Origin of the sequence: Microbacterium imperiale, from assembly GCF_017876655.1 — a bacterium.
Lineage (GTDB): Bacteria > Actinomycetota > Actinomycetes > Actinomycetales > Microbacteriaceae > Microbacterium > Microbacterium imperiale.
In genome coordinates, this window is record NZ_JAGIOK010000001.1 from 2,889,905 (window position 1) to 2,946,781 (window position 56,877).

The 56,877-nt window shown below is 70.6% G+C and carries 50 protein-coding genes and 2 tRNA genes (2 of these 52 only partly in view); 34 read left to right on the plus strand and 18 right to left on the minus strand.

The annotated features are described in order from the left end of the window. On the plus strand, positions 1-634 hold the 3' portion of the coding sequence (locus JOF37_RS13935) for a hypothetical protein (RefSeq protein WP_210007365.1). The gene continues 572 nt to the left of window position 1, outside the view; the window shows 634 of its 1,206 coding nt (coding positions 573-1,206); its start codon lies off the left edge, out of view; it ends in the stop codon at positions 632-634. A gap of 50 nt (positions 635-684) precedes the next feature. After that, positions 685-2,442 (plus strand): proline--tRNA ligase, encoded by a 1,758-nt coding sequence (locus JOF37_RS13940; protein ID WP_210007366.1) that lies wholly within the window; start codon positions 685-687, stop codon positions 2,440-2,442. 123 nt (positions 2,443-2,565) lie between these two features. Here the strand turns inward: JOF37_RS13940 and JOF37_RS13945 are convergent, their stop codons facing one another. The 3 genes from JOF37_RS13945 to JOF37_RS13955 form a co-directional block, all read right to left on the minus strand. After that, positions 2,566-3,375 carry a DUF1206 domain-containing protein gene (locus JOF37_RS13945; protein ID WP_245338174.1) on the minus strand — a complete coding sequence of 270 codons (810 nt, stop codon included), beginning with the start codon at positions 3,373-3,375 and terminating at the stop codon, positions 2,566-2,568. An 83-nt stretch (positions 3,376-3,458) separates the two neighbouring features. Continuing rightward, entirely contained in the window at positions 3,459-5,975 is a 2,517-nt protein-coding gene (locus tag JOF37_RS13950; protein ID WP_210007367.1) for a LamG-like jellyroll fold domain-containing protein, read from the minus strand. Between the two features lie 105 nt (positions 5,976-6,080). Then, on the minus strand, positions 6,081-6,707 hold the full coding sequence (locus JOF37_RS13955; RefSeq protein WP_210007368.1) for an acetate uptake transporter family protein: 627 nt from the start codon (positions 6,705-6,707) through the stop codon (positions 6,081-6,083). A 140-nt stretch (positions 6,708-6,847) separates the two neighbouring features. Here JOF37_RS13955 and nusA point away from each other — a divergent pair, with 140 nt between their 5' ends. The 4 genes from nusA to rbfA all read left to right on the plus strand — a co-directional run bounded on the left by nusA (position 6,848) and on the right by rbfA (position 11,618). After that, positions 6,848-7,834: a transcription termination factor NusA gene (gene nusA, locus JOF37_RS13960; RefSeq protein ID WP_210007369.1), complete on the plus strand. Its 987-nt coding sequence runs from the start codon at positions 6,848-6,850 to the stop codon at positions 7,832-7,834. A gap of 62 nt (positions 7,835-7,896) precedes the next feature. Further along, entirely contained in the window at positions 7,897-8,148 is a 252-nt protein-coding gene (locus JOF37_RS13965; protein WP_210007370.1) for a YlxR family protein, read from the plus strand. Positions 8,149-8,243: 95 nt separating this feature from the next. Then, positions 8,244-11,045 (plus strand): translation initiation factor IF-2, encoded by a 2,802-nt coding sequence (infB, locus tag JOF37_RS13970; RefSeq protein ID WP_210007371.1) that lies wholly within the window; start codon positions 8,244-8,246, stop codon positions 11,043-11,045. A 135-nt stretch (positions 11,046-11,180) separates the two neighbouring features. Then, positions 11,181-11,618 (plus strand): 30S ribosome-binding factor RbfA, encoded by a 438-nt coding sequence (gene rbfA, locus JOF37_RS13975; RefSeq protein ID WP_210007372.1) that lies wholly within the window; start codon positions 11,181-11,183, stop codon positions 11,616-11,618. 44 nt (positions 11,619-11,662) lie between these two features. On the opposite strand, the gene JOF37_RS13980 is transcribed toward rbfA, so the two are convergent. After that, positions 11,663-12,529: an iron-sulfur binding domain-containing protein gene (locus JOF37_RS13980; protein ID WP_210007373.1), complete on the minus strand. Its 867-nt coding sequence runs from the start codon at positions 12,527-12,529 to the stop codon at positions 11,663-11,665. Positions 12,530-12,610: 81 nt separating this feature from the next. Here JOF37_RS13980 and truB point away from each other — a divergent pair, with 81 nt between their 5' ends. Genes truB through JOF37_RS14000 form a run of 4 tightly spaced genes read left to right on the plus strand, consistent with a single transcriptional unit; the run spans position 12,611 to position 15,341 of the window. Next, on the plus strand, positions 12,611-13,522 hold the full coding sequence (gene truB / locus JOF37_RS13985; protein ID WP_210007374.1) for a tRNA pseudouridine(55) synthase TruB: 912 nt from the start codon (positions 12,611-12,613) through the stop codon (positions 13,520-13,522). Beyond that, on the plus strand, positions 13,519-13,887 hold the full coding sequence (locus JOF37_RS13990) for a hypothetical protein (RefSeq protein WP_210007375.1): 369 nt from the start codon (positions 13,519-13,521) through the stop codon (positions 13,885-13,887). Before truB ends, JOF37_RS13990 begins: the two co-directional genes overlap by 4 nt. Before the next feature lie 33 nt (positions 13,888-13,920). Then, a complete protein-coding gene (locus JOF37_RS13995) occupies positions 13,921-14,373 on the plus strand; it encodes a hypothetical protein (protein WP_245338175.1) in 453 nt (150 codons plus the stop codon). Continuing rightward, positions 14,370-15,341 carry a bifunctional riboflavin kinase/FAD synthetase gene (locus JOF37_RS14000; protein WP_210007832.1) on the plus strand — a complete coding sequence of 324 codons (972 nt, stop codon included), beginning with the start codon at positions 14,370-14,372 and terminating at the stop codon, positions 15,339-15,341. The genes JOF37_RS13995 and JOF37_RS14000 overlap by 4 nt, the downstream gene beginning before the upstream one ends. A 49-nt stretch (positions 15,342-15,390) precedes the next feature. Here the strand turns inward: JOF37_RS14000 and deoC are convergent, their stop codons facing one another. Continuing rightward, positions 15,391-16,107: a deoxyribose-phosphate aldolase gene (gene deoC / locus JOF37_RS14005; RefSeq protein ID WP_210007376.1), complete on the minus strand. Its 717-nt coding sequence runs from the start codon at positions 16,105-16,107 to the stop codon at positions 15,391-15,393. A 104-nt stretch (positions 16,108-16,211) separates the two neighbouring features. Here deoC and JOF37_RS14010 point away from each other — a divergent pair, with 104 nt between their 5' ends. The 3 genes from JOF37_RS14010 (at position 16,212) to JOF37_RS14020 (ending at position 20,404) form a co-directional block, all read left to right on the plus strand. Further along, positions 16,212-16,850, plus strand: coding sequence for a hypothetical protein (locus tag JOF37_RS14010; protein ID WP_210007377.1), 639 nt, complete (start codon positions 16,212-16,214; stop codon positions 16,848-16,850). Positions 16,851-17,104: 254 nt separating this feature from the next. Then, positions 17,105-19,258 (plus strand): DEAD/DEAH box helicase, encoded by a 2,154-nt coding sequence (locus JOF37_RS14015; RefSeq protein WP_210007378.1) that lies wholly within the window; start codon positions 17,105-17,107, stop codon positions 19,256-19,258. Between the two features lie 117 nt (positions 19,259-19,375). After that, positions 19,376-20,404, plus strand: coding sequence for a 6-phosphofructokinase (locus JOF37_RS14020; RefSeq protein WP_210007379.1), 1,029 nt, complete (start codon positions 19,376-19,378; stop codon positions 20,402-20,404). Between the two features lie 103 nt (positions 20,405-20,507). Here JOF37_RS14020 and JOF37_RS14025 read toward each other — a convergent pair whose 3' ends face one another. Then, a complete protein-coding gene (locus tag JOF37_RS14025; protein WP_210007380.1) occupies positions 20,508-21,899 on the minus strand; it encodes a threonine/serine exporter family protein in 1,392 nt (463 codons plus the stop codon). Positions 21,900-22,068: 169 nt separating this feature from the next. On the opposite strand from JOF37_RS14025, the gene JOF37_RS14030 reads away from it, so the two are divergent. After that, entirely contained in the window at positions 22,069-23,355 is a 1,287-nt protein-coding gene (locus JOF37_RS14030; RefSeq protein WP_210007381.1) for an aspartate kinase, read from the plus strand. A gap of 42 nt (positions 23,356-23,397) precedes the next feature. Here JOF37_RS14030 and coaBC read toward each other — a convergent pair whose 3' ends face one another. Continuing rightward, positions 23,398-24,603 carry a bifunctional phosphopantothenoylcysteine decarboxylase/phosphopantothenate--cysteine ligase CoaBC gene (gene coaBC / locus JOF37_RS14035; protein WP_210007382.1) on the minus strand — a complete coding sequence of 402 codons (1,206 nt, stop codon included), beginning with the start codon at positions 24,601-24,603 and terminating at the stop codon, positions 23,398-23,400. A gap of 69 nt (positions 24,604-24,672) precedes the next feature. On the opposite strand from coaBC, the gene JOF37_RS14040 reads away from it, so the two are divergent. From JOF37_RS14040 to JOF37_RS14065, 6 genes are all read left to right on the plus strand, one after another. Continuing rightward, on the plus strand, positions 24,673-25,389 hold the full coding sequence (locus JOF37_RS14040; protein WP_210007383.1) for an NRDE family protein: 717 nt from the start codon (positions 24,673-24,675) through the stop codon (positions 25,387-25,389). 94 nt (positions 25,390-25,483) lie between these two features. Continuing rightward, positions 25,484-26,542, plus strand: a complete 1,059-nt coding sequence (locus JOF37_RS14045) for an aspartate-semialdehyde dehydrogenase (protein WP_210007384.1) — start codon at positions 25,484-25,486, stop codon at positions 26,540-26,542. Positions 26,543-26,632: 90 nt separating this feature from the next. Further along, positions 26,633-28,063: a malate dehydrogenase (quinone) gene (mqo, locus tag JOF37_RS14050; protein ID WP_245338798.1), complete on the plus strand. Its 1,431-nt coding sequence runs from the start codon at positions 26,633-26,635 to the stop codon at positions 28,061-28,063. Positions 28,064-28,068: 5 nt separating this feature from the next. Further along, positions 28,069-28,683 carry a thymidine kinase gene (locus JOF37_RS14055; protein WP_210007386.1) on the plus strand — a complete coding sequence of 205 codons (615 nt, stop codon included), beginning with the start codon at positions 28,069-28,071 and terminating at the stop codon, positions 28,681-28,683. A gap of 86 nt (positions 28,684-28,769) precedes the next feature. After that, positions 28,770-29,489: a FadR/GntR family transcriptional regulator gene (locus JOF37_RS14060; protein ID WP_210007387.1), complete on the plus strand. Its 720-nt coding sequence runs from the start codon at positions 28,770-28,772 to the stop codon at positions 29,487-29,489. Between the two features lie 13 nt (positions 29,490-29,502). Then, positions 29,503-30,789: an alpha-hydroxy acid oxidase gene (locus JOF37_RS14065; RefSeq protein WP_210007388.1), complete on the plus strand. Its 1,287-nt coding sequence runs from the start codon at positions 29,503-29,505 to the stop codon at positions 30,787-30,789. Between the two features lie 78 nt (positions 30,790-30,867). On the opposite strand, the gene JOF37_RS14070 is transcribed toward JOF37_RS14065, so the two are convergent. The 4 genes from JOF37_RS14070 to JOF37_RS14085 form a co-directional block, all read right to left on the minus strand. Further along, positions 30,868-31,632, minus strand: a complete 765-nt coding sequence (locus tag JOF37_RS14070; protein WP_210007389.1) for an HAD-IIB family hydrolase — start codon at positions 31,630-31,632, stop codon at positions 30,868-30,870. Positions 31,633-31,693: 61 nt separating this feature from the next. Continuing rightward, positions 31,694-31,767: transfer RNA gene (locus tag JOF37_RS14075), tRNA-Pro, on the minus strand. 48 nt (positions 31,768-31,815) lie between these two features. Further along, positions 31,816-32,745 carry a metallophosphoesterase gene (locus JOF37_RS14080; RefSeq protein ID WP_210007390.1) on the minus strand — a complete coding sequence of 310 codons (930 nt, stop codon included), beginning with the start codon at positions 32,743-32,745 and terminating at the stop codon, positions 31,816-31,818. Continuing rightward, entirely contained in the window at positions 32,745-35,279 is a 2,535-nt protein-coding gene (locus JOF37_RS14085) for a transglycosylase domain-containing protein (RefSeq protein ID WP_210007391.1), read from the minus strand. Before JOF37_RS14085 ends, JOF37_RS14080 begins: the two co-directional genes overlap by 1 nt. A gap of 101 nt (positions 35,280-35,380) precedes the next feature. Between JOF37_RS14085 and sp36 the strand changes: the two genes are divergently transcribed. The 3 genes from sp36 (at position 35,381) to JOF37_RS14100 (ending at position 37,894) form a co-directional block, all read left to right on the plus strand. After that, entirely contained in the window at positions 35,381-35,602 is a 222-nt protein-coding gene (sp36, locus tag JOF37_RS14090; protein WP_210007392.1) for a Sp36 family protein, read from the plus strand. Continuing rightward, positions 35,599-36,066, plus strand: coding sequence for a RidA family protein (locus JOF37_RS14095; RefSeq protein WP_210007393.1), 468 nt, complete (start codon positions 35,599-35,601; stop codon positions 36,064-36,066). Before sp36 ends, JOF37_RS14095 begins: the two co-directional genes overlap by 4 nt. Before the next feature lie 88 nt (positions 36,067-36,154). Then, positions 36,155-37,894, plus strand: a complete 1,740-nt coding sequence (locus tag JOF37_RS14100) for a Na+/H+ antiporter (protein ID WP_210007394.1) — start codon at positions 36,155-36,157, stop codon at positions 37,892-37,894. Between the two features lie 6 nt (positions 37,895-37,900). Here JOF37_RS14100 and acs read toward each other — a convergent pair whose 3' ends face one another. Next, positions 37,901-39,865 carry an acetate--CoA ligase gene (gene acs / locus JOF37_RS14105; RefSeq protein ID WP_210007395.1) on the minus strand — a complete coding sequence of 655 codons (1,965 nt, stop codon included), beginning with the start codon at positions 39,863-39,865 and terminating at the stop codon, positions 37,901-37,903. Positions 39,866-40,975: 1,110 nt separating this feature from the next. On the opposite strand from acs, the gene JOF37_RS14110 reads away from it, so the two are divergent. Further along, positions 40,976-42,280, plus strand: a complete 1,305-nt coding sequence (locus tag JOF37_RS14110) for a chymotrypsin family serine protease (RefSeq protein ID WP_210007396.1) — start codon at positions 40,976-40,978, stop codon at positions 42,278-42,280. A 204-nt stretch (positions 42,281-42,484) separates the two neighbouring features. Here the strand turns inward: JOF37_RS14110 and JOF37_RS14115 are convergent, their stop codons facing one another. After that, complete coding sequence (locus JOF37_RS14115; RefSeq protein ID WP_210007397.1) at positions 42,485-42,676, minus strand: hypothetical protein; 192 nt, start codon at positions 42,674-42,676, stop codon at positions 42,485-42,487. Between the two features lie 336 nt (positions 42,677-43,012). On the opposite strand from JOF37_RS14115, the gene JOF37_RS14120 reads away from it, so the two are divergent. The 9 genes from JOF37_RS14120 to JOF37_RS14160 all read left to right on the plus strand — a co-directional run bounded on the left by JOF37_RS14120 (position 43,013) and on the right by JOF37_RS14160 (position 52,075). Continuing rightward, entirely contained in the window at positions 43,013-44,059 is a 1,047-nt protein-coding gene (locus tag JOF37_RS14120; RefSeq protein ID WP_245338177.1) for a TadA family conjugal transfer-associated ATPase, read from the plus strand. 5 nt (positions 44,060-44,064) lie between these two features. Continuing rightward, positions 44,065-44,949: a type II secretion system F family protein gene (locus tag JOF37_RS14125; RefSeq protein WP_210007833.1), complete on the plus strand. Its 885-nt coding sequence runs from the start codon at positions 44,065-44,067 to the stop codon at positions 44,947-44,949. Between the two features lie 63 nt (positions 44,950-45,012). Further along, positions 45,013-45,213 carry a DUF4244 domain-containing protein gene (locus tag JOF37_RS14130; protein WP_210007399.1) on the plus strand — a complete coding sequence of 67 codons (201 nt, stop codon included), beginning with the start codon at positions 45,013-45,015 and terminating at the stop codon, positions 45,211-45,213. Beyond that, positions 45,210-45,551 carry a TadE family type IV pilus minor pilin gene (locus JOF37_RS14135; RefSeq protein WP_210007400.1) on the plus strand — a complete coding sequence of 114 codons (342 nt, stop codon included), beginning with the start codon at positions 45,210-45,212 and terminating at the stop codon, positions 45,549-45,551. Before JOF37_RS14130 ends, JOF37_RS14135 begins: the two co-directional genes overlap by 4 nt. Beyond that, on the plus strand, positions 45,548-45,865 hold the full coding sequence (locus JOF37_RS14140; RefSeq protein WP_210007401.1) for a helicase: 318 nt from the start codon (positions 45,548-45,550) through the stop codon (positions 45,863-45,865). The genes JOF37_RS14135 and JOF37_RS14140 overlap by 4 nt, the downstream gene beginning before the upstream one ends. Before the next feature lie 88 nt (positions 45,866-45,953). Next, positions 45,954-48,650 (plus strand): type I DNA topoisomerase, encoded by a 2,697-nt coding sequence (gene topA / locus JOF37_RS14145; protein ID WP_210007402.1) that lies wholly within the window; start codon positions 45,954-45,956, stop codon positions 48,648-48,650. Further along, the gene (tmk, locus tag JOF37_RS14150) at positions 48,647-49,297 is read left to right on the plus strand and encodes a dTMP kinase (protein ID WP_210007403.1); all 651 of its coding nucleotides are present in this window, start codon (positions 48,647-48,649) and stop codon (positions 49,295-49,297) included. The genes topA and tmk overlap by 4 nt, the downstream gene beginning before the upstream one ends. 73 nt (positions 49,298-49,370) lie before the next feature. Continuing rightward, the gene (locus JOF37_RS14155; RefSeq protein ID WP_210007404.1) at positions 49,371-50,525 is read left to right on the plus strand and encodes a DNA polymerase III subunit delta'; all 1,155 of its coding nucleotides are present in this window, start codon (positions 49,371-49,373) and stop codon (positions 50,523-50,525) included. After that, positions 50,522-52,075: an alpha/beta hydrolase gene (locus JOF37_RS14160; protein ID WP_210007405.1), complete on the plus strand. Its 1,554-nt coding sequence runs from the start codon at positions 50,522-50,524 to the stop codon at positions 52,073-52,075. Before JOF37_RS14155 ends, JOF37_RS14160 begins: the two co-directional genes overlap by 4 nt. A 1-nt stretch (position 52,076) precedes the next feature. Here the strand turns inward: JOF37_RS14160 and JOF37_RS14165 are convergent, their stop codons facing one another. From JOF37_RS14165 to JOF37_RS14180, 4 genes are all read right to left on the minus strand, one after another. After that, positions 52,077-52,883 (minus strand): nucleotidyltransferase domain-containing protein, encoded by an 807-nt coding sequence (locus tag JOF37_RS14165; RefSeq protein ID WP_210007406.1) that lies wholly within the window; start codon positions 52,881-52,883, stop codon positions 52,077-52,079. Positions 52,884-52,924: 41 nt separating this feature from the next. Next, on the minus strand, positions 52,925-53,584 hold the full coding sequence (locus JOF37_RS14170; protein ID WP_210007407.1) for a methionine ABC transporter permease: 660 nt from the start codon (positions 53,582-53,584) through the stop codon (positions 52,925-52,927). After that, on the minus strand, positions 53,577-54,614 hold the full coding sequence (locus JOF37_RS14175) for a methionine ABC transporter ATP-binding protein (RefSeq protein WP_210007408.1): 1,038 nt from the start codon (positions 54,612-54,614) through the stop codon (positions 53,577-53,579). The genes JOF37_RS14170 and JOF37_RS14175 overlap by 8 nt, the downstream gene beginning before the upstream one ends. Before the next feature lie 69 nt (positions 54,615-54,683). Beyond that, the gene (locus tag JOF37_RS14180) at positions 54,684-55,574 is read right to left on the minus strand and encodes a MetQ/NlpA family ABC transporter substrate-binding protein (RefSeq protein WP_210007409.1); all 891 of its coding nucleotides are present in this window, start codon (positions 55,572-55,574) and stop codon (positions 54,684-54,686) included. Between the two features lie 230 nt (positions 55,575-55,804). Between JOF37_RS14180 and JOF37_RS14185 the strand changes: the two genes are divergently transcribed. Then, positions 55,805-55,880: transfer RNA gene (locus JOF37_RS14185), tRNA-Thr, on the plus strand. A 70-nt stretch (positions 55,881-55,950) separates the two neighbouring features. On the opposite strand, the gene JOF37_RS14190 is transcribed toward JOF37_RS14185, so the two are convergent. Beyond that, positions 55,951-56,877, minus strand: partial view of a Gfo/Idh/MocA family protein gene (locus tag JOF37_RS14190; RefSeq protein ID WP_210007410.1) — the 3' portion only. The gene runs 201 nt beyond the window's last position; 927 of the gene's 1,128 nt are visible here — the last part of the coding sequence; its start codon lies off the right edge, out of view — the gene reads right to left on this strand; the stop codon is at positions 55,951-55,953.

Genomic DNA, 56,877 nt, shown 5'->3' on the forward strand with positions numbered 1-56,877 from the left:
GTCCGGCTGCCGTCGTGCCGTCTCGGACGGCGACACCTGGATTCTGGTCACGGTGGATGCTGTGCTCGACGAGTCGGGCTACGAAGTCAATGAAGCAGAGACGATTCGCCGGCTCGACGCGATCGTTCCGGAGTTCCAAGAGGCCCTGTCCGCTGCGGGCCAACCGGCGGCTGCCGCCCGAACCTCCTCCTGGTGGTCGTCGACGACGTGCGATGAGCTGCTCGCTCGCGTGTCCGTGGCCGATATCCTCGGCACCACCGATTTCGTCGAGGGCTACCCATCGGGCTTCGGCACGGATGTCCACCGAGAGATTGCGCGTGACGCGGGTCTCGGCACCGTCTGCCGCTGGTACGCCCCGAATTCGTCGCGCCTCGAGGCGGTCATCGTCACCCTCTACCCCGGCGGAGCGTGGGAGTGGGACCGGCTCGCCGCAGGTGATGGGCGACGCGATATCCCGGTGCCGGTGGAGGTCGCCGGCGCCACTCAGGCCGTACGCGGCGTCGGTGCCATCCGTCCCGAGAGCTCGTACCTCTTCGCGACCGATGGCGTGAATGTCGTGGAGATCATGGAGGCGCCGGACGTGGTGGCTGCCGCGGAGCGGGTGTTGGCGGCGATGCGGGGCGCGACCGGGTGACGAACAATCCCGCGAGCGTCGCGGCACCGCGGCATCCGTAGACTCGACTCGTGGTCACCCGTATGTCGCACCTGTTCCTCCGCACGCTCCGTGAAGACCCGGCGGGCGCCGAGGTCGCCAGCCACAAGCTGCTGATCCGCGCCGGCTACATCCGGCCGCAGGCGGCTGGCATCTTCGCGTGGCTGCCGCTCGGCCTGCGCGTCAAGGCCAAGATCGAGCGCGTCGTGCGCGAGGAGATGGCCGCGGCGGGCGCGCAGGAGGTGCACTTCCCGGCGCTCATGCCGCGCGAGGCGTACGAGGCGACGGGGCGCTGGGAGGAATACGGCGACCTGCTGTTCCGCCTGCAGGACCGCAAGGGCGGCGACTACCTGCTCGCGCCGACGCACGAAGAGGCGTTCACGCTGCTCGTGAAGGACCTGTACTCGTCGTACAAGGACCTGCCGCTGACGATATACCAGATCCAGGACAAGTACCGCGACGAGGCCCGGCCTCGCGCCGGCCTGCTGCGCGGGCGCGAGTTCACGATGAAGGACGCCTACTCGTTCGACGCGAACGACGCCGGACTCGAGGCGAGCTACCAGGCGCAGCGCGACGCGTACGAGCGCATCTTCCAGCGCCTCGGCCTCGAGTACGTCATCGTCCAGGCGGATGCCGGCGCGATGGGCGGGTCGCGCTCCGAGGAGTTCCTGCACCCGACCCCGGTGGGCGAGGACTCCTTCGTCCGTTCCGAGGGCGGTTACGCGGCCAACGTCGAGGCGTTCACGACCGTCGTCCCCGAGGCGCTGCCGATCGACGGCCTGCCTGATCCCGTCGTCTTCGATTCGCCCGACACCCCGACCATCGAGACGCTCGTGGCGCACGTCAACGCGAACCTCGCGGGCGAGTACACGGCGGCGCACACGCTCAAGAACGTCGTGCTCGCCCTCACGCACCTCGACGGCACGCGCGAGCTCGTCGTCGTCGGCCTGCCCGGCGACCGCGACGTCGACGACAAGCGCGTCGAGGTCGCGTTCGCCCCGGCCGAGGTCGAGCCGGCGACGGCCGAGGACTTCGCGAAGCACCCGCTGCTGGTCAAGGGCTACATCGGCCCCTGGTCGCCCGAGGGCCCGGTTCTGGGCGAGGAGTCGGCGACCGGCATCCGTTACGTCCTCGACCCCCGCGTCGTCGACGGCACCTCGTGGATCACCGGCGCCAACATCGACCAGAAGCACGTGCACTCGCTCGTCGCGGGCCGCGACTTCACCGCCGACGCGTTCGTCGAGGTCGCGACCGTGCGGGAAGGCGACCCGGCACCTGATGGCTCGGGCCCGGTGTCGATCGCGCGCGGCATGGAGATCGGCCACGTCTTCCAGCTCGGCCGCAAGTACGCCGAGGCGCTGGGGCTGAAGGTCCTCGACGAGAACGGCAAGCTCGTCACCGTCACCATGGGCTCGTACGGCATCGGCGTTACGCGCATCCTCGCGATCATCGCCGAGCTCAACAACGACGAGCGCGGCCTCATCTGGCCGGCATCCGTCGCACCGTTCGATGTGCACGTCGTCGCGACCGGACGGGATGCCGCCGCGTTCGAGCTCGCCGAGAAGGTGTCGGCCGACCTCGAGGCCGCCGGTCTCGACGTCCTCTACGACGACCGTCCCAAGGTGTCGCCGGGCGTGAAGTTCGGCGACGCCGAGTTGGTGGGCGTGCCGCGGATCGTGATCGTCGGACGCGGTGCCGCCGACGGTCAGGTCGAGCTGTGGGACCGGCGGACGGGCGAGCGCGAGACCGTCGCCGCCGCGGACGCGGTCGCGCGCCTCACATCACGCTGACCGGACGCCCCGGGTGGCTGTCGTCGCCGGATGCCGCGCACATTGCGGCATCCGGCGCACGTCCTTCTGCGCTCGACGCGCGCACCTGCGCCTGACGCGAGCGCCTCGGCCCGAGCGCGCGAGTCAGAGCCGGGCGTAGCGCGCGCGGAAGACCGTGAACACGCCGTAGGCGATGAGGCCGGCCCCGATGATCACGACGATCGCCGGCCCGAGCGTCAGGTCGAGCAGCGCGCGGATGGCCGCGTCGAGGCTGCCGGCATCCTCGGCGCGGGCCCGGAGGGCGGCGACGACGAGCACGAGTCCCAGCGACCCGAGGGCGATGCCCTTCGCGATGAACCCCGCGACGCCCAGGCCCGCGACCGTGCGCCCGAGAGCGTCGTCGGGGATCGACATCTTCGAGCGGAACGACCGGCGCACGCCCATGACCGCGAAGACGACGCCCGCCACCGCGACGCCGAGGCCCACCAGCACGATCGCGACGACACCGCCCGGCAGCGCCAGGACGCCGCGGCTCGCGTCGCGTGCAGCCTGATCGGCCCGGGGCCGGGCACCGAGCGCGACGGCGGCGGCGAGCCCGCCGAAGAACAGGAAGACGAAGGCCTGGCCCCACTCCGAGATCCGCAGCCCCCACGCGGCGGCGCCCTCTCGGCGCCGCGAGGCGAGCATGCCCTCTGCCAGGTGCCAGACGCCGAGCGCGGCGAGGAGTGCGGCGGCGGCCCACAGCGCGACGAAGCCGAGAGGCATCTCGGCGACCGCGCGGAATGCGCCGGTCTGGTCGGCGTCCTGGTCGCCGCCGAAGGCGACGGCGATGATGAGCGAGCCGATGAGCAGGTGCACGAGGCCGTTCGCGACGTAGCCGCCGCGCGCGAGCGCCCGGGCGGCGGGCTGCCGCTCGACGGCGCGCGCCGCGTCGTGCACCCCGTGTTCGACCATCCCGAGAGCCTACGACGGCACGAGGGTGAGGGTGCGGCGGCGGGCCGGGACGCGGCGGATGCCGCCGCGCCCCGACCCGGGAATCAGCCGCGGGCGATGCGTCGGCGACGCAGCGCCAGGAGCACGCCACCGAGGACGGTGAGCGCGGATGCCGCCACGGCCAGCGGCATCATGGAGCCCGAGTCGCCGCCGGTGGCGGCCAGCGAACCGTCGACGTCTGCGGCGGGTGCGCCGGTCGGCACGGTAGCTCCGGGCTGAGTCCCGCCGGGAACGGCGGGCGCGGGCGTCGTCGGAGCCGGAGCCGGAGCGGGCGCGGCGGCCGCGATCGCGAAGGCGACGCGCTGCGGTGCGATCGAGCGCGCTCCGAGAGCCTGCGAGAGTTCGACGGCGTGCTCGCCCGCGGTCAGGCCCGAGGTGACGACGATCTCCCACGTACCGTCCGCTGCCACGGCGGTGACGGCGCCGCTGAGGTCGGCGCGTGCGGCCATGCCCTCGGCGGCGGGAGCCAGGCGCACCTCGGCGCCGGGGAAGCCGACGCCCGCGAAGCGCACCGACGACACGTCGGCGGCGAGCTCGCCCGAGGGCGCCTCGCGAACCTCGAAGCCGGTCAGGTCGGCGCGCTGGGTCAGCCACTCGTCCGGCGTGGTCGGGCGGTCGATGATGCGCGTCTCGCCGATGCAGCCGTGCCAGCCGTTGCGTGCGGCGTCGTCGGTCCAGTCGGCTCCGAGGATCCACGAGTGCCCCTCGTGCCAGGCCATGCCGCCCACGTTCGTCGCGTTGCGCAGGACCGGCGCGCCGTCGACGTACATCGTGGTGGTGCGCGACTCGGGGTCGTTCACGATCGCGACGTGCTGCCACTGGTCGACCATGATCTCGCCCGACCAATTGACGCGGTCGCCGAGCGAGGCGTCGGCGTCGAGGCTCGTGTACTGGAACTCGCGCAGGTTGGAGATGCCCAGCGCGGTCGGAGAGGCGGTCCAGTCCCAGCGCGTCTCGGGGACGCCGATCTGCGAGCGGTTGCCGGTGCGGGTCAGGGCCTTCGACCATCCGTTGGCCGAGGCGTTCCAGTCGGCGTCCATCTTGACGAAGGTCTCGATCGTGTACCCCTGCGACAGGTCGGCCTCGTTGATCGGGGCGTCGGGGCCGGTCGTCAGGTAGCTGAAGCGCGATCCCGACGAGTCGTCGAAGCACACCGCGGCGGCGTCCGACGAGTAGCCGTGCACGTCGGTGGACTGAACGGTGACGTCCTCCCACAGCGTCCCGACCGCGTTGGTGTCGGCGGGGTCCGGTCGGGTCAGGTCGTTGTCGCCGGCGATGTCCTCGATCACCGTGTCGGCGCCGACGACGCCGTCCTGGCCGTTGAAGCGCCAGTGCGCGAGCGTGCCCTCGGCCTCGACGAAGTCGAGCTCGTTGCCCGGAGCCTCGGTCGAGATCGGATCGGGGCCCTCGAAGCCGTCGAGGAGGATCGCGCGTGCGGCATCCGTGAGCTTCGGCTCATCGGCGGAACCGGCGGTGAATCCGGGGGCGAAGCCGGCGAAGCGCTCGCGGAAGTCGATCGGGATCGAGAAGCGCTGGTGCTCGCCGTCGAGGAGGGGCTGGTCGTAGCTCGTGAGGGTGTCCTGCGGCTTCTGCACGACCCACGGCGACCCGGTCTCGAGCGACAGGCTGCCGTTGGTGAGGTCGAACTCGACGAGGCCGAGGTAGCCGTTGCCGCCCTCGTACGCCATCTGGTAGTCCATGAGCACCTGGTGCACGTCGTGACCGAAGTCGTTCTGCTTGACCTGCCGCGTCGCGCCGTGGAAGTGGCCGTTGAAGGTCAGGAAGATCTGGTCGTTGCCGCGGATGAGGCGGTCCCACATCCGCTGGCTGTCGCCCGTCTCGATGGGCGAGGTCTGGTCGGCCGCGACGTTGATCAGGGCGTGCGAGGTGAGGATGACCGGGACGTCCGGGTGCGCGTCGAGCACGCTCTGCGCCCAGGCGAGCGTCGCGTCCGAGGCGTTCCACGCGACGGCGAGCGACATGAACCGCTGGCCCTCGGCCTCGAAGATGTGGAACTGGCTCAGTCCCAGCGGGTCGCTGCCGCCGTACGTGCTCTGCTTCGCTGCCCGCGTCGCGCCGAACCAGCGGTTGAACGGCTCGTTCGCGACGTCGAGCTGGTCATCGCGGACGCCGCTGTTGAGCACGTCGTGGTTGCCGGGGAGGATCGAGTACGGCGCAGCGGCCTCGTCCAGGGTGCGCATGGCGTTGTCGGCTGCACGCCACTCGGCCTCGACCCCGGCGCGGTCGACGATGTCGCCGAGGTGCAGCGTGAAGGGGATGCGCAGGTCGTCGGCGTGGGCCGTCAGCCACTGCGTCTGCGTCGCGAACGGGTCGGTGCCGTAGCGCGGCAGGAACTGGTCGGCCGAGTAGCGCGAGTAAAACTGCGTGTCGGGCAGCACGGCGAGGGTGAAGCGCGAGGCGAGGTCTTCGGCGGGCGGTGCGGCGGCGGTCGCCGCGGTGGTTGCGGGCGCGGCCACGGCGAGACCGGCGGCGAGGCCCGCCACGGTCAGGGCGGCGGCGGTGCGACGCGTGCGAGGGGATGACGGAAGGCGTGAGGACACGCGGGAACTCCTGTTCGACGGGGAGGGCGGCGCGATGTGCGCCGATCCCCGACTCTGGAGAGGCTCCGTGACGGGCCGGTGTCCGCGGGGCGACCGCCGGGTGGCTCAGCGGTGGCCGAAATCGTCTCCCGGCTCCGACACCGGCGCCGGGGCCGCCGGAACGCGGTACCAGGCTCGCCCGAGGGGCAGGAACGACCGCCCGAGAGTGCGCCCGAAGAACTTCTCGACGAGCATGTAGGCCGCCAGCGCCGAGGCGAGCAGCAGCGCGGCCGACCCCGCGGCGCCGAACGCCGACGGTCCGCCGAAGGCCGTGACGGTCTGCAGGCCGAGGCCGAGAGACACCGCCAGCAGCGTCACCGGCAGCACGGTGTTGCGGCTCGCTGCCGACACGGCGAACAGCAGGGCGAGGATCGCGAACATCAGGGTGAAGACGCCGCGCGCCGGGCCCTCGACGGCGAAGATCCCCAGTTCGCCGCCCAGCAGGAAGCCGGGCATGCAGATCCAGTACCACCCGAAGGCGCTGTAGACGATGAAGTGGAAGTCATCTCCCGCGAAGTACGACAGCATCCCCGCGGTGACCTGGACCACACCGCCGAAGACGGCGCCGACCCAGAAGACCGGGCTCTCGTTCTGCAGTCCGAGATGCTCGAGCTGCGCCGTCAGCGTCGCGATGACGAAGCCGAGGAGGCCGATGAGGCCGGGATCGGCGAGGCGGGGCGTGCGTGCACTCATGCGCCCCAGTATCCCCGTCGTGACGAGCGAGCGCGGCGAGTCCGGACGGGGCAAACACGGCACGACTGGCATCGGGTAACGTGGGATGGATGCCGGGAGCCTGACGCGCCCCCGGTCGAGAGCTGAATACGGAGGGCACCATGGACATCGATCTCTCACTGCTGCGCACGGTCGAGCGAGAGAAGGAGATCCCCTTCGACGAACTCGTCCGCATCATCGAGCAGGCCGTCTTGACCGCCTACGCGAAGCACACGTCCCCCGAGGGCGAGCTGCCCGAGGGCACCCGTGCCGCGCTCGATCGCAAGACCGGACATGTCGCGATCTACGTGCCTCTCCGCGACGAGGAGGGCGCCGTCATCGGCGAGGAGGAGTCGACCCCCGACGACTTCGGCCGCATCGCCGCCTTCGCTGCCAAGCAGGTCATCAGCCAGCGTCTGCGCGACATCGCCGACGACGCGGTGCTGGGGGAGTTCCGCGGCAAGGAGGGTGACATCGTCGCCGGCGTCATCCAGCAGGGTCCGAATCCGCGGATGGTGCACGTCGACCTCGGCACGATCGAGGCGATCCTCCCGCCCGAGGAGCAGGTCGCCGGCGAGGAGTACCGGCACGGCTCGCGTCTGCGCGTCTACGTGACGTCGGTCGGGAAGGGCACGAAGGGCCCGTCCATCACGGTCTCGCGCACCCACCCCGGCCTCGTGCGCAAGCTGTTCGCCATGGAGGTGCCCGAGATCGCGAACGGTCTCGTCGAGATCACCTCGCTCGCCCGTGAGGCGGGCCACCGCACGAAGATCGCCGTCAAGGCGAACGACCCGTCGATCAACGCCAAGGGCGCCTGCATCGGCGAGCTCGGCCGGCGCGTGCGCGCGGTGACCGAGGAGCTCGGCGGCGAGAAGATCGACATCATCGATTACAACGGCGACCTCGCCACGTTCGTCGCGAACGCGCTCTCGCCCGCGAAGGTGACCTCGAGCTTCGTCCTCGACGCGACCACCAAGGCCGTGCGTGCGCTCGTTCCCGACTACCAGCTGTCGCTCGCGATCGGCAAGGAGGGGCAGAACGCCCGCCTGGCCGCGAAGCTCACCGGCGCGAAGATCGACATCCAGCCCGACTCGATCCTGGAGTCGTGAGGCTCGCGGCTGCACCGGCGCCTTCACCCGATCGCAACGTCCGACCCGGTCGAGGGGGTAGAATGGATCCTGTTCGAACGTGCGTGGGATGCCGCGCGCGTGCCTCCCGGTCCTCACTCCTGCGAGTCGTGGCCCGCGATGGCGTCCTGATCGCAGATCCGGGCGCCTCGCTTCCCGGGCGGGGCGCGTGGGTGCATGACACGACGGAGTGCGTGGATGCCGCCCTGCGGCGTCGTGCCTTCGGACGAGCTCTGCGGATGTCCGGCCCACTGGACACGCAGGATTTCCAGATTGATCACCAGCGCAAAGGCTGAACGGCTATGGACACGAAGTGAACGGCTCGAGATGAGACCCGTCCGCGCTTAAACGGTCCGCCCTGTCCGAGGGTGGGCCTTCTGACAGGAGAATTGTGGCAAAACCACGCGTACATGAGATCGCTTCCGAGCTCGGCGTCGACAGCAAAGTCGCCCTCGCGAAGCTGAAGGAGCTCGGCGAGTTCGTCAAGAGCCCGTCGTCCACCATCGAGCCCCCCGTGGCTCGGAAGCTCCGGGCTGCGCTGCAGGCTGAGGGCGGCTCCGCCGCTGCGGCCCCCGCGCCCGCGGCATCCACCGGCGCGCGCCCCGGCGCCGCTCGCCCGGGTGCCGGCCGCCCCGGTCCTGCCGGCGCCAAGCCCGGCCCCGCCGGCGCGAAGCCCGGCCCGGCCAAGCCCGTCGCGCCCGCTGCACCGGCCACCCCCGCCGCTCCGGCGGCCCCCGCGGCATCGACCCCGGCGGCGCCGGCCGCTCAGCCGGCGGCCCCCGCCGCGCCCTCCGCACCGACTCCCGGCGCCGGCAAGCCCGGTCCGGCCAAGCCCGCGGGTCCGACCCCCGGCGGCTCGCAGCCCCCGCGTCCGGGTGGCGCTCGTCCCGGCAACAACCCCTTCGCGCCCTCGCAGGGCATGGGCCAGCGTCCCGCCGGTCCGCGTCCGGGCAACAACCCCTTCGCTTCGGCGCAGGGCATGGGTCAGCGACCCAACCCCGGCAACATCCCGCGTCCCCAGGCTCCGCGCCCGGGTGCACCGCGTCCCGGCGCGCCGCGTCCCGGTGGCGCCGGTCGTCCCGGTGGCGGCGGTCGTCCCGGCGCGCCGTTCCAGCAGCGTCCCGGCGGTCCGGGTCGTCCCGGCGGTGCCGGCGGCGGCTTCCAGCGTCCCGGTGGCGCTCCCGGCGGCGGATTCGCCGGACGTCCCGGTGGCGGCGGTGGCCGTGGTCGTGGTCCCGGCGGTGGCACCGCAGGTGCCTTCGGCAAGGGCGGCGGCAAGTCGAAGCAGCGCAAGTCGCGTCGGGCGAAGCGGCAGGAATTCGAGATGCGGTCGGCGCCGGTCGTCGGCGGCGTCAACGTCCAGAAGGGCAACGGCGAGATCATCCGCCTGCGCCGTGGCGCGTCGATCGCGGACTTCGCCGACAAGCTCGAGGCGCTGCGCGGCTACACCGTGCAGCCGGGGACGCTCGTGACCATCCTGTTCAACCTGGGTGAGATGGCGACGGCGACGGAGTCGCTCGACGAGGCCACGTTCGAGGTGCTCGGCGAGGAGCTGGGCTACAAGATCCAGATGGTCTCGCCCGAGGACGAGGACAAAGAGCTCCTCGAGGGCTTCGGTCTCGACCTCGACGCCGAGCTGGAGGCCGAGAGCGAGGACGACCTCGAGATCCGTCCTCCTGTGGTCACCGTCATGGGCCACGTCGACCACGGTAAGACGCGACTGCTCGACGCGATCCGTCAGACCAACGTGGTCGCGGGCGAGGCCGGCGGCATCACGCAGCACATCGGTGCGTACCAGGTCTGGACCGAGCACGAGGGCATCGAGCGCGCGATCACCTTCATCGACACCCCGGGTCACGAGGCGTTCACCGCCATGCGTGCCCGTGGTGCGCAGGTGACCGACATCGCGATCCTGGTGGTCGCGGCCGACGACGGCATCATGCCGCAGACGGTCGAGGCGCTGAACCACGCACAGGCGGCGAACGTGCCGATCGTGGTCGCGGTGAACAAGGTCGACAAGCCCGACGCCAACCCGGCCAAGGTGCGTCAGCAGCTCACCGAGTACGGCCTCGTCGCCGAGGAGTACGGCGGCGACGTCATGTTCGTCGACGTGTCGGCTCGCCAGGGCACCAACATCCAGGAGCTCCTGGACGCGGTGCTGCTGACGGCGGACGCCGGGCTCGACCTCACGGCGAACCCGAACAAGGCGGCCCGTGGTGTCGCGATCGAGGCGAAGCTCGACAAGGGCCGCGGTTCAGTTGCCACCGTCCTCATCCAGTCCGGAACGCTGCGCGTCGGCGACGCGATCGTCGCGGGAACGGCCTACGGCCGCGTCCGCGCCATGATCGACGAGAACGGCGACCCGGTCGAGGAGGCCTACCCCTCGCGTCCGGTGCAGGTGCAGGGTCTGAACTCGGTGCCCCGAGCCGGCGACGTGTTCATCGTCACGGAAGAGGACCGCACCGCGCGTCAGATCGCCGAGAAGCGCGAGGCCGCCGAGCGCAACGCCCAGCTGGCCAAGGCCCGCAAGCGCATCTCGCTCGAGGACTTCACCCGCGCTCTCGAAGAGGGCAAGGTCGAGTCGCTCAACCTCATCATCAAGGGTGACGTCTCGGGTGCCGTCGAGGCCCTCGAGGAGTCGCTGCTCAAGATCGAGGTCGACGACTCCGTGCAGCTGCGGATCATCCACCGCGGCGTCGGTGCCATCACCGAGTCGGACATCAACCTGGCGACGATCGACAACGCGATCGTCATCGGCTTCAACGTCCGACCCGACACGAAGGCGCGTGAGCGTGCTGCCCGCGAGGGCGTGGACGTCCGGTTCTACTCGGTCATCTACAACGCGATCGACGACGTCGAGCAGTCGCTCACGGGCATGCTCAAGCCGGAGTACGAAGAGGTCCAGTCGGGTGTGGCCGAGATCCGCGAGGTGTTCCGCTCCTCGAAGTTCGGCAACATCGCGGGTGTCATCGTCCGCTCGGGCACGATCACGCGCAACGCCAAGGCGCGCGTCATCCGCGACGGTGTCGTGATCGCCGATGGCCTGGCCATCGAGTCGCTCCGCCGCTTCAAGGACGACGTCACCGAGGTCCGCACGGACTTCGAAGCCGGTATCGGCCTCGGCAAGTACAACGACATCCAGATCGGTGACGAGATCGAGACCACCGAGATGGTGGAGAAGCCGCGCGGCTGACCCATCGTTGGTTGCTACGGCGATGGATGTCGCTTGGATAACAGGACCCCCAAGACCCCGACTATCCGAGCGACATCCATCACCTCCGCAATCGTCGGTCCGCCGACGAGCGGGCCAGAGTAGGGAGAAGAAGGTATGTCCAGCGAACGTCAGTCGCGCCTGGCCGATCGCATCCGCGTCCTCGTCGCGGAGCGTCTCGAGAAGGGGCTGCGCGACCCGCGGCTCGGCTTCGTGACCATCACCGACGTGCGAGTCACGGGTGACCTGCAGCACGCCTCGGTGTTCTACACGGTCTACGGCTCCGACCAGGAGCGCGCCGACTCGGCCGAGGCGCTGCGCGCGGCCACGGGCATGCTGCGCAGCGAGGTCGGGCGCAAGCTCGGCGTCCGCCTCACCCCGACGCTCGAGTTCATCCTCGACGCGATCCCCGAGAACGCGGGCCACATCGAGCACCTGCTGCGCGAGGCGCGGGAACGGGATGCCGCGACCGCCGCGACCGCGACCGGCGCGGACTACGCCGGAGAGGCCGATCCCTACGTCAAGCCGCGCGAGATCGCGGACGTCGAGGACTGAGTCGAAGGGGGATGTCGCTGCGGCGACATCCCCCTTCTGCATCGTCAGCGGGGGAGGCGCAGCCGCCCGTCGACCGCTTCGATGAGGCCGTCCGCGACGAGCGAGTCGATCGCCCGGTCGCGCTGGATGAGATCCGGCCAGTCGGGCACGACCTCGGCGCTCGCGGCGTCGTGCGTCGGCGCGTCGCGGAGGACGCGCAGGACCGCACCGCGCGCCTGCCGGTCGCTGCCCTCGTAACGGGCCTGCTTGACCCGGGTGTCGCCGGTGTCGGGATAGCCCGCCGCGCGCCAGGCGCAGCGGTCGCTGAGCGGACACGCCTCGCACCGCGGAGCGCGGGCGGTGCAGACGAGCGCGCCGAGCTCCATCGCGGCGGCATTGACGACCGCCGCGTCCGGGATGCTCGCGGGCAGGATCGCGGTCATCTCGGCGAGGTCGCGTCTGGCGGCCGGTCCGGGCTGCGAGCGCCCGCCGACTGCGCGCGCGAGCACCCGCCGCGTGTTGGTGTCGACGACGGGATGCCGGTCGCCGTAGGCGAAGACGGCGACGGCGCGAGCCGTGTAATCGCCGATGCCGGTGAGGGCGAGCAGGTCGTCGACGTCACGCGGAACGACGCCGTCGTGGCGATCGCGGATCTCGACGGCTGCCCGGTGCAGCCACAGGGCCCGCCGCGGGTAGCCGAGGTTGGCCCAGTGCCGCACGGCGTCGGCCGGCGGGGCCGCCGCGAGGTCGGCCGGCGTGGGCCAGCGCTCGAGCCAGGCTTCGAGCAACGGGATGACGCGGTTCACCGGCGTCTGCTGCAGCATGAACTCGCTGACCAGGGTGCCCCACGCCCCGAACCCGGCGCGGCGCCAGGGGAGGTCGCGCGCATTCTCGCGGTACCACTCGATGAGCGGTGCGGCGAGGTCCGGCATCCCTCCAGCCTAGGCGGCGAAACGAACTGCGGCCTCAGCGCGGGACCAGCGCCGGCCGACCGGCGCCGTAGGCTGGAAGGCATGCCCGAACCCGCGCCCCGTGGCATCCTGCTCGTCGACAAATCGGGCGGGATGACCAGTCACGACGTCGTCGCCCGCGCTCGTCGGGCGCTCGGTACCCGCAAGATCGGCCACGCCGGAACGCTCGACCCGATGGCGACCGGCCTGCTCGTGCTCGGCGTCGGTGCTGCGACGCGCCTGCTGACCTACATCGTCGGCCTCGACAAGACCTACGAGGCGACGATCCGGCTCGGCGTCACGACCGACTCCGACGACGCGGACGGCGCCGAGACCGCCCGAGCCCATCCGGATGCCGTGGCCGCCGTCACCCGCGATCGCATCGACGCCGGTGTGCGCGAGCTCACCGGCGAGATCGACCAGGTGCCCAGCCGCGTCTCGGCGATCAAGGTCGGGGGCAAGCGCGCGTACGACCTCGCCCGCGCTGGGCAGGAGGTCGAGCTGAAGGCACGGCGCGTGACGGTGGCGCGGTTCGACGTCGTCGCCGTGCGCCCGGCCGAACTCGACCAGGGCGGCGCCGCGGTGGACGTCGACGTCGTGGTCGATTGCACGAGCGGCACCTACATCCGAGCGCTCGCCCGCGACCTGGGCGCCGACCTGGGCGTCGGCGGGCACCTGACGGCGCTGCGGCGCACGCGCATCGGTCCCTTCGCGGTCGCCGACGCGGTCGTCGAGATCGAGCCTGGGGCGTCGCTGCTGAGCGACGCGGCGGTCGCCACGGCGGTGCTCGGCTCGTTCGACGTGACCGCCGACGAGGCGCGCGACCTGCGACACGGCAAGCGTCTGGCGGGAGCCGCTCATCGGCTGAGCGCTGAGACCCCGGCCGCGGTCGATCCCGAGGGGCGTCTGGTCGGAATCGTCGGTCGCCGCGGCGACGACGTCAAGAGCCTCATCAACATGGCGGAGGACGCGTGATCTCGGTCTTCACGATCGTGCAGGTGGCGGTCGCCGTCGCCGCGGGTCTGCTGTGCGTCGTCCTCGGGCTGGCCAACCGGCGCCCGAGTGACCTGTCCGTCGGCTCGCTCGCGCTCGTCGAGGTCCTGCTGATCGCGCAGGTCGTCGTCGCGATCGTGGCGCCTCTCGTCGGCAACACCCCCAGCGGAAGCCTCCTGGAGTTCTGGGTCTACCTCGTCTCGGCGGTGCTTCTGCCGCCCGCCGCGGTGTTCTGGGCGCTCGTGGAACGCAGCCGGTGGAGCACCGTCATCCTGGGCGTCGCGGCCCTGTCGGTGGCGATCATGGTGTGGCGGATGCAGGTCATCTGGACGGTTCAGGTCGGCTGAAGCCGCCCCCGCGGCGCCTATCATTGACAGGTCATGGATCACACCCGCCCCCGTATGACCGGCATCGGCCGCGTCCTGGTGGTCGTGTACGCCGTGATGGCGCTCGCGGCCACGGGACGCTCGTTCGTGCAGATCGTCGAAGACTTCGCCAACGCGCCGCTCGCGTACTCGCTCTCGGCCGCGGCCGCCCTCGTGTACGTCCTCGCGACGGTCGCCCTCGTGAAGTCGGGCTCGCGCGCATGGTACCTCGTCGCCTGGGTGGCGATCTGCTTCGAGCTCGCCGGAGTCCTCGTCGTCGGCACCCTCAGCCTCGTGCTGCCCGACCTGTTCTCGCACGATGCGACGGTGTGGTCGGGCTACGGCTTCGGATACTTCTGGGTGCCCTTGGCGCTGCCCTTCGTCGGCATCTGGTGGCTCGTCACGCATCGCGACGGCGCCCCCGCGGCCGACGAGGCCCCGGCCGTGCTGGAGGGATCGTCATGGTGACCGTGTTCCGCGATCCGGCCGAGGTTCCGCCCGGCTTCGGCCCCAGCGTCGTCGCGATCGGCAAGTTCGACGGCGTGCACTCGGGCCACCGCGCCGTGATCGACCGCGCGCGGGTGGATGCCGCCGCGCTCGGCGCCCGGGTGGTCGCGGTGACCTTCGACCGCAACCCGCTGAGCCTGCTGCGACCCGAGCTGTGCCCGCAGCCGCTCGTCGGCCTGGAGCAGAAGATCGGGCTCCTCGCCGCGGCCGGCGTCGACGCGGTGCTCGTCCTGCGGTTCGACGACGAGCTCGCCGCCCTGCCCGCGCGCACCTTCGTCGAGAGCATCCTCGTCGGCGCGCTCGGCGCGGTCGCGGTGCTGGTCGGCGACGACTTCCGATTCGGGCGCGGCGGCGAGGGCGACCCGGGGGTGCTCACGCGACTGGGCGAGGAGCTGGGCTTCGACGTCGCGGTGATCGGCGACGTGCGCGCCCGCGACGCGGGGCGTCGGGTCTCGTCGACCTGGGTGCGCGACCTGCTCGCCGAGGGCGACGTCGAAGGCGCCGCCCGCCTGCTCGGGCGCCCGCACGCGGTCGAGGGGGTCGTCGTGCACGGGCTCAAGCGCGGACGCGAGCTCGGCTACCCGACCGCGAACCTCTCCGCCGACGCCGCCGGATTCATCCCCGCAGACGGGGTCTACGCCGGCTGGCTCGTCGACCAGGGCGCCGGGGATGCCGCGGATGCCGCCACCGGCAGCGTCATCCGGTATCCCGCCGCGATCTCGGTGGGCACCAACCCGACGTTCGACGACGTGCCGCAGCGTCAGATCGAGGCCTATGTGCTCGACGAGACGGGCCTCGACCTGTACGGGCACCGCGTCGAGGTGCGCTTCACCGCACGCATCCGCGGCATGGTGGCGTTCACCGGCATCCCCGCGCTCATCGCGCAGATGGACGACGACATCGTCCGGGTGCGCGAAGCGCTGGCCTGACCGCCCGCAGCCGCGTCAGCCCAGCGGCTCCGGTCGGCGTCGGCCTGCGTCAGTACGACGACTCGTCGACGGCTCCGGTGGCCTCGCCACCGGCTTCGAGGCGCCGGGCCTCGCCGAGGATCGTGGCGCTGCCGCTCGTGCCCAGGCGCGTCGCGCCGGCCTCGAGCATGGCCACGGCGTCGGCGAAGCTGCGGACGCCACCCGAGGCCTTCACCTGCACCGAGGGGCCGACGTTCTCGCGCATGAGGCGCACGTGGGGCACCGTGGCGCCGCCGCCCGCGAAACCGGTGGAGGTCTTGACGAAGTCGGCGCCGCCGGCTTCGGTCAGCCGGCTGCCCCGCGCGATCTGCTCGTCGTCGAGCAGGCTGGTCTCGAGGATCACCTTGACGATGGAGCCCTCCGCGGCCTCGACGACCGCACGGATGTCGTCGACCACGAGGTCGTCGAACCCCGAGCGCAGCGCCGCGATGTTGACCACCATGTCGAACTCGCTCGCGCCGTCGGCGCGCGCCTGACGCACCTCGGCGACCTTCGCGGCCGTCGAGGTGGTGCCGTGGGGGAAGCCGATGACGGTGCCGACGGCCACCCCGGTGCCGTCCAGGCGCTCGACCGCGTGCGCGATGTCGGACGGGCGCACGCACACCGAGAACACACGCCACTGCGCGGCGATGTCGAGCTCGGCGTCGACCTGCGTGCGGGTGAGCTCGGGCTTGAGGATCGCGTGGTCGAGGGTCGCGGCGAGGTCGCGCTCGGAGATCGTGGGCATGGTCTCAGCGTACGCGGTCACCGCGGCTAGGACCGGCTCTCGCCCCCGGACGGCGCACCTGATGCGGTTCCCGCGATCGCACCCCGATCGTTAGGCTGGTGCGCATGAGCGCTCCGCACCGCACCGCCCTCCGCTTCGTTCCCATCGTCGCGGCGGTCGCGCTGCTCGCGAGCGGCTGCGCCACCCCCGTCGGGGGAGCGGCGACCCCGGCTCCGACCGAGACGAGCGCCTCGCCCGAGGCGACGCCCACCGCGACTCCGACGCCGCTCGAGACCCGGGCACCCGCGGCGGAGATCGCGCTTCCGGCCTCGTGCGACGAACTGTTCACCGGCGACCTCCGCGCGATGCTCGAGGCCGACATCGCGCCGCTCAACGATCCCGGCGTGACGATGTACTCGACCGAGAACGCCGAGGCGCTGACGCTTCTGGATTCCGGAGTGCCGAACCTGCGCTGCACGTGGGGACGTCCCTCCGATCGCGGCATCGCGACGACCGTGGCGCTCGTCTCGGACGAGCAGGCGCAGCAGATCGCGGACGCGCTGACGACCGCGGGCTTCGGCTCGGAGCCCGGGGACGACGGAGAGTACTTCCGCACGTCGCAGAAGATGCTGTCGATGGACGACGAGGTCGTCGAGCTCGGCGAGACCCACTTCCTGCGCGGCAACGCATGGATCGCCACGCGCTGGATCAACTACGGCCCCGAGTCGTACACCCCCGGGATCGTCGCCGCGCTCTGGCAGTGAGCTGACGCGACCGACCGCAGTGGTGGCGATGTCGCCGCGACCCGCGGGCGCGCGCCCTCCCGGGCCCGGACGATGATGGCGTAGACTGCCGTTCGGGGACATCGTCGTATTCGACGCCGCAGCTCGCTGAAGCGAGTGCCCGTGGCCGACCGGCGAGACCTCTCTTCGCTCGCCTGACGTTCCGATGTCAGCTCGGGCGGCACCTCGTACGTTTCCGTCACGACGGAACTCCGGCACTCAGGCTCAGGAGGAGCATGCCGACCATGGCCACCGCCGCAGCGACCGCCAACCGCCGCAGGAAGTCCTCGTCCGCGCGACGCGACGACGACGCCCCGCTCATCCCGATCCTCGCCCGAAAGGTGCGCGAGGTCGAAGCGAAGGCGCAGCGCGGCAAGCTCGGCCCCACCAACCGCGTCAAGTTCCAGGTCATCGCGTTCCTGGTGCGCGAGGAGCGCGCCCGCGTGAAGGCCGACGAGAACGTCTCGACGGCGGCGCGGGCCGAGCTGCTCAAGCGCCTCGACGGCGTCGCGACGATCCTGGCCAAGACGGCCGCCCGCGACACCTCCCTCATCCAGCTGCTCGAGGTCGACCAGGCGACGTCGCCGGTGGCCAAGCGCATGCGGCGCGACTGGCTGCTCGAGTCCGGCGCGGAGCTGCCCGAGGACGAGCTCATCATCACGGATGCCGCGCCGGTGCAGTCGCCGGTCGTGCCGGCGGCGGTTGCCGACCGTCAGGTCACCCCGCCGCAGGTGCTGGCGCGCCGCGAGGCCAACCCGTTCCTCGCGCCCGACCTCGAGCTGCGTGCGCCCCACCCCACGCCGCGCCGCCGGCTCGACGGCTGGGAGCTCATGGGCCCGCTGTACAAGGCGTTCGAGACGGGCGCCGGCGGGGCGGCCGCCTCGATGGAGCTGCCGCCCGTGCCCGAGTTCGATCGGCTCTCGCCCAAGGGCCTCGAGGTCATGCCGCATCAGTCGCGGTTCCTCGAGGCGGTGCGCGAGGGGCACCGCTCATTCCTGCTGGCCGACGAGCCGGGACTCGGAAAGACCGCGCAGTCGGTGCTGGCGGCATCCGTCGCCAATGCCTACCCGCTGCTGGCCGTCGTGCCGAACGTCGTGAAGATGAACTGGGCGCGCGAGGTCGAGCGGTGGACGCCGCAGCGGCGCGCGACGGTCATCTCGGGCGACGGCGACCAGATCGACGCCTTCGCCGACGTGTTCATCGTCAACTACGAGGTGCTCGACCGGCACCTGTCGTGGCTCGGATCGCTGGGGCTGCGCGGCATGGTGGTCGACGAGGCGCATTTCATCAAGAACCTCTCGTCGCAGCGGTCGCAGAACGTGCTCGCACTGGCCGGCCGCATCCGGGAGCAGGTGCGCGATCCGCTCATGCTGGCGCTGACCGGTACACCGCTGATCAACGACGTCGAGGACTTCGACGCGATCTGGCGGTTCCTCGGGTGGACCAACGGCGAGAAGCCGGGTCCGGCGCTCATGGAGCGCTTGGACGAGACGGGGCTCACGCCGGCCGACAAGGCGTTCTACCCCGCCGCCCGCGACGCCGTCATCTCGATGGGCATCGTGCGCCGGAAGAAGAAGGACGTCGCAGCCGACCTGCCCGACAAGCTCGTGGCCGACCTGCCGGTGCAGCTCGACGACGAGTACGGCCGGTCGATCCGCCAGGCCGAGCAGGAGCTCGGTGAGCGCATGGCCGCCCGGTACCGCCGCATCATCGAGGCGCGGGGCGATCGCGTGCTCATCGGCGAAGCCGACGACGACATCGTCCGTCTCGTCTCGTCGCAGGAGCTCGAGGAGTCGAAGGCCGCCGGCACCGGCGCTGAGAACGTCTTCACGATGGTCCGCCGTATCGGCCAGGCCAAGGCCGTGCTGGCCGCGGACTACGCCGCCCAGCTGCAGCGCTCGGTCGGCAAGGTCGTGTTCTTCGCCAAGCACATCGACGTCATGGACGCCGCCGAGGCCCACTTCGCCTCGGCCGGGCTGCGCACCGTCTCGCTGCGCGGCGACCAGAGCTCCACGGCGCGCCAGGAGGCGATCGACGCGTTCAACAACGACCCGGATGTCGCCATCGCGGTGTGCTCGCTGACGGCCGCCGGCGTCGGCGTGAACATGCAGGCGGCGTCGAACGTCGTGCTGGCCGAGCTGTCGTGGACCGCCGCCGAGCAGACGCAGGCAATCGACCGCGTGCACCGCATCGGCCAGGAAGAGCCCGTGACGGCGTGGCGCATCATCGCCGCCCACACGATCGACACCAAGATCGCCGAGCTCATCGACTCGAAGCAGGGGCTCGCGGCGCGCGCGCTCGACGGCGAGGCCGTCGACCCCACCTCGAGCGACTCCGTGCAGCTGTCGGCACTCATGCACCTGCTGCGTCAGGCGCTCGGAGCCGCGTAAGCGCCGCGGCGACTTTCTCCGGCGGTCCTCGCCTGGCAGCGCGGGCGCGGCGACGATAGTCTCGAATCGAGGCATCGTCGCCGCACCCCCACCCGAGCTACCACGAAGGATCTCCCCATGAAGATCGGCATCCTCACGAGCGGCGGCGACTGCCCCGGACTCAACGCTGTCATCCGAGGCGTCGTGCTCAAGGGCACCACCTCGTACAACATCGAGTTCGTCGGCATCCGCGACGGCTGGCGCGGCGTGGTCGACGGCGACTTCTTCCCGCTGACCCGCCACGAGGTGAAGGGTCTGTCGAAGGTGGGCGGCACGATCCTCGGCACGAGCCGCACGAACCCCTACGAGGGCCCTCGCGGCGGCGCGGAGAACATCGCGGCGACGCTCGACAAGCACCGCATCGACGGCATCATCGCCATCGGCGGCGAGGGCACCCTCGCCGCGGCGAACCGTCTCGCCAACGACGGCATCAACGTCCTGGGCGTCCCCAAGACCATCGACAACGACCTCAAGGCGACCGACTACTCGTTCGGCTTCGACACGGCCGTCAACATCGCGACCGACGCGATGGACCGCCTGCGCACCACGGGCGACTCGCACCAGCGCTGCATGGTGGCCGAGGTCATGGGCCGCCACGTGGGATGGATCGCGCTGCACGCGGGCATCGCCGCCGGCGCCCACGTCATCTGCATCCCCGAGGTGCCGATGTCGATCGAGGAGATCACGGCGCAGGTGACGAAGGCGTTCGACCGCGGCCGTGCGCCGCTGGTCGTCGTCTCGGAGGGCTTCAAGCTCAAGGGTCAGGACGAGGCCTACAGCGACAAGGGCCTCGACGCGTTCAACCGCCCGCGCCTCGGCGGCATCAGCGAGGTCCTCGCGCCCGAGATCGAGCGCCTCACCGGCATCGAGACGCGTGCGACGGTGCTCGGTCACATCCAGCGCGGCGGCTCGCCCTCGGGCTTCGACCGCGTGCTCGCGACGCGTCTCGGGCTCGCCGCTGCCGACGCCCTCGTCGACGGCGCGTGGGGTCAGATGGTCTCGCTCAAGGGCACCGACATCGTCCGGGTCTCGTTCGACGAGGCGCTGGGCGAGCTCAACACCGTGCCGCTGTACCGCTACGAAGAGGCGGCCGCCCTCTTCGGCTGAGTCGGAGCACCGGCATCCCGCATCGACCGCGTCCGCGCGCGTCCTCTTCGGAGGACCGCCGGGCGCGGTCGACGCCGTTGCGGCGACGTCGACGGCGACGGCGTCAGCGCACGCGGGCGCGCGAGCGGATGACCGAACCGAGCGAGGCGCGCAGCGGCTGTCCGAGGTAGATGCCGAGCGACGCGCCCACCGCCAGCGCGATGCCGATGGTGGCGGCATCCGCGAGCGTGCTGAACCCGGTCAGCAGGGTGGCGGGGCTGTCGCCGGACTCGACCACGCCGAGCAGGCCGCGGAACACCGCCGCTCCGGGCACCATGGGCAGGATCGCGGCCGTGGTGATCGCGACGGACGGCACGTGCAGACGGTACGCCGCGACGATCCCCGCGAGGCTCGCCACGAACGCGCCCACGCCGCTCGCCGCCGCCGTCTCGAAGCCCACGGACGCCGCAGCGACGTAGCCGGCCCAGGCGACGACGCTGAGCGCGACGCTGACGACGATGATGCGCAGCCCCGCGCCGTTGAAGATCGCGACGGCGAGGGCGATGAGGCCGGCTCCGAAGAACTGCAACGGGATGCCGCCGAGGGGGAGCGCCGCGGTGGGGGCCTCGAGGCCCACCCCGATGACGCGCGCCGTCTCGATGCCCGCGAGGATGCCGAGGACGACCCCGAGGGTCTGCGTGACGAGCTCGAGGATGCGTCCCATCGCAGTCAGTGCGAAGCCGTCGATGGCATCCTGCGCGGCGCCGACGACCGTCAGACCCGCGAGCATGAGGACGATCCCCGACGCGACGATGACGGAGGGCCGCATGCTCATCGCTGCCTCCCACCCGGTGGCCCGCAGCAACGGCGAGGCGGCGGCGACGATCGTGAGCACGAAGGCGCCGGCGATCTGGCTGAAGAAGAACGGCACGCGCGCGCGTCCGAGCAGGAACTGGGTGAAAGCGGCGGCGCCCGCCGCGAGGAACGACAGCAGGATGACGAGCCAGTTGCCGCCGAACATCAGCGCGACACCGACCGCGAGCAGGGCCTGCGATGCGACCACGACGGGCTGGTGATAGCGGAAGGGCGTGCGCCGGATGCCGCGGAAGCGCAGCGCGGCGGCATCCAGGGGAAGTCCCGAGCGGATCTCGGCCACGAGGGCCTGCAGCCGCTGCAGGCGGGCATGGTCGGGTGCGGCGCTGCGCACGACGCGCATGAGGGTGATGGGGCGATCCTCGCCGCTGCGGTGGTGGGCCACCGTGATGGAGTTGTACGTGACGTCGACGTGCACGGGATCGAGTCCGTAGACCCCCGCGACCCGGACGATCGTGAGCGTGACCTCGCTGGCGGGTGACCCGGCGACGAGCATCGTCTCGCCGATGCGGATCGCCAGATCGAGTACCCGCACCGCGAAGGCGTCGTCGATCACGGGCAGCAGCTCGGTCGCGGGGCCGGCCATCGCGTCGGAGGTGCGGACAAGTGCGTTCAGCGACGCGAAGAGCCGGGGACGTCCCATGGTGTCCAGCCTAATTCGGCCGGTGCGGCGCCGAGCGCGGCGCTTCCCGTCGCCTGACCAGCGTCACATGGCGAGCGCCGCATGGGACGCTCCGTAAGATGAAGCGGTAGGGCGCGGCATCCGGCGCCCCGAGGCAATCGCGCCGGTTCCGGCATCCGGGAGTACCCACATGGCATTGATCGTGCAGAAGTACGGCGGGTCGTCCGTCGCCGACGCGGAGAGCATCAAGCGGGTCGCCAAGCGCATCGTCGACACCCGTCGCGCCGGCCACGACGTCGTCGTCGCCGTGAGCGCCATGGGTGACACGACCGACGAGCTGCTCGACCTCGCCAACGAGGTCGCCCCCATCCCGGCTCCGCGAGAGCTGGACATGCTGCTGAGCTCGGGCGAGCGCATCTCGATGGCGCTGCTGGCGATGGCGATCCACTCGATGGGCTTCGAGGCGCGGTCGTTCACCGGCAGCCAGGCCGGCATGATCACCGACGCCACCCACGGCGCCGCCCGCATCGTCGACGTCACGCCGGTGCGCCTGCGCGAGGCCCTCGACGAGGGTGCGATCGTCATCGTGGCGGGCTTCCAGGGCTTCAACCGCGACACCCGTGACATCACGACCCTCGGTCGCGGCGGCTCCGACACCACCGCCGTCGCGCTCGCGGCGGCCCTCTCGGCCGACGTCTGCGAGATCTACAGCGACGTCGACGGCATCTACACCGCCGACCCCCGCGTCGTGCCCAAGGCACGCAAGCTCGGCGTCGTCTCGGCCGAGGAGATGCTCGAGCTCGCCGCCAACGGCGCGAAGGTGCTCTACATCCGTGCGGTGGAGTACGCCCGCCGTCACGGCGTCATGATCAACGCCCGGTCGACGTTCAGCTCCGGCACCGGCACGTTCGTGCTGGGACCGGGCATGACGCTGCCCGCAGGTCGAAAGGAAGAAGAGATGGAAGAGCCGATCGTCGCGGGCGTCGCCACCGACCTCAGCCAGGCCAAGATCACCGTCATCGGGGTGCCCGACGTGCCCGGCAAGGCGGCCGAGATCTTCAAGATCGTCGCCAAGTCCGGCGCCAACGTCGACATGATCGTGCAGAACGTCTCGGCGGCCACGACCGGTCGCACCGACATCTCCTTCACCCTGCCGAAGACCGACGCCACGCTCGCCCTGCGCGCGCTGGCGGGCGAGCAGGCCGAGGTCGGGTTCGAGAGCCTCGTGCACGACGACCAGATCGGAAAGCTCTCCGTCGTCGGCGCGGGCATGCGCACCCACTCCGGCGTCTCGGCGACGCTCTTCGAGGCTCTGTCGACCGCCGGCGTCAACATCGAGATGATCTCGACGTCCGAGATCCGCATCTCGGTGGTCGTCCGCGGCGATGAGCTCGCCGAGGCGGCTCGCGTCGTGCACACCGCCTACGGGCTCGACGGCGACACCGAAGCCGTCGTGTACGCCGGCACCGGTCGCTGACACTCGCGGGCCCGCAACGGGCCCCCGCCGATCAGCGTCGGGTCAGCGGATGCCGCGGGCGGCGGCGATCGCGTCCCACACCGCCCCCGCGACGGCGGCCTTGGAGCCGGTCGCTTCGGCGACGACCGCGCCTTCCGCGCCGATCACGGCGACGGTGTTGCCGCCCGCGCCGAAACCGGTGTCCCAGCCCACCTCGTTGACGACGAGCAGGTCGACGCCTTTGCGCTCGCGCTTGCGGCGGGCGCGCTCGAGCAGGTCATCGTCGGCGGTCTCGGCCGCGAACCCGACGACGGTCTGACCCGGTCGACGGGCCGCGGCCAGCCCCGCGAGGATGTCGTCGTTCGGTACGAGCGCGATGCTCTCGAGGGGGCCGTCCTCCTTGCGCAGCTTGCGCTCCGAGACGGATGCCGCGCGATAGTCGGCGACGGCGGCGACCATGACGACGACGTCGGCGGACGCGGCGGCCCTACCCATCGCCTCGCCGAGCTGCGCCGCGGTCTCGACGTTCTCGATCGTCGCCCGCGGGTGTGCGGCGACCGCGTCCAGCACACCGGCATCGACGGATGCCGCCACGAGCGTGACGGTCGCGCCGCGCCGGGCTGCGTCGAGGGCGAGCTCGGCGCCCTGTCGTCCGCTCGAACGGTTACCGAGGAAACGCACCGGGTCGAGCGGTTCGCGGGTGCCGCCCGTCGAGACGGCGACGCGGAGTCCGCTCAGCGGCCCGCCCGAGACCGCCGCGAGAGCGGCCGCGACGATGTCGTCGGGCTCCGACATGCGCCCGGGCCCGCTGTCGCCGCCCGTCAGCGGGCCGTCGGCCGGGCCGACGACCAGAACCCCGCGCTCGCGGAGGGTCGCGACGTTGTCGGTGGTGGCGGGGTGCCGCCACATCTCGGTGTGCATCGCCGGAGCGACGACGACCGGCGCTGTCGTCGCCAGCAGGGTCGTGCCGAGCAGGTCCGAGGCGAGGCCCGCGGCCATCGCGGCGAGGGTGTTCGCGGTGGCCGGGGCGACGATGACGAGGTCCGCGCTCTGCCCGAGGGTCACGTGCCGCACCCGCGCGACGTCGTCGTGCACCGAGGTCGTGACGGGGTTGCGGCTGATCGCCTCCCACGTCGTCAGGCCGATGAACCGCAGCGAGTCGTCCGTCGGAATGACGTGAACGTCGTGCCCCTGCTGCACGAGCAGCCGCACCAGATGGACGCTCTTGTAGGCGGCGATGCCTCCCGTGACCCCGACTAGGATGAACATGTCCCGATCCTCCCACGCCGCGGGGAGAGCGCGGAGGGCGCGGTCGGGACGCCGAGAGCGAGAACCGTCATGTGCACCGTCGTCATCCAGGTTCCCGCCGACAGCACCCGGCCGGTGCGGCTGCTCGCCGTGCGCGACGAGGACCCGGCGCGCGCCTGGGACCCCGTCGGCCCATGGTGGCCCGAGACGCACCCCGGCGTCGTCGGAGTGCGCGACCGCCGCGCGGGCGGCGCATGGCTCGCCGCCGACGACGAGGAGCGGCGCCTCGCTGTCATCCTCAACCGCGCCGACCTGCTTCCGGACGATGCGCCCGCGGCATCCCGCGGCGGCATCGTCCTCGACGCCGTGGCCGGCGATCGCCCCACGGGTGCACCGCCGACCCACGGCTTCAACCTCGTCGACGTCGGACCCGACGGGGTGCGCGTGACGATGTGGGATGCCGCGACACTGCGCACGGTCGAGCTCGAGCCGGGCACGCACATGATCGCCCACGACGACGTCGACGATCCGCGCACGGCCCGCATCAGCCGGTGGCTCGGCGCGTTCGCCGCGGCGGCGCCCGAGCTCGAGCGCAGCGGAAGCGTCACCCCGTGGCTCGACGTCCTGCAGGACACCACGGCGACCCCCGCCGCGGACGACGCCGCGATCATCCGCGACAATCGGCCGTACGGCATCCCGACGCTGTCGCTGCTCGTGTGCACCGCGAGCATCGGGCCGGACGGCGTCGACCTGGCCTACGGCGCGCTCGCCGTGCCGGGGGAGTGGAACCGCCCCGAGATGGCGTGAATCCGGCGGTCATCGGCCGTCACGCGAACCGAAGCCGCGTCGGGCCGCCGGTAGAATCGCGGAATCCCGATCCCGCTCCACGCAAGGAACAGCTATGACCCGCATCTCCGATTCCGGACTCTCCGTCGCCGTCGTCGGCGCCACCGGCCAGGTCGGAAAGGTGATGCGCGAGATCCTCGTCGAGCGGGACTTCCCGATCCGCGAGCTGCGCCTGTTCGCGACCGCGCGCTCGGCCGGCACCTCCATCGACTTCGCCGGGCACGACGTGATCGTCGAGGACATCGCGACGGCCGACCCGGCGGGCATCGACATCGCCCTGTTCTCGGCCGGCGCGACGGGCTCGCGCGCGCACGCCCCGCGCTTCGCCGAGGCCGGCGCCGTCGTCATCGACAACTCCAGCGCGTGGCGCATGGACCCCGACGTGCCCCTCGTCGTCAGCGAGGTCAACCCGCACGCGACGCTCAACCCGCCTAAGGGCATCATCGCGAACCCGAACTGCACCACGATGGCCGCGATGCCGGTCCTGAAGGTCCTCGACAGCGAGGCCGGGCTCGAGCGCCTCATCGTCTCGACCTACCAGGCGGTCTCGGGCTCGGGCCTCGCCGGCGCCGAGGAACTGCTGGGGCAGGTCGAGGGCGTCCTCGCGCAGGGGCGCACGCTCGACCTCGTCCACGACGGATCAGCCGTGGACTTCCCGCAGCCCGAGAAGTACGTCGCGCCGATCGCGTTCGACGTCATCCCCTTCGCCGGCAACCTCGTCGACGACGGCGACAACGAGACCGACGAAGAGAAGAAGCTGCGCAACGAGAGCCGCAAGATCCTCGAGCTGCCCGACCTGCGCGTCGCGGGCACGTGCGTGCGCGTGCCGGTGTTCACCGGACACTCGCTGTCGATCCACGCGGAGTTCGCGCGCGACATCACGCCCGATCGCGCCCGCGAGATCCTGGCCACGGCGCCCGGCGTCGTTCTCGAAGAGGTGCCGACGCCGCTGCAGGCGGCCGGCAACGACCCGAGCTACGTCGGCCGCATCCGCGCCGACCAGTCCGCTCCCGAGGGCAAGGGCCTCGTGCTGTTCATCAGCAACGACAACCTGCGCAAGGGTGCCGCGCTCAACGCGGTGCAGATCGCCGAGATCGTCGCCGAACGCCTCTGATCGCCGGGCCGGATTCCGGCGCCGCCGGCGGGGATAGACTGGTGCATCGTGAGTGAAAAGGTCGACGTCGTCCTGATCGGCGGTGGCATCATGAGTGCCACCCTGGGAACGCTGCTGAAGCAGCTCCAGCCCGATTGGAAGATCGAGGTGCACGAGCGCCTCTCGGATGTGGCCCAGGAGAGCTCCAACGCCTGGAACAATGCCGGCACCGGCCACGCGGCGCTGTGCGAGCTCAACTACATGCCCGAGGGGCCCGATGGCTCGGTCGACCCCGGCAAGGCGATCACGATCAACGAGCAGTTCCAGCAGAGCCGCCAGCTGTGGTCGTCGCTCATCGACCGCGGCATCCTCGACGAGCCGTCGACGTTCATCAACGCCACCCCGCACATGACCTTCGTGCGCGGCGAGAAGGATGTCGCCTACCTCAAGAAGCGCTACGAGGCCCTCAAGGACCAGCCGCTGTTCGCCGGCATCGAGTACTCCGAGGACTCCCGCGTCATCAACCAGTGGGCGCCGCTGCTCATGCAGCAGCGACGCAAGGGCGAGCCCTTCGCCGCGACGCGCGTGCCGGCGGGGACCGACGTCGACTTCGGCGCACTCACGCGGCAGCTCTTCTCGCACCTGCGGGACCAGGGCGTCGAGGTCATCACCGACCGGGAGGTGCGCACGCTGAAGCGCCAGAAGGACGGGTCGTGGCGCGTGCTGTGGCGCAACCGCCTCGGCGGCACCCCGGGTCACACGGACGCGCGGTTCGTGTTCGTCGGGGCCGGCGGCTGGGCGCTGAAGCTGCTGCAGAAGTCCGGCATCCCCGAGATCAAGGGCTACGGCGTCTTCCCGATCGGCGGACAGTTCCTCAAGACCACCAACCCCGAGGTCGTCGCGCAGCACAAGGCGAAGGTCTACTCCCAGGCCTCGGTCGGCGCCCCGCCGATGTCGGTGCCTCACCTCGACACGCGCGTCGTCGACGGCGAGGCCTCGCTGCTGTTCGGCCCCTTCGCCACGTTCAGCCCGAAGTTCCTCAAGAAGGGCCGGATCACCGACATCGTCGCCCAGGTGCGTCCGCACAACCTCCTGCCGATGCTGAAGGTCGCCGTCGACAACCCGAGCCTCATCTCGTACCTGGTGGGCGAGCTGATGAAGAACCACAGCAAGAAGGTCGACGCGCTGCGGGTGTTCATGCCGACCGCGCGCGACGAGGACTGGGAGCTCATCCAGGCCGGTCAGCGCGCGCAGGTGATGAAGAAGGACCCGAAGAAGGGCGGCGTGCTGCAGTTCGGCACCGAGGTCGTGACCTCGGCCGACGGCTCCATCGCGGGTCTGCTCGGCGCATCGCCGGGCGCGTCGACGGCGGCATCCATCATGCTCGGGCTGCTCAAGACGTGCTTCCCCGATCGGATGCCGGCGTGGGAGGGCGAGCTGCGCGAGCTCATCCCGAGCTACGAGCAGCCGCTGAACCCGCGGGGCGAGGCCGCCCGCGCCTCGGTCGAGAAGACCGCCGCGGCACTGTCGATCACCCCCTGACGGGTATGGCCAAGCTCTACTTCCGTTACGGAGCGATGAACTCCGGTAAGTCGACGGCTCTGCTCCAGGCGGCGTACAACTACGAGGAGCGCGGTCAGCACGTGCTGCTCGCCAAGCCTGAGATCGACACGAAGGGTGCCGCGCAGATCGCCAGCCGGCTCGGCGTCGAGCGCGACGTCGACTTCCTCATCGGCGCCGACGACGACCTCCGCGCCGTGCTCGCCGAGCACCGTGCACGCGTTCAGGCGGACACCGGCTCCGACGTCGCATGCCTGCTCATCGACGAGGCGCAGTTCCTCACCTCACCGCAGGTAGACGATCTGCTGCGCACCGTCGTGGACGAGAACGTGCCGGTGCTGGCCTACGGCATCCGCACCGATTTCCAGACGCGCGCCTTCCCGGGATCGGCACGTCTGATGGAGCTCGCGCACAGCCTCGAAGAGCTCAAGACGATCTGCCGGTGCGGGCGCAAAGCCCTCTTCAATGCGCGGCTCGTGGGCGGTCGGTTCGTCTTCGAGGGCGATCAGGTCGCCATCGACGAACTCGCGGCCGACCGTGTCACGTACGAGTCCATGTGTGCCGAGTGCTATCTGCGCGAGTCGGGCGGCCGACTCACCTGAGACGTTTCACGCCGTCCCCCTGCTATCGCTTTGCGCGGTCAGACCACAAGATGTAGGGTGGTCCGGCCACGAAGGAGAGGGGCGTCATGGCGGACGAAACCCCGGCGCGCGCCTGGCGCGTCGTACTGGAGAAGATCGAATCCGACCTTCTCGCCGGCAAACTCGGCCCCGGAGACCGCCTGCCGTCGGAGCGTGACCTCGTCGCGCAGCTCGGCGTCGGACGCTCCAGCGTCCGCGAGGCGCTGCGCGTGCTCGAGGTCATGGGACTCATCCGCACCGCGACCGGTTCCGGTCCGAGCGCGGGAGCGATCGTCGTCGCGCGACCCAGCGGCGGCATGCAGGCACTGCTCAAGCTGCAGGTGGCGGCGCAGGGCTTCGCCATCTCGGACGTCGTCAGCACCCGTCTCCTGCTCGAGGACTGGGTCGCCGGTCGCCTCGCCGCATCCGACGAGGTCGACCTCGGCGCGGCCCGCGAGGCACTGCGCGCGATGGACGCCGCGAGCCTGAGTCCGGCCGACTTCCTCGCGCTCGACGCGCAGTTCCATGTCGCGCTGGCCGAGGCCTCGGGCAACGAGGTCGTGGCCGCCATGATGGCCGGCCTGCGCTCGTCGATCGAGGACTACGTGCTCCAGGGCGCCTCGCGCATCCCGGACTGGGAGAGCGCGGTCGATCGCCTGCGGGGCGAGCACGGCGCGATCGTCGCCGCCATCGAAGAAGGACGCGCCGACGACGCCCGCACCGCCGTCCACGACCACATCACCGGCTACTACGCCTCGGCGAACCCCGTTCGCCCCGAAACCGCCTGACCCGAGGAGGACCATGGTCACCCGCCAGCTACCGAAGATCCCCGAACTGCTCGAGCTGATGCAGTTCAAGGCGCCCGACCTCAACGGCCGCCGTCGCCGCCTCAACGCGGCGCTAACCATCGGCGACCTGCGCACGATCGCGAAGCGCCGCACCCCGAAGGCGGCGTTCGACTACACCGACGGTGCGGCCGAGGGCGAGCTGTCATTGGCGCGAGCCCGGCATGCCTTCGAGGACATCGAGTTCCACCCCGACATCCTGCGTCCGGCCGAGTCGGTCGACATGTCGACGGAGATCCTCGGGGGGCGCTCGGCGCTGCCGTTCGGTATCGCGCCGACGGGGTTCACCCGTCTGATGCAGACGGAGGGGGAGAGCGCCGGGGCGTCGGCCGCGGGCGCGGCCGGCATCCCGTTCACGCTCTCGACCCTCGGCACGACCTCGATCGAGGGAGTGCGGGCCGCGAATCCCCACGGCCGCAACTGGTTCCAGCTCTACGTCATGCGCGACCGCGAGATCTCGTACGGTCTCGTCAAGCGCGCGGCCGAAGCGGGCTTCGACACCCTGATGTTCACGGTCGACACCCCCGTCGCGGGTGCGCGGCTGCGTGACAAGCGCAACGGCTTCTCGATCCCGCCGGCACTGACCGTCGGAACGATCGTCAACGCGATCCCGCGCCCCTGGTGGTGGATCGACTTCCTGACGACTCCCAAGCTCGAATTCGCGTCACTGACGACGACCGGCGGCACGGTGGGCGAACTGCTCAACGCAGCGATGGACCCGACGATCAGCTACGACGACCTCGAGGTCATCCGCAGCATGTGGCCCGGCAAGATCGTCATCAAGGGCGTGCAGAACGTCGAGGACTCGAAGCGTCTGATCGACCTCGGCGTCGACGGCATCGTGCTCTCGAACCACGGCGGCCGTCAGCTCGATCGCGCCCCCGTGCCCTTCCACCTGCTGCCCCAGGTCGTCCGCGAGGTCGGCAAGGACGCGACGATCATGGTCGACACCGGCATCATGAACGGCGCCGACATCGTCGCCTCGGTTGCCCTCGGCGCCAAGTTCACGCTCATCGGGCGGGCGTACCTCTACGGTCTGATGGCGGGTGGACGACAGGGCGTCGACCGCACGATCGCGATCCTGCGCAGCGAGATCGAGCGCACGATGCAGCTGCTGGGGGTCTCGAGCCTCGAGGAGCTCGAGCCGCGCCATGTCACGCAGCTGCAGCGTCTCGTGCCGATCGCGCAGCCCTCCGCGCGTCGCTCCGCCGGCGCACGCGCTGTCGCAGCCGCGAAGGACTGACCCCCGCGCACAGAACCGGGCCCCGGGGCCGGCAGCGAAACGGCTGTCGGCCCCGCGGCCCGGTGGTCGTGTGGCGCCTCAGCGGCGAGGCAGCGTCGGCAGCAGGGTGTCGAGGAACTCCGCGGTGTCCTCCCAGCCGTCGACGGCCTGGCACGTGACGCCCATCGCCAGCACGGGGTAGTCGTTGCCGTTCTCGTCGAGACGGTCGCCGACGAAGAGCATGTCGTCGAGCGGGATGCCGGTCTGCTCGACGAGCCGGTTCATGCCGTAGGCCTTGTCGATGCCGCGCTCGGTGATGTCGACCGACGTGGAGCCGCCCGATCGGACCTCGAGGTCGGGGAGGAGGGCCTGCACGGCTTCGCGGAGGGTGTTCTTCTTCTCGCCGGTCGGGTCCCACGCCACCTTCGCGTCGACGGGAGCCTGCTGCCCGAGCGCCGAGAACGTGATCTGCGAGCCGCGGTCCTCGAGGATCGGCCCCCACGTCTCGCTCTCCCAGAGGCCCAGGCGGCGTGCCTCGCCCTCGACGGCGGCGAGGGCGCGCTGCTTCTGGTCGTCGGTCAGGGCGCGGGCGTAGATCGTCTCGATGCCCGCGGGGGAGAGGCGGTAGTACTGCGTCCCGCACGTGGGCAGCAGGTGGAAGTGCGAGAGCACCTCGGCGTCCGTCTCGGGCAGGCGGTCGACGACCTGCGCCGTGAACTGCGCGAGCTGACCGCCCGAGATGATGGCGACCTCGACGCGCTCGGCGAGATCGAGCAGCTGACGGCCGATGCGCGGGTCGATCGCACTCTTGGAGGGGGCGAGGGTGTCGTCGAGGTCGAAGGCGACCAGGCGAGGGGTGGGCATCCGTGCTCCGTTCTCCGGTGGCATGACAGAGGCTCCGCCTTCCGGCGGAGCCTCCTCGCTGTCGGGGTGACAGGATTTGAACCTGCGGCCTCGTCGTCCCGAACGACGCGCGCTACCAAGCTGCGCCACACCCCGTGGCAACCCTCCAAGCTTACCCCGATCCGGCTCAGATGACGAATCGGCTCATGCGCGAGCTCGCAGGGTCAGCACGGACGCCTCCGGGCGGCATCCGAAGCGGATGGGCGCGTAGATGGAGTGCCCGAGGCCTGCGCTGACGTTCAGGGGCACAGCATCCGTTCCCCAGGTGCTCAGGCCGCGCGCCTGGTCGAGGGGGATGTCGCAGTTGGCGACGAGCGCCCGCGACGAGAACGGGACGCGGACCTGACCGCCGTGCGTGTGGCCGCCGAAGATCACATCGGCCCCGAGGTCGACAAAGCGGTCGAGGACGCGCCGGTACGGGGCGTGGGTCACGCCGACCGTGAGGTGCGCGTCGTCGGGCTTACCGAGCCCCGCGAGGGCCGCGGGAAGGGCGTCGAGGTCGTCCCAGTCGCGGTGGGCGTCGTCGACGCCGACACCGTCGATGCGCAGCGCTCCCACGCGGACGGTGGCCGCCGCGTTGTCGAGGTCCGACCAGCCGAGGTCGTCGGCGAAGAACGCGTCCATGGCGGGCGTGTCGAGCTTCGCGGCGGCCTTGGCGTGACGCGACGGTCCGGTGAAGTAGCGCAGCGGGTTGCGCCCGCTCGGCTCGAACACGTCGTTCGAACCGTGCACGAAGAATCCCGGCACCCCGCGCAGGGGAGCGAAGGCCGAACGGATGCCGTCGAGCCCGCGCCTATGCCCGAGGTTGTCACCCGTGTTGATGACGAGGTCGGGCTGGGTGTCTTCGGCGAGGTCGGCGATCCATCGCTGCTTGCGGTGCTGCCACGGCGCCATGTGGGCGTCGGACAGATGCAGCACCGTGACACTCGCGCTGCCGGGCGGGAGGACACGCAGCTCGTGCCGGCGCGCGGTGAACAGGTACCGCTCGATGCCGACGCCCCAGACGACCGCACCGCCGGCGCTCAGGGCGCCGGCGGTGGCGATCGTGGTCAGCGTCCGGCGGACGCGCGCCATCAGCAGTCCTTCGCCGCGTACTGGATCGTGATCTGGCTGCTGCGGCCGACACTGGTGCCGGCGGCGGGATCCGTTCCGGTGACGGTCGGCTGAGCGGCATCCTCCTGCTGCGTGCAGGCCGTGGTCACGCTCGTGAACCCGGCGGCGCGCAGTTGGCGCTCGGCCTCCTGCGGGTTGCCCGTCACAGGCGGGACCGTCGCCCCCTCGCCGTTGCTCGGCGTGATGGTGACCGTCGTGCCGCCCGGGGCCCGGCCGGCGCCCGGGTCCTGCGCGATGATCCGGCCCGCGGGCTCGGTCGAGTCGGCCGGCGACGCCACGTTGACGCTGAAGCCCGCGGCCTGCAGTGCGCGCTCAGCCTCTTCGACGGACTGCCCGACGACGTTCGGAAGATCGGTCAGGATGTTCTTCGTCAGGTTCGAGTCGGGCGCGGGGAACGGGTCGCCGCCGTACTTGGCGTTGGCCGCTCGCTGCATGACCGGCCACACGGCGTTACGGATCTGGTCGAGTCGCCAGCCGTTGGCGCGGTACTCGTTGAGCTTGGCGTGGCCCATGACGTTGCCGACCCAGACGACGGTCGCGACCTTCGAGCTCGCGCCGTCCATCCAGGTGTGCTCGTACTCGTGAATACCGGTCTTACCGAAGATCGGGGTGCCGTCGTTGGTGCGCGAGCCCTGACCGGTCGCGTTCATGACGCCCTGCAGCGTGTACGCGGCCGTGGCGGCGACATTCGTCGAGATCGCCTGCGAGCACTGCAGCTGCGGCGTGATGTCGGTGCCGTCGGAGGTGATGGCGCGGTCGATCACCTTGCTCGGGCAGAGCGTGCCGCCACCGGCGATCGCGGCGTACGCCTGAGCCATGTCGATCGGTGCGACCGCCGCGTCGCCCAGGACGTTGTAGGGCTGGTTTCCGTCGTCGAGCGGAGAGCCGTCCGAGCGCATGACGCCCATCTTCATCGCGACCTGGTTCGTCGAGCAGACCGAGATGCGCTCAGCCATGGCGAAGAAGCCCGAGTTCAGCGAGTCCTCGGTGAACTTGCGAACCGTGCCGGAGTAGCCGTTGCTGTTCTGGAAGTTGCCGATGCCGTCGCGGCTGTTGTCGGCCCGCACATTCTGCGTGCCGCCGTCGCACGTGGTCAGCACGCGCTTGGTGCCCACGCGGCCGTTGAGCACCTCGTTGACGGAGTGACCCTGCTCGAGCCAGTTGATGAGGCTGAACACCTTGTAGGTCGAGCCCGCGGAGTGACCGCCGCCGCCGTCGTTGTTGCGAACGTTGTAGTTGACCGGGGTCACGCTGCCGGACTCGTCACCGGTGGGAGCGAAGGGGCGGTTCTGCACCATCGACAGGACGCGACCGGTGCCCACCTCGACCTGGACGGCGGAGGAGCCGAGGTTCATCCCGCTGTGGGTGGCCGGGACGACCGACATCGCGTCGAGCGCGGCGTTCTGCAGGTCGGGGTCGAGCGTCGTGTAGACCTTCATGCCACCGCGGCGGAGGTTCTGCTGACGGTCCTCGAGCGTTTCGCCGAATGCCGGGTCGGACAGGACGATGTTTCGGACGTACTCGCAGAAGAACTCCGCGCCGCTGGCCAGCTGGCAGCCCTGGGGGCGCTGCTGGATGGCCGGCGTGATGGGCTCGGCGATCGCGGCATCCCGCTCTTCCTGCGTGATCTTGCCGTCCGAGAACATGCGGTTGAGCACGTAGGTCTGACGTTCCTTCGTCAGGGCGTACCCGTTCGCGGCACCGTTGGTCTCGCTCTCGGGACGGTCGAGACGGTAGGAGTTGGGCTCCTGGACCATGCCCGCGATCGCGGCCGCCTGACCGATGGTGAGGTTGGCCGCGTCGGTGCTGAAGTAGTACTGCGCCGCTGCGCCGATGCCGTACACCGTGCCGCCGAAGTGCGCGATGTTCAGGTACCCGAGAAGGATCTCGTTCTTCGGGTAGCGCTTCTCGAGCTGGATGGCGTAGCGCATCTCCTGCAGCTTGCGCTCGATGCCGTCGGTACCGCTGGCGACCGTCGTCGAGCGGAAGCAGGCGTCGACCTCCTCCTGCGACTTGGCCTCCTTCTCGCAGGCCTGCTGCAGGACGTTCTTGACGTATTGCTGGGTGATCGACGAGCCACCGCGGGTGTCGCCACCGCGCAGGTTGCCGAACACGGCGCTGGCGGTACCGACCAGGTCGACACCGCCGTGCGTGTAGTAGTTCTTGTCTTCGCTCGAGATGATCGCGTCGTACATGACCGGCGCGACCTGCTCCCAGGCGACGGGGATGCGGTTCTGGTCGTAGAACTGCGTCATGAGGACGTCGTTGCCGTCGCTGTCCTTGCGGTAGAACTCGGTCGGGAGCATGAGCTCGTCGACCTCGAGGTAGCTCGGCATGTTGTCGAAGACGTCGATCGCGCTGGAGGCTGCGTAACCCGACACGGCGATGGCGGGGGTCACGGTCGCCGTGACGAGCACCCCGGCCACGGCACTGAGGCCGACCAGGCCGGCGAGACCGCCGAGCACACCGGTGGCCGTGCGTTTCTTGTGAGGCATAGGGTGATCGTAAGCGAGATACCTGGGCGTCCGCCTCAGGTCGAGCCGTTGTGCGCGCTCGTTTCGCCGTGTTCGCACCCCTGCCACAGATCGGAGCCCCGATGACGACGTGGGAGTACCTCACCACGCCCCTGCTGATCCACAACACCGCCGCGATCCTCAACAACTGGGGCAAGCAGGGGTGGGAGCTCGTGCAGGTGGTGCCCGGACCCGAGGGCGGTCTCGTGGCCTACTTCAAGCGCCCGGCCGGCGGCGGGGCGGCCAACGCCGGCCTCGGTGCGGCGCAGCAGGCGGCGCAGCAGTTCGAAGGAACGGGCGCGTGAGCGTCGCCGCGCGTCTGCGCGAGCTCGGCATCGAGCTGCCGCCGGTCGTCCCGCCCGTCGCCGCGTACATCCCGGCGACCGTGCACGGCGATCTCGTCTACACCTCGGGTCAGCTCCCGATGGTGGACGGCGCTCTGCCCGCGACCGGCAAGGTCGGTGACGGCGAGGGGCTCGTCCCGGCCGTGGATGCCGCGCAGTTCGCTCGGCGCTGCGCGCTCAATGCGATCGCGGCGGCCGCCGACGCCGCCGGGGGGCTCGACAAGCTCGTGCGTGTCGTCAAGGTCACCGGGTTCGTGGCATCCGTCCCGGAGTTCACCGGGCAGCCCGGCGTCATCAACGGGGCGAGCGAGCTGCTCGGCGAGGTGTTCGGCGACGCCGGGCGTCACGCCCGGTCCGCCGTCGGCGTGCCCGTCCTGCCGCTGGACTCGCCCGTCGAGGTCGAGGTCGTCTTCGCCCTGCGCTGACCCTGTCGGCTGACCCCGACGCCCGCCGTTCCCGCCAGGGCGCGGCGATCTCTACGCTGTGCTCAGGTCCACGACGGAGGCGGTAGGTATGCAGGGACTCGAAGTGACGGTTCTGCTCGGGATCGCGTTGCTGGTGGGCACGGTGCTCGCCCCTCGGCTGCGCGTCGCGACACCGCTCGTGCTGCTGGCGATCGGCCTGCTGCTGGGCTTCGTGCCCGAGCTGCGCGAGATCGAGCTGCCGCCCGAGACGATGCTGCTGCTGTTCCTTCCCGTGATGCTGTTCCGCGAGGCGTGGACGACATCGCTGCGGTCCGTGCGCCGCTCGCTGCGGTACATCGTGCCCATGAGCACGCTGCTGGTCGTCGCGTCGGCGTTCGCCGTGGCCGGCGTCGCCTCCGCTCTCGGTGTGCCGTGGGAGGCTGCGCTCGTGATGGGTGCGGCCGTGGCCCCGCCGGATGCCACCGCCGTGGCCGCGCTCGGTCGCCTGCTGCCCGAGCGCACCTTCATGAAGCTCAAGGCCGAGAGCCTCACCAACGACGGCACGGCGCTCGTGCTCTACGCCATCGCGGTCTCGCTGCTGCTGGGCGACCAGGTCACGCCGCTGTCGATCACCGGAATGGTGGCGCTGTCGTACCTCGGCGGAGCGGCTGCCGGCGTCGCCGTCGCGGCCGCGGCCTTCGTCGTCCTGCGCCGGATGCGGTCGACGCTCACGATCAACCTCACGCTGCTGCTCGTCCCGTTCGTGTCGTTCCTGGTCGCCGAGCTCATCGAAGCGTCGGGGGTCCTGGCGGTCGTCTTCGCCGGCCTCATCATCGCCTGGGTGTCGCCGCGCATCACGACGGCGACGTCGCGGCGCGCCGCCGACGCCACCTGGCCCTTCGGTGTGTACCTCCTCAACGGCGCCCTGTTCGTGCTCATCGGCCTCGAAGTTCAGCTCGTGATCCACGAGATCTCGCCCTCCGAGATCGGCACCCTGCTGCTGGTCACCCTCGCCGCCTGGTTCGCCCTCTTCGTCGTGCGCTACGTGTTCCAGTGGCTGTTCTCACCCTTCTCGCGACCGGCCGCCGGCTCGACGCGCTCGCTGCGGCATCGGTCACGGGTCGTGAGCACGTTCGCGGGGTTCCGCGGCGCGGTGTCGCTCGCTATTGCGCTCTCCGTCCCGATCACCATGCCCGGGGGCGAACCGGTCGCGGGGCGCGACGCCATCGTCTTCGTCACGGCCGGCGTCATCATGCTGACGCTCCTCGTGCAGGGACCCCTGCTGCCCGCGGTCATCCGGTGGGCGAAGCTCCCGTCCGACGACGCTGCCGTGGCCGAGTTCGAGCTCGCTCAGCGGGCGATCTCGGGCGCCGCGCTCGCCGCCCTCGACGATCTGGCCGTCGAGCACGGCATCAGCGACGCCGTCCGCGACCGCGCGCGCCGCGAGGGCTACGAGCGTCTCGAGCTCGCCAACGCCCGGGCGGTCGCCCGCCTGCGCGCCGCCGAGGAGAGCGAGCGCTCGGACGCCGACGATGCCATCGGCGACGATGACGACGCCGCGCGCGTGGGCCCGGTGCCGCCCGACGCGATCGACGGCGACGGCCGCCGCGCTGCTCCGCAGCTCGAGATGATCGCCGTCAGCGATGACATCGACCTCACCCAGCGCTCACCGCTGATCCGGCACCGCGAGGCCACGCGCCTGCATCTGGCCGTCCTCGACCGCAAGCGCGAGGTGCTGCTGCGTCTGCGCCGAGAGGGCACGATCGACGACCTCGTGGCCCGCCGCATCCTGGCCAGCCTCGACCTCGACGAGATCCGCGCCCGCGGCCTCGAGCGGACCGACGACTGACCGCCCCTACTTCAGCTGCGCGCTGATCACCGACATCACGGCGGTGTCGGCGAGCGTGGTGGTGTCACCGACCTCGCGGCCCTCGGCGACATCCCGCAGTAGACGCCGCATGATCTTGCCCGACCGCGTCTTGGGCAGCTCGCCGACGATGTAGACGTCGCGCGGGCGGGCGATCGGGCCGATCTGCTCGCCGACCCACTGGCGCAGCGAGGTCGCGAGGCCGTCGGGCTCGTGGGCGTCGAGGTAGCTCTGCTTGATGATGACGAACGCCACCACCGCCTGGCCGGTCGTCTCGTCCGACGCGCCGACGACCGCGGCCTCGGCGGTCGCCTCGTGAGCGACGAGGGCGGATTCGATCTCCGTCGTCGACAGGCGGTGGCCCGACACGTTCATGACGTCGTCGACGCGGCCGAGGAGCCAGATGTCGCCGTCGTCGTCGAGCCGGGCGCCGTCGCCGGCGAAGTAGTAGCCGCGGTCCCGGAACTTCTCCCAATAGGTCTCGACGAACCGGTCGGGGTCTCCCCAGATGCCGCGCAGCATGCTCGGCCACGGCTCGGTGATGACGAGCAGCCCGCCGTTGCCTTCGCCGACGCGCTCGCCGTTCTCGTCGACGACGTCGATCGAGATGCCCGGCAGCGCGACCTGCGCCGAGCCGGGTTTGGTCTCGGTCACGCCGGGCAGCGCGGAGATCATGATGGCGCCGGTCTCGGTCTGCCACCACGTGTCGACGATGGGCGCGTTCTTACCGCCGATGACCTTGCGGTACCACATCCACGCCTCGGGGTTGATGGGTTCGCCCACCGATCCGAGCAGTCGGATGCTGGAGAGGTCGTACTCCGCCGGCACCTGACGGCCGATCTTCATGAAGGACCGGATGGCGGTGGGGGCGGTGTAGTAGATCGTCACGCCGTACTTCTGGATGATCTCCCACGACCGTCCCGAGTGGGGGGTGTCGGGCGTCCCCTCGTACAGCACCTGCGTCGCGCCGTTGGCGAGCGGCCCGTACGTGACGTAGCTGTGGCCCGTGACCCACCCGATGTCCGCGGTGCACCAGTACACGTCGGTCTCGGGATGCAGGTCGTGGACGACCCGGTTCGTGAACGCCGCCTGGGTCAGGTAACCGCCGGAGGTGTGCAGGATGCCCTTGGGCTTCCCGGTCGTCCCCGACGTGTACAGGATGAACAAGGGGTTCTCCGCGGGGAAGGCGCTGGCCTCGTGATCGGGGGATGCCGCCGGCACGACGTCGTGCCACCAGAGGTCGCGGCCGTCCGTCCACTCGACGTCGTTGCCGCCGCGCCGCACGACGATCACATGCTCGACGGTCAGCTGCGGTCCGGTGCCGCGATCGGCGAGGGCCTGGTCCACGGCAGGCTTGAGGGGAGAGACCTTGCCCTTGCGGTAGCCGCCGTCGGCGGTGATCACCAGCTTCGCGCCGGCGTCGTCGATGCGGGTGCGCAGGCTGTCGGCCGAGAAGCCGCCGAAGACGACCGAGTGGACGGCGCCCACGCGGGCGACGGCGAGCATCGCGGCGACGGCCTCGGGGATCATCGGCATGTAGATGGCGACCCGGTCGCCCTGCTCGATACCGAGCTCCGTCAGCACGTTCGCGAGGCGCTTGACCTCGTCGGTGAGCTCCGCGTACGTCACGGCCCGGTCGTCGCCGGGCTCGCCTTCCCACAGCAGGGCCACGCGGTCGCCGAGGCCGGCCTCGACGTGACGGTCGAGGCAGTTGTACGCGACGTTCAGCTCGCCGTCGGCGAACCACTCCGCGAACGGGGGATTCGACCAGTCGAGCACCTGTGTGAACGGAGTGTGCCAGTGCAGCTCGCGAGCCTGATCGGCCCAGAATCCTTCGCGGTCGGCCGTGGCTCGCTGGTACAGCTCGGCGGTGCCGATCGCGGCGGCGGCGAAGTCGGGCGAGGGGGCGAATCGCCGGGTCTCGTTCAGCAGGTGGTCGATCTTGCTGCTCATGCGCACGCTCCTTTGCGGTCCATGGCGCCGCGGTACGGCGTCCGGTCAATCTAGACCGACGCGACGCCGGGGGACTACCGCCGATAGTGGGTGGCCGGGATCGGCTAATCCGTGTCGCCGTGATTGGCCGGTGCCGGTGCGGCGGCGTAAGCTGAAAGCGGCTGCGAGTTCCTCGCGCCCGTGGCGCCCCGACCTACCCCCCAAGCGGCGGGTCGTCGCGTGGACGGCATCCCAATCCCCCAATGTGGGGTGCCGTCCTCCTCTTCTTCGCAGACCCCTCCCCAGCGCCGGGCAGGTGCCGTTCCTGCACCGATCGACGGATGCCGCCCCGCGGTACCCGGGCCGGTTTCTACGGTCGAGGGGTGAGCGGTTCGGGCCCACTGTCCGGTGGATCTGCGGTGCCTCGCGGGGGGGAGGATCTGCGGACGACTGGTGGAATGCATCAGGATCGTTGAACACTTGCCCTGTTCGACGCATCTGGCGAGGCGACCCTGAATTGCTACCATGCGCGTTATGAAGGGGCACCGTATTGTCAGCGCATTTTCCTGCTTCATGCTCATCGCCGTCGTTAGCGGGTGCGCTGCGGAATCTGCCGGGCCTGCGTCCGTTGCCGAAAGTGTGGTCCGGGGTGTTCCCGAGACGTGGACGGGCCCCGAGCTAGACCTGTTGAATGGCACTCCAGCAGTGGGATGGCTGAGCGACGACGAGTTTGGCGTCGTGACAATCGGAAGCAGCGCCTGCCCTCCCGTCGCAACCTCACTTGAGGTGGTCGGGGCAGCCGACCTACGAGTCGATTTCGTGGAGTCTCCAAACGACACGTGCAGCGCCGATATGGGAGCGACGACACACGTCTTCCGGCTTCCCGGAGATATCGACCAGCGCCCCGTCACCGTCACTCTTTCGTTCACCCCTGAGGATAGGTATCCGCTTTTCCTGCCATAATTGGCAGCTTTGGATGCTATTGCTCGCTGCCCGCCGTCCATTAGCCTGACCCTGCCTGGCGAGGGCGCATCGGCACCGGTATTGACCCTCGTCCGGGAGTACGGAACAAGAAAGTCTCGCGGATGTGTATGTCGAGGGTGAGCGATGAGTCATGGTCGACGTTGGCGGATGGGGTGGGTACTTGCGACGGTCGGGGTACTCATCGGGGGAGCGGCGGCTCCAGCAGTAGCAACGACTGATCTCCCCGCCCCGCAGCCGGACGCGCCGTATCTCATCCCGACCGAGGCCACCTTCGACGACAGCAGCACGCTGCCATCCGAGTACTCAGGGTCCTCGACTGTTCCCGTCGACGTCGCACAAGCGCTCCTCCAGATCGAGGTGGAACATCCGGAACTGGGACCCGCAGGATCGGTGTGGGATCCGCAATCCGGGAAGGCCGCTCTCTATGCGACGGCCGATGCTCATCGGGTGGAGACGATTCTTGCTGAGCTCGGCGTCTCGGAGAGCATCGAGGTTCGTCACGCCACCCGTAGCGCCGCACAGAAGGCACAGATCGTCCGGGACCTACTCGGCAGCGACGGCGCACTGGAGTCCGGACACCAGATCGTCTCGGTGGCTCCCTCAACCGATGGATCGACCTTCACGGTCATCCTCGACGAAAACATCCGCACGAGGTCCGCAGTACAACTGCCCGACGTCGACGCTGACATCGTCATCGAATACGGGCCGCCTGCAGAGCCCGTAACTCGCAATCACGCTCCGACTCCGCAGCGCTTCTCAGGCGCCTACATGAGCCAGGGGAGGTTCAGCTGCTCGAGCGGTTTTCGCGTGACGGAAATCACCACGAGCACCCCCGCGATGGCGTCCGCGCATCATTGCGGACAGTCCACTTTCGAGCAGTGGTATTACGGCACGGGCACTAGTCACCTGTTCGGCCAGTTCCAGGGCGGGCTTTACCCCGGTGGTGCGTACTACGGGGATATCACCTCATGGAAAGGCGCGGGCCTCGCTGACTTCGCGCCCGGTATCTTTATCGGCGACAACACAGTCGCCGGGAGCGGAGTGTTTGCTATTCGTGGCGCCGTCAGCTCAACGGTAGGCACGAACGTCTGCTACTCCGGAAGTAGAAGTGGCACGGTCTGTGGAAACACGATCACCGGGACGGGCCAGGGCGTGTGCTACCTCGACGTCCCGGTGTGTTACGAAAACATCGTCGTCACGCAGCAGATCAGCGGAGTCCCCGCCGCCGGCAACGGAGACTCCGGCGGGCCCGTATATCAACCGGTTCCACCTCAAGGACCGTACGCTGCCGGCGTGATCAGCGGTATCCGCAACGGCACCGCGACATGTACCGGCGACCCGGGCTCCACAGACCCGAAGGGGCGGAAGTGCTCGTCCACGGTGCTGTACGCGCCGATCACCGAGATCTTCAGCCACGGTTTCGGCTTGAACTACGTCCCGTACACCCCCTGATGGGTTTCTGAGAGGCCCCAGCCGGTCGATATGACCGGGCGCGCTTCACACCAGCTAGGGAGCGCTCCGGTCCGATTCACTCCGGCCGGGACTATTTCTTCTTCCGAGGGGTGGTGACGGGAGTCTTCACCTGCGGATGATCCCGCAACCACTCCAGCGTCGGCCGTGGCGCCGATGTCGTCCATGCTCGAGTGCTTGAGCGGCTCACCCGGCCCGAGGAATCACCACCCGCCGGGCGGCAGGCTTGAGCAGTTCGATCTGGGTGCGGAAGCTGTTGGGAAAGCCGAGCTCCTCGACGACTTCGCGGCCGTCGGCACGCCGTCGCCGGCTCATCTCGGCGCTGTCCGAAGTAGTCGAACGCACCACCTGCATGCGATGGCCACGCAGCCGCACCACGATGACTATGAGCGGCTGCAGCCTCCTGGGTCGCCGTCGACGGTCAGCGGTTGGGGGTCCAGTCACACGTCTCGTAGCTCTCGGGTGAGGAAGGCGGACACGCGCTCGTCGATCTCGTCCCAGGTTTCCCGTCCTTGAGGGTGACAACAACGAAGGCGCGGCGGCACTCGCCGTCGATCTACGTTTCACAGGTCAGTCCTGCCGCGGCCAGCAGCTCGTCGCTGTGGACCCAGAGCGGTGTTCGCAGAACCCTCCCCAGCGCCGGGCAGAAGCCGTTCTTGCACCGATCGACGGATGCCGCCTCGCGGCATCCCGGCCGGTTTCTACCGTCGAGGTATGTCGCAACCCTTCGTCGTCGCTCCCCGAGAGGGCAGTGCCCCCGCGCACACCACCGCTGCGCTGGACGGTTCGTCCGTGACGGATGCCGCAGCAGGCGGGGCTCCCGCGCGCAGGCGGCTGCCGGATCATCCCGCGCTCGATGCGCTGCGCCCGCATCTGCTCGACCCCGAGGTCACCGACGTGTTCGTCAACGGCCGGGGCGGTCTGTTCGTCGACCGGGGTCGCGGTGCCGAGCCCGTCGCCGGGTGGCGGGCGGACGAGACGACGGCCCGCGCCCTGGCGGTGTCGCTGATCTCGCTCGGCGGCCGCCACATCGACGACGCGACGCCGTGCGCCGACGTGCGCTGGGAGGGAGGCATCCGGGTGCACGCCGTGCTGCCTCCGGTCGCGTGCGAGGGCGCGGTCATTTCGATCCGACTGCCCGCCGGCGACCGGATGACGCTCGACGATCTCGGGCGCCGCGGGATGTTCGACGCCGCGACAGCGAAGCGCCTCGAGGGGCTGGTGACGGCACGCACGAACGTCCTCGTGACCGGGGCGACCGGGGCGGGCAAGACGACCCTCCTCGCGGCGCTGCTGGGCCGCGTCGCGCCGACCGAACGCATCGTGACGATCGAGGATGTCGCCGAGCTCCGACTCGACCACCCCCACCACGTGCGGCTCGAAGCACGGCAGCCGAACCTCGAGGGGGCGGGCGCGGTGCCGCTGGCCCGGCTCGTCCGCGAGGCGCTGCGCATGCGTCCCGACCGTCTGGTGGTGGGGGAGTGCCGCGGCGAAGAGGTGCGCGAGCTGCTGACCGCCCTCAACACCGGACACGACGGCGGCGCGGGCACGGTACATGCGAGCGGTCTGGGTGACGTGCCGGCGCGGCTCGAGGCGCTCGGTTCGCTCGCCGGCCTCGACGACCACGCGGTCGCGCGGCAGGTGGTCAGCGCGATAGGAGCGATCGTGCACGTCGGCCGCGTCGACGGAGCACGACGCGTCACCGGCATGGCTCGCCCCATCCTGACCGGGGGCCGGCTCGACGTGCAGGAGCTGCGGTGAGGCGGCTGCGCCGACGGACGACGGATGCCGCTGCCGCGACGGCATCGTCGGTCGCACCCTCGCTGCGCCGCCTCGCGGTCCTCCTCGAAGCCGGCGTCGCACCGGACCTCGCCTGGCAGCACCTAGCGGCCGCCGGTGACGCCGCGGCCGTCGTCGTATGCGCCGGCCGGACGTCCGGCAACGACCTGGTGGCCGCGATCGGCGCGTCGGGCGGGGCCTGGCGCGACGCCGCCGCGGCCTGGCAGGTCGCCGCCGTCGTCGGCGCGCCGCTCGCACGCACGCTGCGGAGCATCGCGGCGGCCCTGAGCGAAGCCGAGCAGACGCGCGACGACGTCCGCGTCGCGCTCGCCGAACCGGCCGCCACCGCCCGCCTGGTCAGCTGGCTTCCCCTCGTCGCGGTCGTCCTCGCGCTCGTCCTCGGGTTCGACATCGTCGCCACCGTGACCCATCCGATCGGTGCTGTCTGCCTCGCCGCCGGCGCCTTCCTCATGGCTGCGGCGCACGTCTGGACGCGGCGGCTCGTGGCGCGGGCGCAACCCGATGGGACCGTCGCGGGGCTGACGTCGGAGATGCTCGCCATCGCCCTCTCGGGCGGCGTGTCGATCGCGCGCGCCGAGCAGGTGCTGGCATCGGTCGACACCGAGCCCACAGCGGCCGATCGCGAGGTCCTCGAGCTCTCGCGCACAGCCGGAGCGCCGGCCGTCGAGCTGCTGCGCGCCACCGCCGATCTCGAGCGGCATCGCGCCCGTGTCGACGGGCGCCTGCGCGCGGCGCGCCTCTCGTCGCGACTGCTGCTGCCGCTCGGTGTCTGCACACTGCCGGCCTTCCTGCTCATCGGCGTCGCCCCCATGCTGCTCAGCGTGCTCGCGAGCACCCCTCTGACGCTGTGACGCCCGCCTCCCCGCTACCCATCCGTGCCCGACCCACCACCCATCCAGAGAAACGGAGCGATCATGACACCCCACCTCCCGCGCCTCACCCGCGCACGCGCGGCGCGCCTGTTCGCCGACGAGTCCGGCGCCGCCACGGCCGAGTACGCCATCGCCACGATGGCGGCCGTCGCCTTCGCCGGGCTGCTGGTGATCATCATGCGCAGCGACGAGGTGCGCGGCATCCTCACCGACCTGGTGCGCCGCGCGCTCACGGTGCAATGAATCTGCGCCGGGACGAGCGCGGCTCGGCTACCGCCGAGTTCGCCATCGTCGTGCCCGCGGCGCTGCTGGTCGTGCTGCTCGCCGTCGCCTCGCTGGCGGCGGCGGGCACGCAGGTCCGGCTCGAGCATGCCGCCGCTCAGGCGGCGCGCCTGGCCGCGCGGGGAGAGGATGCCGGCCGCGCGCACGCCACGGTCACCGCGGCGGTTCCCGGCGCGTCGCTCTCACTCGGCGACGACGGCGACCTCGTGTGCGCCGTCGTCTCGGCCGACCACGGCGTTCCCCTGCCGCTGCCGCCCCTGCGGGCTCGCGCTTGCGCGCTCGCGGGAGACCTGACGTGACGGGGGCGGCGGTCGCCACGGGGGTCCTCGTCGTGACCGCGACCCTCGCGGCCGGGTGCGCCGCGGTCGGCGGGGCGGCCATCCGGTCGGCGCAGGTCACCGCCACCGCCGACAGCGCCGCGCTGGCCGCCGCAGACGCGGCCATCGGAATCGTCGGGGGAGTGCCGTGCGAGCGAGCCGCGCAGGTCGTTGCGAGCGCGGGCCTCGACCTGGCGGCCTGCGAGCTGGCGGGCGTCGTCGCGACGGTCGAGGTTGCGGGCTCGGTGGGTGTATTCCGCGTGCAGGCGCGCGCCCGCGCGGGGCCTCCGGCTTGATATGCCCGTCGGAGGATACGGGCGGTTCGCTCCCAGCGTCTTACCCCGTGTGGCGCGTGTATGGTTTGCGTCGGAGAAAGGAAGACTCGTGGCAGGCGGCAAGAAACTCGTCATCGTCGAGTCCCCGACCAAGATGAAGTCGATCCAGGGGTACCTGGGCGACGAGTACGAAGTGCTCAGCTCGGTCGGGCACATCCGGGACCTCGCTAAGAAAGAGGACATCCCGGCCGACAAGAAGCAGGCGTACGGCAAGTACTCCATCGACGTTGAGAACGGCTTCGATGCGTACTACGTGGTCAGCGACCGCAAGACAAAGACGGTCGCTGAGCTCAAGCGCGCCCTGAAGGGCGCCGACGAGGTCCTGCTCGCCACCGATGAAGACCGCGAAGGCGAAGCCATCGCGTGGCATCTGCTCGAGGTGCTCAAGCCCAAGGTGCCCGTGCGGCGCATGGTCTTCCACGAGATCACCAAGGACGCCATCCGCGCGGCTGCCGACAACACCCGCGAGCTCGACCTCGCGCTCGTCAACGCGCAGGAGACCCGCCGCGTCCTCGACCGCCTCTACGGGTGGGATGTCTCGCCCGTGCTGTGGCGCAAGATCGGTTCCGGTCGCGACGGCCAGGCGCTGAGCGCCGGCCGCGTGCAGTCCGCCGCGACCCGCATGGTCGTCGAGCGTGAGCGCGAGCGGATGTCGTTCGTCTCGGCGTCGTACTGGGACATCGAGGCCCACGCGGCGAAGGACGGCGGCTCGTTCTCGACCCGCCTCGCGCGTCTCGACGGCGCCCCGCTGGCCCGCGGCACCGACTTCGACGACGCCGGTTCGCTCAAGAAGGCGGTCGTCGTCCTCAGCGAGAAGGACGCCCGCGAGCTCGCTACCGCGATCGAGAAGGCCGCCACGGCCGCCGTCACCGCTGTCGAGGCCAAGCCCGGAACCCGCAGCCCCAAGCCGCCGTTCACGACTTCCACGATGCAGCAGGAGGCCGGCCGCAAGCTCTCGATGAGCGCGAAGCACGCGATGAGCGTCGCCCAGCGTCTCTACGAGAAGGGCTACATCACCTATATGCGTACCGACTCGACCGCGCTCTCGGCGCAGGCCGTGACGGCGGCGCGCACGCAGGCGGTCGCGCTCTATGGCGACCGCGCGGTTCCCGCGAGCCCGCGCTCGTACCGCAACAACGCCAAGAACGCCCAGGAGGCCCACGAGGCGATCCGTCCGTCGGGCGAGGAGTTCCGCACGCCGGCATCCGTCGCCTCCGGTCTCGACCGCGACGAGCAGCGCCTGTACGACCTCATCTGGAAGCGCACCGTTGCCAGCCAGATGTCAGACGCGAAGTACGAGACCACGACCGTCACCCTCGAGGTCGACGCCGGCGGCAAGCGCGCCGCGTTCACGGCATCCGGCACCGTCTACACCTTCAAGGGCTTCCTCGAGGCGTATGAAGAGGGCAACGACGAGAAGCGGGGCGACAACGACCGCTCCGCCGACCAGTCGCTGCCCCCCGTGGCCGTCGGCGACACCCTGACGCTGTCGGACGTCGAGCCGAAGGGCCACGCGACCAGCCCGAAGCCCCGCTACACCGAGGCGAGCCTCGTCAAGGCGCTCGAAGAGCGCGGCATCGGCCGCCCCTCGACGTTCGCGAGCATCATCGACGTCATCCTCGAGCGCGGCTACGTCACCAAGCGCGGACAGGCCCTGGTCCCCAGCTGGCTGTCGTTCAGCGTGGTCCGCCTGCTCGAGCAGCACTTCTCCGACCTCGTCGACTACGACTTCACGGCGGCGCTCGAGGACGACCTCGACGCGATCGCCCGCGGCGAGCAGGAGCGCGAGGCGTGGCTGAAGGAGTTCTACTTCGGTTCCGACAACCACGTCGGCCTGCGCAACATCGTCGAGAACCTCGAGGACATCGACGCCCGTGAGCTCAACGCCACGCCCATCGGCGACGTCGCGACCCTGCGCTTCGGCAAGTACGGTCCCTACCTCGACGTCCCGGTCGGTGACGGCGAGACGCGCATCGTCAACGTCCCCGACGACCTCGCACCCGACGAGCTGACGCCCGAGAAGGCGCGGGAGCTCATCGAGGCGCCCGTCGCGGGAGACCGCGTCCTGGGCGAGAACCCCGAGAACGGCAAGCTCATCGTCGTCAAGGACGGCCGCTTCGGTCCGTACGTGCAGGAGCTCGAGCCCGAGCCGGAAGAGACCGTCGACGAGGCGACCGGTGAGGTCGCGCCGGCGAAGAAGAAGACGACGAAGAAGAAGGAAGCAGCTCCCAAGCCGCGCACCGCGTCCCTCTTCAAGTCGATGAGCGTCGAGACCGTCGACCTCGATCAGGCGCTCAAGCTGCTGTCGCTGCCGCGCGTCGTGGGCGTCGACCCCGAGTCGGGCAACGAGATCACGGCGCAGAACGGCCGCTACGGTCCGTACCTGAAGAAGGGCACCGACTCGCGCACGCTCGCCAGCGAGCAGCAGCTGTTCGACATCACGCTCGAGGAGGCTCTCGCCCTTTACGCGCAGCCGAAGTACGGCGCGCGCGCAGCGTCGAGCGCCTTGAAGGAGTTCGAGGCCGACCCGACCAGCGGCAAGCCGATCAAGCTCAAGGACGGCCGCTTCGGCCCCTACGTCACCGATGGCGAGACGAACGCGACCATTCCCCGCGGCGAGAACGCCGAAGAGGTCACGTTCGAGCGTGCGGTGCAGCTGCTGGCCGACAAGCGCGCCAAGGGACCGGCCCCCAAGCGCACGCGCAAGACCACGACGACCCGCAAGCCCGCGGCGAAGAAGAAGTGACGGCGCCCGCGACCCGCGGGCTGTGGGTCACGCTCGAGGGCGGCGACGGGGCGGGCAAGACCACCCAGGCCGCCGCGCTCGAGGCGTGGCTGCGGCAGGCGGGACGCGCCGTCGTGCGCACGAGGGAACCCGGCGGCAGCGAGGTGGGCGTGCTCATCCGCGACATCGTGCTGCACCATCGCGGCGACATCGCGCCGCGGGCTGAGGCGCTGCTCTACGCCGCCGACCGCGCACACCACGTCGAGACGGTCGTCCGCCCCGCGCTCGCGCGCGGCGAGGTCGTCATCCAGGACCGCTACCTCGACTCGTCCGTCGCCTACCAGGGAGCCGGTCGGGTTCTCGACGCGCACGAGGTGCGCGAGCTGTCGCTCTGGGCCGCCAAGGGCGCCCTGCCCGAACTCACGGTCCTGCTCGACCTCGACCCCCGCGCGGCGCGCGAGCGGCTGGACGCCGCCGACAAACCGTTCGACCGGCTCGAAGCCGAGAAGGCCGAGTTCCACGAGCGGGTGCGAGCGGCGTTCCTGGCCCTGGCCGACGCCGAACCCGACCGTTTCCTCGTCGTCGACGCCACTCGGCCGCCGCTCGACATCGCCACCGAGATCCGCGAGCGCGTCGAGCGCGTGCTCACGGCCTCCTCCCCAGGCTGATCGCCGCAGCAGCCGGCGCTGATCGGGGCGGATCCGTCCCGACGAGGTCGGGGGCTCCCCGTAGGCTGGACCCATGGCAGCGGTGACCGAGCTCGCACCCCCGTGGGGCGAGGTATGGGGGCAGGATGCCGCCGTGGCGGCGCTGCAGGCCGCGGCATCCGATCCCGCGCAGCTGGCGCACGCCTGGCTCATCACGGGCCCGCCCGGATCCGGCCGTTCGACGCTCGCGCACGCGTTCGCGGCGGCGCTCATCGCCGAGCCCGGCGATGAGGCGGCGATGCGGCAGGTGCTCGCCGGCACGCACCCCGACCTCACGGCGTTGCGCACCGAGGGCGTCGTGATCTCGATCCGAGACGCCCGCGCCCTCGTCGAGCGCTCCTACTTCTCACCCTCGCTCGGACGCTACCGGGTGATCGTCGTCGAAGACGCCGACCGCATGGTCGAGCGCACGAGCAATGTCCTGCTGAAAGCGCTGGAAGAGCCGCCCGAGCAGACGGTGTGGGTGCTCTGCGCCCCGAGCGACGCCGACCTGCTGCCGACGATCCGCTCCCGAGTGCGCACGCTGCGGCTGCGCGAGCCCGACGTCGCCGACGTCGCACGCCTCATCTCCGCGCGTACCGGCGTCGACGACGCGGTCGCGCTGCAATCCGCCCGTCTGGCTCAGCGCCACATCGGCATGGCGCAGCGTCTGGCCACGGATGCCGCATCGCGCGAGCGACGCGACGCGACGCTGCGGTCGGTCCTCGCGGTGCGCGGGGTCGGCGACGCGGTCGAGACGGCCGGTCGGATCGTCGCGGCTGCGACGGAGGACGCCAAGGCGCTCACCGCGGAACGCGACGAAGCTGAGCGCGAAGCATTGCTGCGGACCCTGGGCGTCGCGCCCGGCGCCCCGGTACCCCCGGCGGTCCGCGGTCAGCTCGGCGCACTCGCCGACGACCAGAAGCGCCGCGCGACCCGGAGTCTTCGCGACGGCATCGACCGCGTCCTCACCGACCTCGAGTCGATGTACCGGGACGCCCTCATGCTGCAGTTCGGACGCAGCGACGACCTGATCAACGTCGAGCTGACCGACGAGCTCACCGCTCTCGCGTCGGCGTGGACGCCGGACCGTACGCTCGTCGTGCTCGATCGCATCTCCGCCACGCGCACCAACCTCGAGGGCAACGCGGCTCCGCTGCTCGCGCTCGAGAGCATGCTCATCACCGTCGCCAGCGGAAGGACACCGTGAAAGCTCCTCGTCGTCTGATCACCGCCGTCGCCCTCGTCGGGGCCGCGGTGGTCGCCTTGACCGGCTGCGTGTACAACGCCATCCCCGACGACAAGAGCGCGGCCCCCAGCCGGACACCGATCGTCGAGGGCATCGCGCCCGACCTCCTGCCCTTCTACAGCCAGGAGCTCACCTGGGAGAGCTGCGAAGGCGCCGACGCCGGTGCCTACGACTGCACGACCGTGCGCGCGCCGCGCGACTGGGACGACCCGTCGGCCGGTGAGCTCGAGCTCGCGCTCATCCGCCGCGCGGCCGATTCCGGCACGCCCGCCGGCTCGCTGCTGGTCAATCCCGGCGGGCCGGGAGCCAGCGGTTACGACCTCGTGGCCGACAGCGCTCAGTTCGCGGTGGGGTCGGTGCTCGCCGACGCCTATGACGTCGTCGGGTTCGACCCGCGCGGCGTCGGTCGATCGACCGCGGTGGCATGCTTCGACGCGGCCGGCACCGACGCCTACTTCTTCGACATCCCCGCGGCCCCGCGTGGCACTCCCGAGTGGGAGGCGGAGCTCACGGCCCGCAACGAGCAGTTCGCGGCGGCATGCGAGCAGAACAGCGACGGCATCCTTCCCTTCATCACGACGGAGTTCGCGGCGCGCGACATGGACCTGCTGCGGGCCGTGCTCGGCGACGAGAAGCTAAACTACCTCGGATACTCCTACGGGACGTTCCTGGGGGCGACGTACGCCAAGCTCTACCCCGACAACGTCGGCCGTCTCGTGCTCGACGGGGCGATCGACCCGAGCGTCCCCTCGCTCGAGGTCAGCACGACCCAGGCGATCGGGTTCGAATCCGCCCTGCGCGCTTTCATGGCGGCGTGCCTCGAGGCCGAGGACTGCCCCTTCCGCGGCTCGGTCGATGAGGCGATGGCCGACCTCGGCACCCTGCTGGCCAGCGTCGACGCGTCGCCGCTGCCCGCCGCCGACGGCCGCCGGCTCGGCGCCGACTCGCTGATGACCGCGATCATCGCCGCGCTCTACGCCGAGGGCAACTGGCCGATCCTGCGCCAGGCGCTGTCGCAGGCCCTGGCCGGCGACCCCGAGACGGCGTTCCTGCTCGCCGACTTCTACTACGCCCGCACGCCGGCGGGGGAGTACGAGGACAATTCCTCCGAGGCCTTCCGCGCCTACAACTGCATGGACTACCCGAACGACCTCACCCCCGAGGCCGAGGCGGCGTCGCAGCAGCGCATCGCCGCCGAAGCCCCGACCATCGCCCCTTACTGGGAAGGCGTCGACGCCTGCGCGGTGTGGCCGTACCCGCCGACCGGCACCCGCGGCGAGATCACCGCGGAAGGTGCGGCGCCGATGATCGTGATCGGCACCACCAACGACCCGGCCACCCCGTACGAATGGTCCGTCGCTCTTGCCGACCAGCTCGCGTCGGGCGTGCTCATCACCCGCGAGGGCGAGGGCCACACGGGCTTCCAGAAGGGCAGCACGTGCGTCGACAAGGCGGTGGAGGACTTCTTCATCGACGGCACCGTGCCCGAGGACGGACTAGTCTGCCAGTAGCTCAGACGCTCGGTCTCGGCAACGAACGCGCCGTCGCGACCGCGTCGAGCAGCGGCGCGGGGTCGTTACCGAGACCGGCGAGCACGGCGGTGACGCGGTCGCCGAAGTCCGCGGGAGCGATCGGCAAGCGGCCGACGCCGGGAACTAGCCCCTTCTCGTTCACCACCCACGCACGGGCAGCGGCATGCCACGCGTGGGCAAGTCGCATCACCGTCTGAGTGACGGCGAGAGCCACGTACGCCGTGTCCGCGCGAGCAGCCGCTTTCGCGGCGGCATCCAGGGTGAAATCGGTCTGCCACAGGTCGTCGATCATGGCTGCGCGGAGTGCGCCGGGGTACGGGCGCAGAAGTGCGGCGACGTCGTGCAGGTACCCGCTCGGGTCGGCCAGGGGACGGCACAGGGCGACCTCTCCCGCGTAGGCGACGTCGAGGAATCCGAGCGGGTGCCCGGGCTGCGCGTGGAAGGCGAAACGCCCTTGCAGCGCGCGTGACGTCTGCTCGTCCACCCGGTCGATATCCCGGACGATGACGTCGACCGGGAATCCGTCGACGCGCAGCCACGCGCCGCTGTCGACCCAGGGACCCCAGCTTCCTGCCGGACCGATCTCGACACGGCCGTCGGCGCGCGCGGAGGCGGCGTCGGAAAGGGCGACGCGGTCGACTCTCGGGTGGACGTAGACGCCCAGATCGACGTCCGAGTCCGGGGCATGCGTCCCGCGGGCACGACTGCCGCCCAGCGCGACGGCCACGACGCCGGGGACCGCGATGAGGTCGCGCGCGGTCGCCGCCAGCTCCGACTCGGGAATCATGACGTCAGGCTAACGCCGACGGCATCCCGCGTCCGGCCAGGTCAGCGGCGCAGGATGCGGCGGGCCAGGGCGTTGCCCAGGAACTGCACGCCCTGCACGATCACGACGATCACGAGCACCGCTGCCCAGGTCACCCAGGGATTGAACTGGCGGAAGCCGTTCACGAGCGCGAACTGGCCGAGGCCGCCCGCTGCGACGGCGCCTGCGATCGCGGTCATGTCGACCAGGGCGACGACGATGAAGGTGTAACCCAGCACGAGGGGGCCGAGAGATTCGCGCGGCACCAGGCGGAACAGGATCCGCGACCGGCTCGCTCCCGCGGCCCGGGCGGCCTCGATCACGCCGGGGCGCACGGTCAGCAGGTTCTGCTCGACGATGCGGCCGATCGCGAACATCGAGGCGATCGAGATCGCGAAGACGCCGAACTCGATCCCGATGCCACGGATGCCGACGGCGCGGGCGAGCGGCTGCACGGCCGCGAGCAGGATGATGAAGGGGATCGGGCGGAACGTGTTGACGATGACGTTCAGGACGCCGAAGACGGCGCGGTTGGGGAACAGGCTGCCAGCGCGCGTGGCGTACAGGGCGAGGCCAATGAGGAAGCCCGCCAGCCCACCGAAGATGAGGCTGAGCGTGATCATGTAGAGCGTCTCGGCCGTTGCGGGCCAGAGCTCGGGCAGCAGGTCGATGAGCCTATCCACGGACGTCCTCCTCGATCAGCGGTGCGTGCTGCGACGCGGCGGCGATGGCGCGCTCGACGGCGTCGTCGTCGCCGGTGACGGCGAGAGTCAGGTGGCCGAACACGCGACCACGGATGTCGTTGATGCCGCCGTGGATCAGCTCGAACCGGGCTCCGTGCGACGACAGGGCGGCGAAGACGTCGGCCTGGGTGGCCTCGCCCTCGCGGATGGTGAACGTGACGATGCGACCGGGATGCCGCCGCGTCAACGCGACGAGCTTGTCGCCCGACGGCACCTCGTCGATGATGCTCGCGACGAATCGGCGGGTCGCGGGCTGCTGCGGGGAGGAGAGCACCTCGAAGACTTCGCCGCTCTCGATGATGCGTCCGTGCTCCATGACCACCACGCGATCGGCGATGGCGCGGACGACCTCCATCTCGTGCGTGATGACGAGGATCGTGACGCCGAGCTCGGTGTTGATCCGCTTGAGCAGGGCGAGGACCTCCTGCGTCGTGTCGGGGTCGAGCGCGCTCGTCGCCTCGTCCGCGAGCAGGATGCGGGGATTCGTGGCCAGCGCCCGGGCGATGCCGACGCGCTGGCGCTGGCCGCCCGACAGTTGCTCGGGATAGTTGCGCGCCTTGCCGGCGAGACCGACGAAGTCGAGCAGCTCGCTCACGCGTGCCTTCACCTCGGCGCGGGATTTCCCCGCGACCTCGAGCGGGTACGCGACGTTGCCGGCGACGGTGCGCGAGTCGAACAGATTGAACTGCTGGAAGATCATCCCGATGTCACCGCGCAGTGCACGCAGCTCGCGTTCCCGCAGCCCGGTGATGTCGCGTCCGTCGATCTCGACACGGCCGCTCGTCGGGGTCTCGAGCGCGTTGACCAGGCGAAGCACCGTGCTCTTGCCGGCCCCGGAGTAGCCCACGATGCCGCACACGGAGCCCGCGGCGATCTCGAGGTCGACGTCGTCCACCGCGAGGACGGGCTCACCGCCCTTGGCGGACGGGGGGAAGCGCTTTGTCACGCCGGACAGGCGGATCAGGGTCATACGAAGGCTCCTCGAACGCGACATGCGTGTGCGGCCCGTCCGGAGGGAACGGGCCGCACACGCATGATGTCACTGGTTGGCGCGGATGTCGTCCTCGACCTGCTTGAGGGCCGAGGCGAGCTCGTCGGCGGGGGTCTTCACGAGCACGGCCGAGCCGCCGGAAGCCTCCTGCAGCCCGTCGGTGACGGCCGTGGTGTCCTGGAAGATCTCGACGAGCTTCTGGTACGTGGGGTTGTCGGCGTCCTCGGCCTTGGCGGCGAAGATGTTGATGTACGGCTGCGCGCTGGGGTCGCTGGGGTCATCCGTCGCCAGAGCCTCGTCGAACGTCAGGCCGGCGTCCTCGACGAAGTCGTTGTTGATGATCGCGGCCGCGACATCCGGCAGCGACGTGGCCGTCAGAGCGGCATCCAGCGCCTCGACGGTCACCTTCGAGCCGGGCTCGACGTCGGCGACGGTGGAGAACACCGATCCGCCGTCCTTGAGCTCGATGAGCCCCTGCGCCTGCAGCACGAGCAGTCCGCGCGCCTGGTTGCTCTCGTCGTCGGGCACGACGACCGTCGACCCCTCGGGGATCTCGTCGACCGAGCCGTACTGCGACGAGTACAGCCCGAGCGGGTAGGTGGCGGTCGAACCGACGGCGACGAGGTCGTCGTCGGCGTTCACGTTGTAGGTCGCGAGGTAGATGATGTGCTGGAACTGGTTGAGGTCCAGCTCGCCGGCCGACAGGGCGGGGTTGGGCTGCGTGTACTCGGTGAAGTCGACGATCTCGACCTCGATGCCCTCTTCGGCGGCGGCGTCGACGTACGTCTGCCAGTACGGGTCACCGGCGCCGACGACGCCGATGCGCACGGGGCCCTCGGACGCGGCGTCTCCCGAGCCGTCGGATCCGCCGGCGCAGGCGCCCAGCAGCAGAGTCAGGGGGAGGGCCAGGGCGGCCGCGGTCAGAAGTCGCTTGGACATGAGTGGTGCTCCTCGGATCGGGCACCGCGGGGCGGTATCCCGCCCGTGCGTGACCGGAGTCACGCTCGCCTCGTCGCGGTGCCCTTCGACGCTAAGCGCCGCCGATGGACAACGAGTAATCGATGCGTAACACGGCGTCTCCCGCTATAAGGGCCACCCGAACGGCGCCGGTTCGCGGTGGGGTCCGCGAGCATGTAAGATTGCTGATCGTGCATCGCACAGCGACGCGCGCCGCCTTAGCTCAGACGGCAGAGCGATTCACTCGTAATGAATAGGTCAAGGGTTCGATTCCCTTAGGCGGCTCCACAACGAAAGGCCCGGACTCCGAAGAGTCCGGGCCTTTCGTGTTCCCGCTCGGGCGGGAGCGCTGCGATCGTTACAGCGTCGCGACGAACGGGTCGAAGTCGACCGGCACGGTGGGCACGGGTGCCACGGTGCTGGCGACCTTCACGAACTCGCCGGATGCCGCCGATTCCTGCGCCGAGAGCATGACGTCGAGCACGTGGTAGCCCAGCTCGCCGGTGGCCACGTGGGGCCGGTCCTCGGCGATGGCGCGCACCATGTCGAGCAGGCCCAGGCCGCGCCCGGTGAGCGTGCCCTCCTGCTCGATCTCGATCCATTCCTGCTCGCCCCAGTTGCCGTCCGAGATCGACTTCCGCGCCTTGACGTACGCGATGCGGCCTTCGAACTGGTTGGGGTCGGGCAGCACGATCGAGCCCTCGGTGCCGTGCACCTCGAACACGCCGTGGCGCTCCAGGGCGGAGTCGAAGCTCAGCAGGCTCGCGGCCTGCTGCCCGGCCTCGAAGGCCGTGATGACCTGCATGGTGGTCGGCACCTCGACGGGGAAGACCGTGCCCGCGTTGGGCCCGGCCTGGATCGTGCGCTCCTCCAGCTTCTTGCGTCCGACCGCGGCGACACGATCGACCGAACCGAAGAGGCTGACGAGACCGCTGAAGTAGTACGGACCCATGTCGAGCAGCGGCCCGGCGCCCTGCGCGAACAAGAAGGCCGGGCTCGGGTGCCACAGGTCCGGACCGACCGTCTGGAAGGCGGTCGACGCGAACATCGGCTCTCCGATGACGCCGCTCTGGATCGCCCGCTTGGCCGTCTGGAAGCCCGGTCCGAGGAGGGTGTCGGGCGCCGAACCGATGCGCACGCCCGCGGCATCCGCCTGTCGCAGCAGCTCGGCCGTGCTCTCGCGGTCGAGGCCCAGCGGCTTCTCTGTCCAGACGTGCTTGCCTGCGGCGACGGCACGCGAGGAGATCTCGACGTGGACCGCGGGGATCGTCAGGTTGACGACGAC

Excerpts from the sequence above, each read along its gene's own strand:
- JOF37_RS13945 (WP_245338174.1), bottom strand. The coding sequence starts at position 3,375 with ATGGTCGAACACGGGGTGCACGACGCGGCGCGCGCCGTCGAGCGGCAG.
- JOF37_RS13955 (WP_210007368.1), bottom strand. The coding sequence starts at position 6,707 with ATGAGTGCACGCACGCCCCGCCTCGCCGATCCCGGCCTCATCGGCCTC.
- nusA (WP_210007369.1), top strand. The coding sequence starts at position 6,848 with ATGGACATCGATCTCTCACTGCTGCGCACGGTCGAGCGAGAGAAGGAG.
- JOF37_RS13965 (WP_210007370.1), top strand. The coding sequence starts at position 7,897 with ATGGATCCTGTTCGAACGTGCGTGGGATGCCGCGCGCGTGCCTCCCGG.
- rbfA (WP_210007372.1), top strand. The coding sequence starts at position 11,181 with ATGTCCAGCGAACGTCAGTCGCGCCTGGCCGATCGCATCCGCGTCCTC.
- JOF37_RS13980 (WP_210007373.1), bottom strand. The coding sequence starts at position 12,529 with ATGCCGGACCTCGCCGCACCGCTCATCGAGTGGTACCGCGAGAATGCG.
- truB (WP_210007374.1), top strand. The coding sequence starts at position 12,611 with ATGCCCGAACCCGCGCCCCGTGGCATCCTGCTCGTCGACAAATCGGGC.
- JOF37_RS13995 (WP_245338175.1), top strand. The coding sequence starts at position 13,921 with ATGGATCACACCCGCCCCCGTATGACCGGCATCGGCCGCGTCCTGGTG.
- deoC (WP_210007376.1), bottom strand. The coding sequence starts at position 16,107 with ATGCCCACGATCTCCGAGCGCGACCTCGCCGCGACCCTCGACCACGCG.
- JOF37_RS14010 (WP_210007377.1), top strand. The coding sequence starts at position 16,212 with ATGAGCGCTCCGCACCGCACCGCCCTCCGCTTCGTTCCCATCGTCGCG.
- JOF37_RS14015 (WP_210007378.1), top strand. The coding sequence starts at position 17,105 with ATGCCGACCATGGCCACCGCCGCAGCGACCGCCAACCGCCGCAGGAAG.
- JOF37_RS14020 (WP_210007379.1), top strand. The coding sequence starts at position 19,376 with ATGAAGATCGGCATCCTCACGAGCGGCGGCGACTGCCCCGGACTCAAC.
- JOF37_RS14025 (WP_210007380.1), bottom strand. The coding sequence starts at position 21,899 with ATGGGACGTCCCCGGCTCTTCGCGTCGCTGAACGCACTTGTCCGCACC.
- JOF37_RS14030 (WP_210007381.1), top strand. The coding sequence starts at position 22,069 with ATGGCATTGATCGTGCAGAAGTACGGCGGGTCGTCCGTCGCCGACGCG.
- coaBC (WP_210007382.1), bottom strand. The coding sequence starts at position 24,603 with ATGTTCATCCTAGTCGGGGTCACGGGAGGCATCGCCGCCTACAAGAGC.
- JOF37_RS14040 (WP_210007383.1), top strand. The coding sequence starts at position 24,673 with ATGTGCACCGTCGTCATCCAGGTTCCCGCCGACAGCACCCGGCCGGTG.
- JOF37_RS14045 (WP_210007384.1), top strand. The coding sequence starts at position 25,484 with ATGACCCGCATCTCCGATTCCGGACTCTCCGTCGCCGTCGTCGGCGCC.
- mqo (WP_245338798.1), top strand. The coding sequence starts at position 26,633 with ATGAGTGCCACCCTGGGAACGCTGCTGAAGCAGCTCCAGCCCGATTGG.
- JOF37_RS14055 (WP_210007386.1), top strand. The coding sequence starts at position 28,069 with ATGGCCAAGCTCTACTTCCGTTACGGAGCGATGAACTCCGGTAAGTCG.
- JOF37_RS14060 (WP_210007387.1), top strand. The coding sequence starts at position 28,770 with ATGGCGGACGAAACCCCGGCGCGCGCCTGGCGCGTCGTACTGGAGAAG.
- JOF37_RS14065 (WP_210007388.1), top strand. The coding sequence starts at position 29,503 with ATGGTCACCCGCCAGCTACCGAAGATCCCCGAACTGCTCGAGCTGATG.
- JOF37_RS14070 (WP_210007389.1), bottom strand. The coding sequence starts at position 31,632 with ATGCCCACCCCTCGCCTGGTCGCCTTCGACCTCGACGACACCCTCGCC.
- JOF37_RS14080 (WP_210007390.1), bottom strand. The coding sequence starts at position 32,745 with ATGGCGCGCGTCCGCCGGACGCTGACCACGATCGCCACCGCCGGCGCC.
- JOF37_RS14085 (WP_210007391.1), bottom strand. The coding sequence starts at position 35,279 with ATGCCTCACAAGAAACGCACGGCCACCGGTGTGCTCGGCGGTCTCGCC.
- sp36 (WP_210007392.1), top strand. The coding sequence starts at position 35,381 with ATGACGACGTGGGAGTACCTCACCACGCCCCTGCTGATCCACAACACC.
- JOF37_RS14100 (WP_210007394.1), top strand. The coding sequence starts at position 36,155 with ATGCAGGGACTCGAAGTGACGGTTCTGCTCGGGATCGCGTTGCTGGTG.
- acs (WP_210007395.1), bottom strand. The coding sequence starts at position 39,865 with ATGAGCAGCAAGATCGACCACCTGCTGAACGAGACCCGGCGATTCGCC.
- JOF37_RS14110 (WP_210007396.1), top strand. The coding sequence starts at position 40,976 with ATGGGGTGGGTACTTGCGACGGTCGGGGTACTCATCGGGGGAGCGGCG.
- JOF37_RS14120 (WP_245338177.1), top strand. The coding sequence starts at position 43,013 with ATGTCGCAACCCTTCGTCGTCGCTCCCCGAGAGGGCAGTGCCCCCGCG.
- JOF37_RS14130 (WP_210007399.1), top strand. The coding sequence starts at position 45,013 with ATGACACCCCACCTCCCGCGCCTCACCCGCGCACGCGCGGCGCGCCTG.
- JOF37_RS14135 (WP_210007400.1), top strand. The coding sequence starts at position 45,210 with ATGAATCTGCGCCGGGACGAGCGCGGCTCGGCTACCGCCGAGTTCGCC.
- JOF37_RS14155 (WP_210007404.1), top strand. The coding sequence starts at position 49,371 with ATGGCAGCGGTGACCGAGCTCGCACCCCCGTGGGGCGAGGTATGGGGG.
- JOF37_RS14165 (WP_210007406.1), bottom strand. The coding sequence starts at position 52,883 with ATGATTCCCGAGTCGGAGCTGGCGGCGACCGCGCGCGACCTCATCGCG.
- JOF37_RS14175 (WP_210007408.1), bottom strand. The coding sequence starts at position 54,614 with ATGACCCTGATCCGCCTGTCCGGCGTGACAAAGCGCTTCCCCCCGTCC.
- JOF37_RS14180 (WP_210007409.1), bottom strand. The coding sequence starts at position 55,574 with ATGTCCAAGCGACTTCTGACCGCGGCCGCCCTGGCCCTCCCCCTGACT.